We start from the raw sequence: 57,483 nt of genomic DNA, 5'->3' as shown, positions 1-57,483 counted from the left end.
TAGGTTCAAGACATCCATTGTCTTTGGTTCGAAAGGAAATTGTTGGGATTTTTAATAAAATGGGTTTCATCGTTGCTGAGGGTCCTGAGATTGAAGATGATTGGCATAATTTCAGTGCATTGAATTTTCCTGAAGAGCATCCTGCGAGAGATATGCAGGATACCTTTTTCATTGAAAAGAAAGAGGGTAATGATATTGCCTTACGTACGCATACTTCTTCTGTTCAAGTAAGAATGATGGAAAATGGGAAACCTCCTTTCCGGGCTATTATGCCTGGTAGAGTTTATCGGAATGAAGCCATTTCAGCTAGGGCACATTGCTTTTTTCATCAAGTTGAAGGATTGTACGTTGATGAAGGTGTTTCTTTCGCCGATTTAAAACAGACTTTGTTCCATTTTGTTCAGGAGTTATATGGTGAAGATACCAAGGTTCGGTTTCGACCTTCTTATTTTCCCTTTACGGAGCCTTCTGCGGAGATGGATATTTCTTGTACAATTTGTAAAGGTGCGGGTTGTACCCTTTGTAAATGGAGCGGTTGGGTAGAGATTTTAGGTTGTGGGATGGTAGATCCGAATGTATTGGAAAACTGTGGTATAGATAGTAAAAAATATAGTGGATTTGCTTTCGGAATGGGTATTGAACGTATCACTAATCTTAAATATGTGATAAAGGATTTACGCTTGTTTTCTGAGAATGATATTCGGTTCTTAAGGCAATTTGAGACTGAGACAATTTAACTATGGTAGCGGATAAAGTTAAAGCATGTATTAAGGATTCTGCAAGAGAGTTGTTTCGTCGTTACGGTTATAATAAAACAAACGTAAATGAGATTGCTCGTGATGCTAAAGTTGCTAAAGCAACAATTTATAAGTATTTCGAAAGCAAAGAAATGATCTTGCATGCTATTTTAATGGAATACATCCGCAAGAGTGTAAAAGATTTAATTAATAACTCACCACAAGATTTAGATCTAGAATCTTATCTTAGTAATTTAATTCTAAAGGTGAGTAAGTTGTCCTATACTATCTGTAATGAGTTTGTAGGATGGGATTTTATTCGTGAATCTGCCAATGCGCAGGAATATCTGAAAACTCTTTCAGATGACTTGGAAAATTTATTAATTCTGTCCTTTCAAGAGAGCGACCGTGTCTCTATACCTCTTAATAATTTAAGGTTTTTGGTTAATTCAAGTAAAAGTATAGTATTTTCTTTTGCATTTACTTCTGTAAGTGTTGCCGATGTGAGGAAGAATTTTATTTCATTCCAAAATGACATGCTTCCCTTTTTAGTTAAAGCAGCTATTGCTTAAGTGATATTATGTGTAATTTCGCGGAACATGAGAAAGACAGTTAGGGAAAAGATTCGCATTAATAATGTGGAGATCATAGATATTGCCGAAGGTGGTAAGGGGGTAGGAAAAGCAGAAGATTTAGTTTTATTTATTCCGCATGCAATTCCGGGCGATGTAGTAGATGTAGAGATACAAAGAAAAAAAAAGAGTTTTGCTGAAGCAAACGTACTGGAGTTAAAAACACCATCATTACACAGAACTGAAGCTCTTTGTAAACATTTTGGAGTTTGCGGAGGGTGTAAATGGCAGCATATGAACTATGATGCCCAACTGTTTTACAAACAAAAAAGTGTGGAAGATGCTTTATCCCGTATTGGAAAAGTAGATACTTCCTCTATAGAGGCGATTTTGCCTTCTGAAAATACAACCTATTATCGGAATAAATTAGAATATACATTCTCGAATCAACGGTGGTTAACTCCTGATGAAATTAGCAGAAACGAAGAGTTTGAACGAAATGCACTAGGGTTTCATGTTCCCTTACGTTTTGATAAAATTCTGGCGATTAATCATTGTTATCTTCAGGCAGATCCATCTAATGCTATTCGTAATTCATTAAATGACTTTGCAATTCAAAAGGGAATTAGTTTTTATGATTTACGTAAACATGAGGGAGCATTAAGAAACCTGATCATCCGAAATACATCAATAGGCGAATTGATGGTTATTGTTGTCTTTGGCTATCCGGAAGGTGATAATATTAATGATGTGATGAGTTTTCTTCAAGCATCTTTTCCAGAGATTACGTCGTTACTTTATATTGTTAATCAGAAAAAGAACGATACGATTTTTGATCAGGATATTCATGTTTTTACCGGTCGTGATCATATTTTTGAGGCAATGGCTGACCTTAAGTTTAAAATTGGTGCTAAGTCATTCTATCAGACGAATTCTTTACAAGCACATGAATTATACAAAATAACCAAGGACTTTTCAGGATTGAATGGTACAGAATTGGTGTATGATTTATATACTGGTGCAGGTACCATTGCTAATTTTGTTGCCAAAGATGCCAGAAAGGTAATTGGAGTTGAATACGTCCCTACTGCTATTGAAGATGCAAAAATCAATTCTGACATTAATGGGATTGAAAATACAGATTTTTTTGCAGGTGATATGAAGGATATCTTGAACGATGAATTTATTGCCCTTCATGGTAAGCCGGATGTTATTATTACGGATCCTCCCAGAGCTGGTATGCACCCGGATGTTGTGGAAAAAATATTGGAAATTGGAGCAGAAAAGATTGTGTATGTAAGTTGTAATGCGGCTACACAAGCACGCGACTTAACTGTTTTAACTCATAAGTATGATGTTAGTCGGATTAAGCCTGTTGATATGTTTCCTCATACTCAACATGTAGAGAATGTAGTGTTATTAACTCTTAAAAAATAGCTATGGATTTACAAGATTTGTTACTTCCTCCTTCTGAAGGTGATGGAGATGGTAAAAAGAAGGATAGTCCGTTAAAAAGCTTAAAGGTTGATCTTGATTTCTACAAAGAGTCTATCCGTGAGGTTGCAGCAGAATTATTAGCAGAGAGCTATACGCAATATCCAATATTTGTTGCCCATCAACATGAAGTTAATGTAGGTGAGATTATTTTGGATAAGGCTGAACTAGGAACAGATTGGACTATTCAAGCGTCAAGCTTAGAAGAATTCCTTGAAATAGGGATTATTAAAGAGGACAAAAAGGAAGCCTTTATAAATAAGTTTAAGAAGGCGGACGATTTCATGTGTCTTTTTGTTGTTGTTCCTGAAGGAGCTAATTTTGTTTTTTATCCTTATGATTAACTACCTTCATGACTTATATTAATTTTGCGGAAGAGAATAGCTCAGTTGCTGACGAGCATTTCATGAAAGAAGCTATAAAGGAAGCCTTAATAGCAAGAGATCTTGATGAGATTCCAATTGGTGCGGTTATCGTTTTTAAGAACAGAATTATAGCCAGAGGACATAATTTAAGTGAGAAGTTAAATGATGTAACAGCACATGCAGAAATGCAAGCATTTACTTCTGCATCTAATTATATTGGAGGAAAATATTTACAACAATGCACACTCTACGTTACTTTAGAGCCTTGTGTAATGTGTGCTGGAGCTTCTTTCTGGACTCAGATAGGTCGTATTGTTTTTGGCGCAAAAGATAATAGAAGAGGATACTCTGTTTATAATTCATCAATAACCCACCCTCGCACAGAAATCACTTCAGGTATTCTTGAAGAGGATTGTTCAAATCTAATAAAAAGCTTTTTCCAGCAGAAAAGACGGTAATCATGATACGAATTTGACTGAATTGTCAAACATATACCATACATTCTCGTTATATTTGTATATTAATCATTTTTAAAATCAAAGTATTATGGCATTCGAATTACCGGCGTTACCTTACGCCTCAGACGCTTTAGAACCTTCTATTGATAAAGAAACCATGGAAATTCATCATGGAAAACACCATCAAGCTTATGTAGATAACTTGAATAAAGCTATTGAAGGGACAGATGCTGCAAATCTTTCTCTAGAGGAAATCATTAAAAATATTTCAAAGTACAGTGCTGCTGTTCGTAACAATGGTGGTGGGCACTTTAATCACTCTTTATTTTGGACTGTATTGTCTCAAAATGGCGGTGGCGAGCCAACTGGTGAGTTGGCAACTGCAATAAATGAAGCTTTCGGATCTTTTGATGAACTTAAAAAACAATTACAAGCAGCTGGAGCAACGCGTTTTGGTTCGGGTTGGTCTTGGTTAATCGTGGATGGTTCAGGTAAATTAAAAGTTAGTTCAACTCCAAATCAAGATAATCCATTAATGGATGTTGCAGAAGTTAAGGGAACACCGATATTTGGGATTGATGTTTGGGAGCACGCTTATTATTTAAAATATCAAAATAAACGTCCGGCTTACCTTGAAGCTATCTTCAATGTTGTTGACTGGAATGCTGTAGCGGATCGCTTCGCTAAAGCAAAATAATGCGTTTGTAAATTTTTTAACGGCGATGTTGTATTTAACAGCATCGCCGTTCTTGTTATATATATTTTACTTAACTTTAATAAGTTAGAAAAAGATTATGTTAGGAAATAGTAGAATATCTCAGATTATTGTGTTTTTCTTTACTTTGACGTTTGCTGTATCGGCTTGTGCGTCAAATACAAGTTCGCAATCAGAAGTAGTAAACGCAAATCAGGAAAACAAGATTTTAGTTGCTGATAATCTTCCTTTAAATGGTGATGGAGGGTTAGATACAGCAACTTTTGCTGCAGGATGTTTTTGGTGTGTAGAAGCACAGTTTCTTGAATTGGCAGGTGTAAAAGCTGTAATTTCAGGTTATTCAGGAGGTACAACGAAAAACCCTACTTATGAGCAGGTGTCAACAGGTAGGACCGGACATGCTGAAGCGGTAAATATTATATTTGATTCTGATAGTATTTCTTTCGATCAGCTATTAGAAGCCTTTTTTGTAGCGCATGATCCAACTCAATTTAACAGACAAGGGAATGATATTGGTACACAATATAGATCTGCCATATTCTACCATAATCAAGCTCAAAAGGATTTGGTAAATTATTATATAAATAAATTAAATGAAGAAAAGGCTTATCCTAAGCTAATCGTTACAAAGGTGGAGCCCTATACCGATTTTTATGAAGCGGAGGACTATCATAAAAATTTCTATGCTTTGAACCCAACTAATCCTTATTGTCTCCAAGTAATTCAACCCGAACTAGAAAAATTTAGGAAGGTATTCGCAGGGAGGCTTAAAGATGAATCAGTCGATGTGAATTAAATCTTTCTTTTTATTGGTTTTGAATTTTTCTGGAATAGCACTCATAATTTCTTTCGTTAATAAAGAAATAGCCCGCTGCTTGAGTGAATTCTTTGTAACAACTATTGATATTTCGCGAACGGGTTCTTGGGACTTAAAGTAACGTACTCTTTCGAGCTGGTCTTCTCCAAATTCAAGAATACTTAATTCGGGTAATATGGTAACTCCAGAATTAGTATCTACCATTCGTTTGAGCGTTTCCACACTTCCTGTGTTATATTGTAATGTTTCTTCAGGATGCATCAGGCGCTTTTTCTGGCATATATTTAATACCTGGTTTCGCATGCAATGGCCTTCATTAAGTAACCAAAGTTTCTCATTTAGAAGATCACTGGCACTGACCATGTTTTTTTCTTTCAGAGGACTTTGCTTAGAAATATAAGCCACAAAGTTCTCATAGAATAAAGGATGTTCAATCAATTCTTGATCTTCAAGAGGAGTTGAAAGGATGCCGCAGTCGAGCAAACCAAGTTTTAATTCCTGTACTACTTCTGTTGTCGTTGATTCCCAAACTTGCAGTTTCATTTTAGGATACTTCTCCATAAAAGAACCAAGAACGCGAGGTAATAGATAAGGTGCAAGTGTAGGAATGATGCCAATTTTGATCTCTCCACCTAGTTCATCCTTGGTTTCTATAATAAGTTCTTTTATTTTGTTCCCTTCTTTCAGAATTATACGTGCTTGATTGATAATCAACTTTCCAATGTCGGTAGGCAGGATGGGCTGTTTACTTCTATCAAATATCCGGACACCTAAAGAAGCCTCAAGTTTTTGGATCTGCATACTTAAGGTCGGCTGTGTTACAAAGCATTTTTCTGCAGCCATTACGAAACTCTTATAGGTATCGACTGCTATAATATATTCAAGTTGAACGAGTGTCATTTCAGTTTTATAGCTATAAATATAAGGAAATGGCTTGGTTTCCAGTTCATCTTTTTTTGCTACTTTTGTTTTAGTTGGATATCCATAAAAAAGAATGAAGAAATCAGGAATATTTTTTTTATTAATAGTCTTTTCAATTTGCTTCTTTACAGCTTGTGAACGTAATGATGATGAGCCAACGTTGCCTAAAGCAGAGATTTCTAGGTTATATGTTTCATTTTTTGATGTTCAAACAGATGATTTAGAAGATCCATATAATAATATTGCTGTATTTGACCCAGCAGATGCTGAACAATTCCTTAAACCATTTGAGTATAATTCAGGGGTGTTAGAGGGAGCTGGTATTTATTTTAATCCTTTTGCTGGAAAAGTTTTTCAGGGAAGTTTGAGAGATCGGTCTATAAAATCTTTTTCCGTGAACACTCAAGGTGCTGTTGGTACCGGAAGTGCATTTCGTGATTCAACTCTGCTCTATCAACGGGACTTAGTCTATGATCATTCTTCAAAGAATTTATATGTATCAGATAATTTGTCACAGAGTATTTATGTATACTCTCAGGCATTGAATCGTAACGGAAATATTTTACCGAATAAGAAATTTAAATTGACTGGGCAGCCGTGGGGGTTGTATTTGCAGGGAGATACTACGAGTGGTGATAGTTTATTTATTGCAATAGCTGGAGCGAGTGCTGAAGTTCAATTGCTTGAGAACCTAACAAAAATAGATTCTGGCGACGTTACTGCCTCAAAACAAATAAAAATTGCAGGGGCTACCGATTTACGGGGAATAACATATTCTAATAGATTAAATACTCTCTTCTTAACTGACTTTGGGTCGGGAAAAATCTATATAATAGAAAACGCTCGTGAAGCTTTCAATACGCAAGGTACCATTGTGCCTACTCGGACCATTGGGGGAGGGCAAACACAATTACAAACGCCGATTGATATCAGTGTTGATGATCGAGAGGATAGATTATGGGTTTATGTAATAGACCGTGAAAGCAAGAAGCTTTTAAGATTTAGCGTTAGTGATAATGGTAACGTTGCGCCTAATTCTGTTTATGACCAATTTGCACTAACGCCTGTGGCTATATATATTGATGCCCGTTAATTATCGTTAACATCTTCTCTAATTCTTCTGCCTTCTGAGTTATACTGTTGTTTGTATAATAATTGTAAAGATTCCTAAGAACTCGTTCAATTATCGAAATGTTATCGCAAGGCTGAAAGAATTGAGGGTAATTTGGCAATTTAAGCTGATTTAAAAAGGAAAGTACGTCGTGTCTGCCAAATATCTGACCTCTGTTAAATGCATTAATGTAGAATAGAACCTCGTCTTCATTATTATTGGTTTGATAATTATCGGTACAAGCTAAAATAAAATGCTGAGGTAGATTCACTCCATAGATAGGCATATCTAATTTTTGAGCAACAATGCTATAGATGCATGCTAATAAAATAGGGTTACCTTTTCTGCTCTCAAGCACTTGTCCAATATACGAATTTTGAGGGTCATTATAATTTCGAGTATTTCCTGAAAATCCTTCTGTATTGTAAAAGATTGTGTTGAATAAGCGTACTTTTTCTACTGCATTCATGCTGTAGGTCATCTGTAGCCATATCTCTCGTTTAATAGATTCTATTTGATTGATTATTTTTTGTTCGTCACAATCAGGGTATTGATATTTGTTAACGATTATTAATCCTTGTAACAGATCAAAAGAACCACTTAAAGCCCAAAGTTCTAAATCAATTAATACTTGACTGAATTGTATTTTATGGACAAGTTCTTCAATTCTGGATTGTTGTAAGGCATCAAAAGACTGTTCCCAAGCAAGTTCTAGAGGCGCAATAACCTCTTCGCCCATTGTTAATAATCTTTCTTCGACGTGCTGATATATTTCCATGTCTGGATCATCTAATAAACCAATCAAAGAATTTATTTCTTTTATATCTACCATTCTATAACCTAATTAAGCATTTTTGTTTTCTGCTATAAAATTGAAGTGTAAATTTACGAATAATACTTTGGTCTTTATAAGGAACACTTATCTTTGAAGGATGTCCAATATCCGTTTTTTTTTAGATTATTTTAAGCACTACCTGACATCTAATAGCAGGCATGGAGTCCATTCACCATTTGTATACAATCTGATTGATAGTGTGATTTATGACTTTTCAACTAAAGAATATATTCAACCTATCGAAGAGCTTCGCAATCAACTTAAAAGGGACACACGGACCCTCCGGATTACTGATTTAGGAGCTGGTTCTATGCTGAATAATGGTAAGATAAAGCGAATTAGTAGTTTAGCAAAGAATGCATTAAAACCTCCAAGGGTTGCTAAATTGATAGCACGTTTAGCGAATGAGTTTAAACCAGAATCAATTGTTGAATTAGGCACTTGTTTAGGAATAACAACTTTGTACTTATCAAAAGCGTCAACTTCTTCTCGCATTATAACAGTAGAGGGTTGTCCTGAGACATCGAAAATTGCAAGGGAGAACTTTCAGCGTTTGAACGCAAATAATATTGAGACCCGTACAGGTAATTTTGATAATATGTTTCCTGAGATTGTTGAAGAACTTCCCAGAATCGATTTTCTTTTTATTGATGGGAATCATCGGAAAGACGCAACATTAAAATATTTTTATGACAGTTTACCAAAAGTACACAACGGTTCCATTTTAATTTTTGATGATATTTATTGGAGCGAAGGAATGAAAGAAGCTTGGCATGAAATTAAAAATCATCCTCAGGTAACTGTAACTATAGATTTATTTTATATTGGTTTAGTGTTTTTTAAATCCGATCAAGTGAAAGAAGACTTTAGAGTACGATTTCGTTAATTAATCTAGAATGCTTGTCCAAGTGATAGATAAAAACCTCCTTGTCGTTCTTCTCCAGTATTCTTTTCTCCAATAGCATAATCGATTCGCACACTTGAGTTATGTTCTAAATCAAAGAAATAGCGAATCCCTCCTCCACCAGAAAATTTTAAATGTGATAGGTCGAGTTTCTCTTTATAAACAGTTCCAGCTCCTAAAAAAGCAGCTAATCCTACTCTTGGATGTATCCGATAACGGAGTTCTGCTTGGTTAGCTAGGTAGTTCTTGTCTCGATATCTCCCTTGGTAGTATCCCCTCATTATTTCATCATTTCCGAGTTGAGGGGTTAAATAGAATGGGATATTATCTGAAAATAGAGTTTTAAAAACGCTTTGAACACCTAGAGTTAGATTTTTATGCAAAGGAAAGAAAGCTCTCAGGTCTAAAGAAAGAATTCCTCCGGAAAAATTATCGTCTCCCCAGATATTGGGTGCATAAGCATATTTTAATCGGCCGTACAGACCCTTCGTTGTTTCGGTATTGGAATTTCTACTATCATAAGACTGTGATATCCCAAGTGCTAGGTATTTACCTCCATAACCTCCATAAACTTGAGAGAGATCAAAGTCCTTATTTTGAGAGTCGTCTTTGTAAGTGAAATTCTCGAATTGAATGTTTAATCCGGTGTAATATTTTTCTACTATTTTTTTTTCTACTTCAAAGTTGAATTGAAAAAAACGTTGTGTAAGGAGATTTTTTTCACTGGCAAGGGTTTCATCTCCTATGCCATAATAATTGAAAGGATATTTTTTATAACGGATCGCAGTAACGTAATGGTAATTGTTGCTCTTAGTCCAGATGTCACTCTCTAATTTTAGATTTATTTGTTTTTCAGTTGTAAAACTAACAACTGTATTAATATTAGAAGTGTAGATCGTGGTATCAGCCTTATCCATATAGAAGTTGTAGATACCAGTTGCTCCTAATTCTAACTTTGTTTCTTGTGAATAACCAAATACAGGAAGGATTAGGAGACTTGGTGAACGTGTACTATCCTTAGTTGTAGTTGTGAATTTCTTAATTAGAGGAATATCCCACAGTTTCTTTTGTGCAAAAAGTTCATTGTGGAAGACAGATAGCAAAGCTATCAGTATAAAAGCTTTGATGGATATTTTCATATTGCGGACAAAGGTAGAAAATGTGAGCTATAAGATTATCTTATTTTAGCTAACTTTGGACATTCACTCATTATTCTTATTTAATACTTATGGAAAGAGGTCCGATTTCTCAATTTATTGAAAAAAACTATTTACACTTTAATTCTGCTGCTTTAATGGATGCAGCAAAGGGGTATGAATCTCATCTTGATGAAGGAGGGAAGATGATGATTACATTGGCGGGTGCAATGAGTACTGCTGAGCTTGGTATATCTTTAGCTGAAATGATTCGACAAGATAAGGTTTCTATAATTTCTTGTACAGGGGCAAATCTGGAAGAGGATATTATGAACTTAGTAGCTCATTCACATTATAAACGGGTACCAAATTACCGAGACCTAAGTCCGCAAGAGGAGTGGGACCTTTTAGAGAATCATTATAACCGCGTAACGGATACTTGTATTCCGGAAGAAGAGGCTTTCAGAAGATTACAGAAGCATATTTACAAAATATGGAAAGATGCGGATAATGCAGGTGAAAGGTATTTCCCACATGAATACATGTATAAGATGTTGAATAGTGGTGTATTAGAGCAATATTATGAGATTGATCCTAAAAACTCTTGGATGTTAGCTGCTGCAGAAAAGAATTTGCCAATTATTGTTCCTGGTTGGGAAGATTCAACGATGGGTAATATTTTTGCTTCTTATGTTATTAAGAAAGACCTGAAGGCTTCAACAACCAAGAGCGGAATTGAATATATGGGTTATTTAGCAGATTGGTATACTAAAAATTCAGAAGGTAAGGGAGTTGGGTTTTTTCAAGTAGGTGGTGGAATCGCTGGTGATTTTCCAATTTGTGTGGTTCCAATGCTATATCAGGACTTAGAAATGGAGAATATACCTTTTTGGAGTTATTTCTGTCAGGTATCAGATTCAACTACTTCTTATGGGTCTTATTCAGGTGCTGTTCCTAATGAAAAAATCACTTGGGGGAAATTAGATATTCATACACCAAAGTTCATTGTAGAGTCTGATGCTACGATTGTTGTTCCTTTGATTTTTGCATGGGTATTAAAACAGTAATAAAAAAATTATCTGGTTATATTTTTTCGATATGTTAATTTCATTTTTATCTAAAATTGCGCTGAGTGGTAGTTAGAGCACTTTTTAGATAATTTAGAATAATTATAAATTAGTAAATTAGGTCATCAAATTGTCAGGGATATACTAATTAGTTATACTTTTGTCCTTCGAGTCCAAAACGAGAGCCACTGCTCAGTCCGGACTCATTCAATTTGTCACACATTTTATCGTATAAAACTCTCAAAATGAGAAATATCTCTTTAATTTTTAGACGTGTTGCAAAGTCAGTAGCTTTAGTAGCTATTCTAAGTATGGCAACCCTTTTTGTGCAAGCACAAGATATCAAGGAAGGGGAATCACTTTTTAAAGCAGATTGTAGCGCATGTCACGGTGTTGATCGTGCTGTGATTGGCCCTGCTCTAAAAGGCGTTTCAGAACGTCATGATGAAGCCTGGTTAATTTCATGGATTCAAAACTCGCAAGCTTTGATCGCTTCAGGCGATGAAGCTGCAATAAAGCTATTTGAGGAACATAACAAGCTTATGATGCCTGCTTTCCCTACTTTAAGTGAAGATAATATTCGCAATATTCTTGCTTATGTAGAGGATGCATCAAAACCTGCACCGGCTGCAGCAGCGGGTGCTGAAGGTGCTGCTGGTCAATCGGCAGGTGCCAGTGGAGATGTAAGCAACTTCATGTTTGGAGGGCTAGTTGTCGTTTTGATTATAGCATTCTTAGTTATCCTTGTTTTAAATCGTGTGATTCGCACGCTGGATCGAATTATTTTAAAAAGTAGAATTGATATCGCTGAAGGCGAAGAAGGAGAAGACGAAGGGGGGGAGTCTTCAGGGAAAGTTTTCGTAGATAAATTAAAGAAGCTTTCCCGGAATAAAAAGCTCGTTTTCTTTGTAGTATTAGGTATTGTTGCACTCTTAAGTACAGCCGGATGGAATGTAATGTGGAATGTTGGTGTTCATGAGGGTTATCAACCTGTTCAACCTATCAAGTTTTCACATCAATTGCACGCCGGAGTAAATCAGATTGACTGTCAGTATTGCCACAGTGGTGCTGCAACTTCGAAAAACGCCTCTATTCCTTCTTTAAATGTTTGTATGAACTGTCACAACCACGTAACAGCTTCAGAAAAATATAATGGAGAAGTCTCTCCGGAAATACAAAAAATCTATAATGCTATAGATTGGGATCCAGATACCCGTACATATGGAACAGATACGAAGCCTATTGAGTGGATTCGTATTCATAATCTTCCCGACTTGGCTTACTTCAATCACTCTCAGCACGTTACCGTTGCTGGTATTGAATGTCAAAGATGTCATGGTCCGGTAGAGACAATGGCTGAAGTTTATCAATATTCTCCATTAACAATGAAATGGTGTATTGAATGTCACAAGGAAACAGAGGTTAACTCTAAAGATAACGCTTATTACGACCAGTTAATTGCTGCTCACGACCAATTAAAAAGTGGCGAGAAAATTACAGCTGCTGTTCTTGGTGGTATCGAGTGTGGTAAGTGTCATTATTAATTAATAAAAACGTAGATAATACGATTATATAAAGCTTAAATGGATAGCAACAAAAAATACTGGAAAGGTTTGGAGGAATTACATCAGACTCCTGCTTTTGTTGAAAAGAAGGGTTCCGAATTTATAGAAGAAATTCCTATTGAGAATGTGTTAAATGAAGCTGGTTTAAGTACTAAAACACCACGCCGTGATTTCTTAAAGGCTTTGGGTTTTGGTGTTGGAGCAGTAACCCTTGCTGCTTGCCAGCGTACTCCAATTCATAAATCTGTACCTTATATAATTAAACCCGAAGAGGTAACACCTGGTGTTGCGAATTATTATGCTTCAAGTTATAAGGGACAAAGCCTTGTTATTAAAACTCGTGAGGGAAGACCTATTTTCGTTGAAGCCAACACGAAAGCAATTTTCGCAGGTAATGGTGTAAGCCCATCTACTCAAGCATCTGTGCTTGATTTATATGATATGTCTAAATTGAAAGGGCCTCGCTCTGGAGATGAAGGTATTTCATGGGACGAAGTTGATAAGCAAGTGATTTCAGCTTTAAATTCAGCATCTGCTGCCGGAAAGCAAATCCGTATTGTTTCTTCAACTATCAATAGTCCTTCTGCACTAGCTGCTATTAATGAGTTTACAGTTAAGTATCCAACAGCAAAGCTCATTGTTGTTGATGCAGTGTCTCATTCAGGAATGATTAAAGCCAATGAGCTTAGTTTTGGAAAAGCTGTGATTCCACAATATCGCTTTGATAATGCAGATATTATTGTAAGTGTTGGAGCAGATTTTCTGAGTACTTGGTTGGATGGTATTGAAAATACAAAGCAGTATATGGCTAATAGAAGTCATACTTCTTTGAAGAATGGTAAAATGTCTCGTCATATTCAATTCGAAAGTGGTTTGAGTCTGACAGGAACCAATGCAGACGTTCGTGTTACCGTTAAACCTTCTGAGGAAGGACCCTTATTAATTGCATTGTATAATGAACTTACGGGTTCTAGTTTGCCTAATGCACTTAATGACAATCAAAAGGCTGTTACAGCAATTAAATTAGTAGCGAAGGAGTTAAATCAGTTAAAAGGTAAAGCTATACTTGTAGCTGGATCTAACGATGCAAATGTACAATCTCTTGTAAATGCGATTAACGTTCATTTAGGAAGTTATGGATCAACGATTGATTTGGATAATGCATCTAATCAATATAAGGGAGATGATCAAGCTTTTGCTGAATTCTTAAGAGAAGCAAATAGTGGTTTAATTGATGTTGCCTTCTTCACTGAAAGCAATCCTATTTATGAGTACTACGACAGTAAGGGCGTTGAAAATGCTTTGTCTAAGATTAAATTTAAAGTTTCCTTTGCAGATCGTGAAAATGAAACTGCATCGTTTGTAAATATTATTGCACCTAATTCTAATTATTTAGAATCTTGGGGGGATAGTGAGCCCTATGTTGGATATTACACACTTGTACAACCAACTATAAATCCTGTTTTCGACTCACGTCAATTTGAGCAAAGTTTCTTAATCTGGGCTGGAAATACGACTTCTTATCATGATTATGTAAAAGCTTACTGGGAGCAGAATGTTTTACCTCAAGGTAAAAGCTGGAATAATGCTCTTCAAGAGGGTTTTCAATTCAACGGATCTAGAGGTGGCAGCGCACAATCGTTCACTTCTTCTGTTTCAGACCTGGCAAACTTGATCGGAACACAAAGTAAAGCGATCGCTAAAGATATTGAACTACAACTTTATTTGAGTGGTGGAATTGGAGACGGTAAACAAGGTAATAATGCTTATTTATTAGAGTTGCCTGATCCGGTTTCTAAAGTTACATGGGATAATTACGCAGCTATTGAGCCGAAATATGCAGAATCATTAGGTATAGGAGTAAACGACCTGATTGAGGTAAAAGCTGAAAATGGATATTCAATTGTATTGCCTGTTTTAATTCAACCTGGCCAGGCTGCTGGTACGATTTCAATTGCACTTGGATTTGGAAGAACGAAAGCTGGAAAGGCTGGTAATGATGTAGGTAAGAATGCTTATCCTTTTGTAAGACTTGTTAATGGAAGCTTACAATTTAATAATTCAGTTACTATTAGTAAGGCAGCTGGAACATATGAGCTGGCACAGACGCAAACACATCAAACTATTGAAGGCCGTAATATAATTCGTGAAACAACTTTTGCAAATTATAAAAACGATCCTACTCACGGAAGTGGTAATACAGGAGAAAAGCATAAAACTTACGATTTATGGAATAAATATGAGCAACCAGGTCACAGCTGGGTTATGGCTATTGATTTAAATGCCTGTACAGGTTGTGGAGCATGTATTGTTGCTTGTAGTGTTGAAAATAATGTACCTGTTGTGGGCCGCGATGAAGTTCGTCGTCGTAGAGAGATGCACTGGATTCGTATTGACCGTTATTATAGTTTCGAAAAGGATAATGAGGCAGTAACTCGCGAAGGTGAAGTGAATAATTTGAGTGATTTAAGTCAGGTGACTGTCGTTCATCAGCCAATGCTATGTCAGCATTGCGATCATGCACCTTGTGAAACTGTTTGTCCTGTTTTAGCGACTGTCCATTCATCTGAGGGGCTAAATCACATGGCTTATAATAGATGTTTTGGTACAAGATATTGTGCTAATAACTGTCCATATAAAGTTCGTCGTTTTAATTGGTTTAATTACTGGAATGATTCAAGATTTGATAACTACCTAAATAATGAATTTACACAATTGGTATTAAATCCAGATGTTACTTCTCGTTCAAGAGGTGTAATGGAGAAATGCTCTATGTGTATTCAACGTATACAGGGTGGTAAGTTAAAAGCTAAGGCTGAAAAGCGACCAATTAAAGATGGCGATATTCAAGTAGCCTGTGCAGCAGCTTGTCCATCGAATGCTATCATTTTTGGAGATCGTAATGATCCGGAATCTGCGGTTTCTCAAGCATTGAAAAATGAGCGCGTATATTACGTGTTAGAAGAATTAAACGTTCAACCAGGTGTTGGTTATATGACGAAAGTGAGAAACACTTTCGAAGCGTAAACAATAATAATATATCTGAAATATAAAGAATATGTCATCGCACAACGAATCTATTATTAGAGAACCTCTCGTTACAGGAGAAAATATTACTTACGCTAAAGTCACAGACGATATTCTCGTTTCCGTAGAAAATAAGCCTAATAAAGCTTGGTGGATAGGATTTATCGTAGCTGCTTTGGGTGCACTTCTGTGGGTAGTAAGTGTTAGTTATACATTCTGGACAGGGATTGGAGCTTGGGGATTAAATAAAACTGTAGGTTGGGCCTGGGATATCACAACCTTTGTTTGGTGGGTTGGTATTGGTCACGCAGGAACGTTAATCTCTGCTGTATTATTGTTGTTTCGTCAGAATTGGCGAAATTCCATTAACCGGTCTGCAGAAGCAATGACAATATTTGCCGTTATTTGTGCAGCAACTTATGTAGTTGCCCACATGGGTCGGCCTTGGTTAGCTTATTGGATTTTCCCAATTCCTAATCAGTTTGGATCATTATGGGTAAACTTTAACTCACCTTTAGTTTGGGATGCTTTTGCAATTTCTACATACTTTACTGTTTCTCTAGTATTCTGGTATGTTGGTTTATTACCAGATATTGCAACTATCCGTGATCGTGCGATTGGTTTGAGACGTAGAATCTATTCTATCCTTTCGTTTGGATGGAACGGATCAGTAAAGACTTGGCAACGATTTGAAATTGTATGTTTAATATTAGCTGGTATAGCAACTCCATTGGTACTTTCGGTACATACTATTGTATCTATGGACTTTGCAACTTCGGTTATTCCTGGATGGCACACTACTATTTTCCCTCCATACTTTGTAGCGGGAGCAATTTTCTCTGGCTTTGCAATGGTTCAAACCTTATTACTGGTTGCTCGTAAAGTATTGGGATTGGAAAATTATATCACGATGTTCCATATTGAATCCATGAATAAAATTATTCTGGTAACAGGATCAATTGTAGGTATCGCTTATCTTACTGAGTTTTTTATCGCTTACTATTCTGGAAGTGAGTATGAGCAGTATACATTTCTAAACAGATTTGTCGGACCTTATTGGTGGGCTGGTTTGTTGATGTATGGATGTAATGTTATGATGACTCAATTAATGTGGTTCAAAAAAATCAGAACAAATATTGCACTTTCATGGATACTTTCTATTGTAGTGAATATCGGTATGTGGTTTGAACGCTTTGTAATTATCGTTACTTCTCTACACCGCGATTATTTACCATCAAGTTGGGCAATGTTTTATCCTACCATAGTAGATGTAGGTATATTTATAGGATCAATAGGATTGTTCTTTACAATGTTCTTATTATTCCTTAGAGTTCTTCCACCGGTAGCAATTGCAGAGGTAAAACTATTACTGAAAACTCAAAGCTTTGAGGCTAAGAAAAAATTAATTCAGGAAGGACATCAGCATGTCGAAGAAGTTGAATACTATACAGCTTCATTGAAAAAATACGATGTAATTACAGAAAGTGATATTAAGGAATTAGTAAAATAATAAGGATGAGCACGATTAAATATATATTAGGAAGTTTCGGAGATCCTGACGAAATGATGCATGGTATTGATAAATTGCAGGAAAATAACATTGCTATTTATGATGTCTTTACACCTATGCCCATACATGGTATTGAAGCAAAGTTAGGAGTACCTCCTTCTAAGTTGCCTATTGTGGCCTTCTTATGTGGTTTATTAGGATTTACTCTAGGTTTTTCATTGCTGTATTATACAATGGTTTATGATTGGCCAATGAATATCGGAGGAAAGCCTGCTTTTGCTATGCCCAATTTTGTGCCGGTTACATTTGAGGTGACCATATTAATTACCGCACTAGGTATGGTATCTGTATTCTTTTTTAGAAATCATTTATTTCCTGGCAGAGCTCCAAGGGTAATGGATTTTCGTGCTACCAATGACCGATTCGTAATCGCCATTGATGCAAAGGAGAATACAGATCATGTTAAAATTGAAAGTTTATTAAAAGAAGCAGGTGCAATTGATGTTTTGCATAACGAGAGGAAATATGTTAGCTATGAATAAGATTGGAATAATAGGATCTGCATGCATTGCTGTAGCTTTAGCCGCTGTCGTTTCTTCTTGTGGAGATGGTAAGACGACCAGTACAGGAATGGAGTTTTCACGGAATATGTATGATCCGATAGGGTATAATCCTGATCAATTAAATAATAATTTTGCAAATAAGATAACTGCTCAAACACCTCCGGCAGGAACAGTTCCTATTGGTTTTGAAAAGTATGAGTATCCTAATACAATGGAAGGATACGAAGCGGCGAGTGCTAATTTTCATAACCCACTTGAAAGAACAGAAAAGAATTTGAAAGATGGTGAAGTATTATATCTTCGTTTCTGTCAACCTTGTCATGGAGAATCAGGCCATGGTGACGGAAGCATTGTTAAGCTAGAAAAATTCCCTCCTCCTCCATCATATGCTACTGGCAATTCCTCTCGTGGAGGTTTAATGAAAGACTTAACCGACGGTAAGATCTATCATACCATCTATTATGGGTTAAACTTAATGGGGTCACATGCCTCCCAGCTTTCTCCTGAAGAGCGCTGGAAAGTAGTAATGCATGTTCACGAATTACAACAACGATAGAATAAATAGATATTACAAATGGAAACTAATCAACATTCTTATAACTTTAGTGAACAATTTGACTTCTCAGGGAAGCCCAAAACCTGGAGTCTGATTGCCATTTTGATAGGAGTAATTGCTATCGTTTATGGCTTTGTATTTAACGGAAGTGAAAGAACTTTCGCTAACTTATTATTAATGAGTTATTATTTAGCATGTGTTTGTGCTGCAGGTACATGTTTCTTAGCAATTCAGTATGTTACACAATCCGGATGGTCGGCTGGGATGATCCGAGTTCCACAGGCTTTTTCTAGCTTACTGCCTATTGCTTCTTTAGTATTATTAGGTGTGTGTGTTGCTGGGTTATTTTCACATAATTTATATCATCATTGGTATGGAGAAGGATTGGTGGATCCTGAGAGCCCTAATTTTGATCCTTTAATAAGTGGAAAATCAGGATACTTAAATGCTCCGGGCTTCTTGCTTCGTGAAGTAATTCTAATGGGTGCTTATAGTTTTTTTGCTGTAATGCTTGCAAAATTCTCGTATAATGAAGATTTGGAAGGTGGAATGAGTTCATACAAGAGAAGTTTTAAATATTCGACCATATTTTTAGTTATTTTCGGATTTACTTCTCCTCTTTGGATTTTTGATACAATTATGTCTTTAGAGGCGCACTGGTTCTCAACCATGTTTGGTTGGTATAATTTTGCCGCTTTATGGGTTAGTGGCCTATGTGCTATTACATTGACTATAATTCTTTTAAAAAGTGCTGGTTACATGAGCTGGGTAAATGAGAATCACCTGCATGATATGGGTAAATTAATTTATGGCTTCTCAATATTTTGGTGTTATGTATGGTTTGCACAATTTATGTTAATATGGTATGCAAACATGCCAGAAGAAACAGTTTATTTTTATAAACGTTGGGAGCCAGAATATAAACCTTGGTTTTGGTTGAATATTATTATTAATTTTGTTGCACCTATTCTTATTTTGGTCAATAGATCATGGGTAAGAAATCCGAAAGTATTAGCAGGCGTTTGTATTATGTTGCTTCTTGGTCATTGGCTTGATTATTATTTAATGATTATGCCAGGAACGGTTGAGGAAAACAGAGGATTTGGATTGACAGAAATTGGAATGGCTGTGGGTTTTGTAGGATTATTTGCATTCATGATGTTGAATAGATTGAGTAAGCATTCTTTAGCTCCACAAAATCATCCATTCATTGAAGAAAGTTTGCATCACCAAATTTAATTTTTGCTTGTATATAAATTTAGAGTTTAACTGTTATAATTAAAATGAGATTAAAAGGATTCATTCATATTAAAGGAGTTTTTGGGCTCGTGTTTGGACTGTTGTTTTTGTTCCATAGCCCCACTTTTGCCCAAACTGATACGGCGTCAGCTACTGCTGATACTGAACAGGTGGCAACTACCGATAGTTCAGCAGTTGACTCCGCTACTGCAACAGAGGCTTCGTCTGATAATGCTACCGCAGAAGTTTCGGCAACATCAGCTCCAGAATCTGCGAACGCAACCGCTGTAGCTGCTGAAGAAGATCCAGGTATTCCTGCGCAAGTTTATGTTAACTTCTTTTATTATGTACTGTTATTTGTTCTGGTATGTTTTATTGTAACTATACTAGGTCAGGTATTAAGTGTATATGAATTGACACAAGGTTTAAAAAGAAGACAAGCAGCTAATAATTGGCATTCACATCAAGCTTGGTTTTTCTTAGTAGGATTAATCGTATTTCTTTATGGAGTCTATTGGTCATATGCAAATCATGGTGCACAGAGTTTCCGCGAAGCTGCAACTGAGCACGGTGCAAAGATTGACACCATGTTCATTATTACTACAATCATTACAACTATTGTATTAATTCTTACACATATAGCTTTATTTGGTTTTGCCTTTAAATACAGAGGCTCCGATAAAAGAAAGGCATACTATTATCCACATAATAATGCATTAGAAAAGATTTGGACAATTACTCCTGCAGTTGTTCTGACAATTCTTGTTTTATTTGGATTCTTTACGTGGAGGGGTATTACAAATATTCCAGAAGAACAACAAAAGGAAGCTCTACAAATAGAGATTACTGCAGAGCAGTTTGCTTGGAATATCCGTTATGGCGGTAGAGATAATACCGTAGGTAAACGTAATTTTAAACTTACTACTCCTGTAAATGGATTAGGAATTGATTTTACTGATAAAAGTGCACTGGACGATATCCGGGCAGGAGATATTGTTCTTCCTGTTGGGAAGCCGGTTCATTTTACCATACATTCTAAAGACGTTTTGCATTCATTCTATATTCCAGAGTTCCGCGTTCAAATTAATGCTGTTCCGGGAATGCCAACTTTCTTTTACATCGTTCCTAAATATACGACTGAAGAGATGAGGGAAAAGGTAAACGATCCCGATTATAACTTTATTCTTTTATGTGCAAAGATCTGTGGAAGCGGGCATTATAACATGCAGAAAAAAGTAATCGTTGTAACGGATGCAGAATATAAAGAATGGTTAAGTCAGCAAACTTATTACTTTGATGACACGATGCAGAAGGAATTTAAGGAACAATCTCAATCCAAGCAGGCGAATCTAGTAATAGATGGTAATAAAATGGTATCAAATAACTAAAAATAAGGAGTTAAAAGACTTATGGCAACTACAACTACTCTGCCAGCAGCAGATTATAACCACAACGATCATCATGATCATGGGCATAAGGAAACATTTATAACAAAATATGTTTTTACCCAAGATCATAAAATGATAGCTAAACAATTCCTAATTACAGGGATTATCATGGCGTTTATTGCGCTTTTTTTATCCATTCTTTTTCGTTTACAATTAGCCTGGCCTGAAAAGGATTTCCCTATTCTAGAGGTTTTCTTAGGTAAATGGGCTGAAGGTGGACGTATTAAACCTGAGTTCTTTCTGGCATTGGTTACTATCCATGGAACAATCATGGTGTTCTTTGTATTAACGGCTGGTTTGAGTGGAACTTTCAGTAATCTCTTAATTCCTTTGCAACTGGGTGCTCGTGATATGGCTGCTCCATTTATGAACATGCTATCTTACTGGTTCTTTTTTGTTGCCTGTGTGATAATGTTGGCGTCTTTCTTTGTCGAAAGTGGTCCTGCATCGGCCGGTTGGACCATATATCCTCCGCTATCAGCTCTTCCAACAGCTATTAGTGGTTCCGGAACAGGTATGACATTATGGTTAATCAGTATTGCAATATTTATAGCTTCTCAAGTAATGGGTGGTATTAACTATATTAGTACTATTCTTAATATGCGTGCTAAAGGAATGAGCCTATGGAGAATGCCATTAACAATATGGTCTTTATTGTTTACTGCTATTTTAGGGTTATTATCATTTCCGGTTCTAGTTTCAGCAGTTGTATTGCTTTTCTTTGACCGTAGTATGGGTACAAGCTTCTATTTATCAGATATAATAGTTCAAGGTCAGATTCTTGCCCATGAGGGAGGTAGTCCAATCTTGTTTGAGCATTTGTTCTGGTTCTTAGGTCACCCGGAAGTATATATTGTAATATTACCTTCTTTTGGGATAGTATCTGAAGTTATTTCGATAAACTCAAGAAAGCCGATCTTTGGATATCATGCAATGGTTTATTCTTTGCTTGGTATTTCAGTACTTTCTTTCTTGGTTTGGGGTCACCATATGTTCGTTACCGGAATGAGTCCTTTCCTAGGAGGAGTGTTTATGATCACTACCTTGATTATTGCAGTACCTTCTGCGGTAAAAGTATTTAACTATCTCGCAACAATCTGGCGAGGAAATATTCGATTCACACCAGCAATGGTTTTTGCAATTGGTATGGTTTCCTTCTTTATATCAGGTGGTATAACCGGTTTATTTGTTGGTAATGCCGCAATTGATATTCAAGTCCATGATACCTATTTTATTGTAGCTCACTTCCATTTAGTTATGGGTTCAGCGGCTATTTTTGGTATGCTTGCCGGAGTTTATCATTGGTATCCTAAGATGTTCGGTAGAATGATGGATAACCGCTTAGGCTATTTACATTTCTGGATAACTTTTATTGGAGCTTACTTTGTGTTTATTCCTATGCACTTTATGGGTATAGATGGTGTTCCTCGTAGATACTATGCATTTACTTCTTTTGAATTTATGGAGAAATGGCTTTCCGTAAACGTGTTTATTACTTGGTCAGCTATTATTGCAGGATTGGCACAAGTTGCATTTGCTTGGAATTTCTTCCATTCAATGAAACACGGAAAGTTAGCTACGCAAAATCCATGGGGAGCGAATACATTAGAATGGACTACTCCTATAGAGCATATACATGGTAACTGGCCTGGAGAGCTTCCAACAGTTCATCGTTGGCCATATGACTATAGTAAACCAGGACATTCAGAGGATTTCATACCGCAAACGGTACCTTATTCAGAAACAATGAGTTCCAATTTGCCACATGATTTTGAAGGAAATCCTGAAGCTGAGAGAATACAGCGGGAATGGGAAGCTCAACAACTTGTAGTAGACGAAGAAGGTAAGTAAATAGGGGGGAGAGAGGCATGTACTTACCAGCTGAAAAAAGATTTATAATGGTAATTAAAATTACCATTATAGTCCTTTACGTTGTAATACTTGCCGGAGGTGTCGTTCGAAGCACTGGTTCAGGGATGGGATGCCCAGACTGGCCAAGATGCTTTAATCAGATTATTCCTCCTACAGATGTCTCCCAACTACCTGCAGACTATGAACAGCACTATATTGACGGACGAGCAAAAAAAAATGAACGCTTCGCCAATACCTTGGATAAATTAGGTTTCTCAGAGTTAGCTTTTAAAATCAGAAATGATAAAAGCATACTGGTACACGAAGAATTTAATGCTGTAAAGACCTGGACAGAATATGTTAATCGTCTGTCGGGTGCAACATTAGGTATATTCATGATCTTATGCTTGGTTTTTTCAACTGCATTTTGGCGGTTTAAAAAGCAAATCTTTTTCTTGAGTCTGCTTAATCTTTTTCTTGTTGGCTTTCAAGGTTGGCTGGGATCTATAGTTGTTTCAACAAATTTGACACCGTGGGTCATTACAGTTCATATGCTATTGGCTCTCGTTATACTCTCTATTGCAATTTATACCTACTTTCAAGCGAGGATATCAAGGGATAAAAGTATTCTGTCAAACCAGGAATTTACATGGGTAAAAGTACTAGCCATTTTTGTACTTGTTTTAACCCTTATCCAAGTTGTTATTGGTACAGATATTCGTGAAAGTATTGATGAAATATCTGTGAGTTTAAATGGCAGTCAGCGAGAGCTATGGATATCGAAACTGGGTAATAGTTTTATCTGGCATAGAGAATTGGCTTTGGTTGCTTTTATCCTTAACAGTGTTTCGTTCTTTATTATTCGTTCTCGTTTTGCAAAAAATGGCAAACAAAGTCAAATGGTTAACCTAATGATGATCTTAATGTTAGTGCAGATCATAAGTGGATTAATCTTGGCGTATTTTAATATGCCTGCGTATATGCAAACTATTCATTTGGTAGTAGGAACCCTGGTTTTTGGTGTTCAGTATTATCTTATATTATTATTAAGTAAAACCAGCCAATATATCGGGCTTTAGAATAAAGGGTGAAAAATTTTATAGATGATTTTAAGAAGCTGGTAAAGCTCAGATTAACACTTACAGTGGTGTTTTCTGCCTCCATTGCTTTTTTAATTGGGAGTCGTGTACAGGGTGATATTAACTGGATTAATTGGGCGATCCTTACCGTGAGTGGGTTTCTCGTTACAGGTTCAGCAAATGGCTTTAATGAAATATTGGAACGGGATCTGGATAAGTTAATGACCAGAACAGCCGATCGTCCTCTGCCTTCGGGAAGAATGAAGACGGGACAAGCACTGATCTTAAGTTTATTTATGGGTCTTTTTGGAACTATTTTATTATTTAACCTTAATATCTTAACCGGTGCTCTTTCTGCATTTTCTATAGTTTTATATGCTTTTATCTATACACCTGTTAAGAGAATGTCTCCTATAGCTGTTTTTGTTGGTGCTATTCCAGGTGCTTTACCTCCCTTAATAGGTTATTTTGCAGCTTTTGATCAACCGATTATTTCTTGGATACCTATTATATTATTTACCATTCAATTTGTATGGCAATTCCCCCATTTCTGGGCAATTGCGTGGGTATTGGATGAGGATTATAAGAAAGCAGGCTTCCGATTATTACCAACTACGAAACGGGATAAGATAAGCGCTTTTGTAGTCTTGTTTTCGACAGTACTTTTAATTCCAGTAGGTTTGTTGCCTACTTTTATGGGATTTGGAGGCTTGATTGTTGCAGCTGTTTCAGTAGCAGCAACTTTATTATTTATTTGGTATTCGTGGCAATTATTTATTAAATTGGATATTGCCTCGGCAAAAAAGGTTATGTTTACGTCATTTTTCTATTTGCCACTTATTCAATTAACATTATTATTTGACTTTATTTCATAATGAGTATCCATACTGAAAATAACATAGAGGATCCAGCAAGAGCAAGTGCTTTTAAAGCAAAGCGCTTTGCTTTGTGGTTATTTATTATTGCTTCTTTTATGATCTTCGCTTCCCTAAGCAGTGGTTTTATTGTTTATACCGCAGGGGGAATTGATAAAGGAATTAAGATAATCCTACCTCAGGCTTTTATTACAAGCACGGTAGTTATTATCATAAGTAGTATAACGGTGCATATGGCGCTTATGGCAACCCGTAAGGGGGAGTCTGTAAAACGAAAAATACTATTAGCCATTTCAATTTTATTAGGCTTTGGTTTCTTTGCTTCACAGTTTCATGCTTGGGAAGTGTTAGTAGAACAGGGTGCTTTTTTTATTAATAATAATGCATCTCAATCTTTTATATACGTTTTTACCGGCTTTCACTTAGTGCATATTTTTGCAGGTATTATTGTGTTGCTATTTGCATTATTTAGACCTTTAAACAAGTACTCTCTAGATCAGAATGTGTACAATATGGAACTTAGTGCTATGTTTTGGCATTTTCTAGATATTTTGTGGATATATATATATGTTTTCTTACTTTTGAATCAATAAACTTTTATAATGAACGCAACTATTTCAAAATTAGATGAAGTAAAGACTGGCAATTGGTCAGGAGGAACATCCCCATTCAAAATAGAATACGGGAAAATAATGATGTGGCTTTTCCTGTTATCAGATGCCTTTACTTTTACTGGCTTTTTAGTAGCTTATGGAGCGCAACGGATGTTTATCCAGGATACATGGCCAAACCCTGATCATGTGTTCCAATCAATCCCTTTTATTACTGATACAGGTGCACCACTTGTATTTGTTGGGATTATGACTTTTATTCTGATCATGAGCTCCGTTACTATGGTATTGGCAGTAGAGGCTGGTCATCGTCGTGCTAAGAAGGAGGTTGTAACCTGGATGATTCTTACAATCATTGGAGGTTTAACATTCTTAGGTTGTCAAGCTTTGGAGTGGACACACTTAAACCATGCAGGTTTTTGGTTTGGAGCTATTCCTGATGAATATTTAGGAGCTCAGGCAATGGGTGCCACCCAATTCTCGAGTTACTTTTTTGCAATAACAGGTTTTCATGGTTTACACGTAACAATAGGTATCACTGTAAATATTATCATTTTGCTAATGACTCTATCAAATGTTTTTGAAAGACGGGGCACTTACTTAATGATAGAGAAGGTTGGCCTTTATTGGCACTTTGTGGATTTGGTATGGGTGTTTGTATTTACATTTTTCTATTTGGTTTAATTTTATAAAAAGATAATAGTTATGACAACAGATGATAAAATTGAAGCACTTCGTTACGAACATGCTGAAGCTGATATGACTAAAAGTAAAATATGGAAAGTTTTCTTTTATTTATTAGGATTAACAGCGCTTGAATTTATTATAGCATTGGGTTTTGTAGAAACCGGGTTAATTGAAAAGTCAATTGCTGTAGTGGTAGTATACATCCTTTTAACGCTATTAAAGGCATTCTATATAGTAGCATATTTTATGCACCTTAATTTTGAAGCTAAAGGATTTAAAGTCATGCTTGGAATACCGTTATTTTTGCTTATTTATTTAATAATATTGGTATTAATAGAAGGCGATTATATTGGCATGATTCTTTCCAGATAAAAGCTTTGATGATTTCAAATAAAAGGAAATTGAATGGCTGAAAAGAATAAGAAATATTCTTTAGGAAAAATAATAACCCTGGTAGTAATTTTATTAATACCAGGGTTATTGCATTTATATTTAAGGCAGACGGGGGAAAATATATATAAATCTCTCCCTTACTTAGGTAAGGAAGAAGTAGGCAGCATTACCCAAATACAACCCTTTCAGTTGATCAATCAAGAAGGTAAAGTTATTGACTTTCCTGAAAGACATTCCCTTACTGTAGTTAGTTTTATGCATACAGATTGCGAAGCATTCGGTACTATGATGGAATTAGCCATGGATAAGGTTGCACAAAAGTTTGGTAAACATCCAATGGTTAATTTATATAGTATTTCGTTGGATTCAAATGATACACCCGATGTATTGAAAAGTCTTTCTGAAAAGTATCATATTGAAAATACCAACTGGCAGTTTTTAACGGGTAGTGAAAAAGAAACCTCCAGAATTTCAAGGGAGGAGTTTTTGCTTGATGGTTTCCGGGACACTCTCAATCATGATATAATCCACAGTCCGTATATTGTTTTATTAGATACCAAACGGCAAATCAGAGGTTATTATGAAGTCTATACAAAAGATGAAGTAGATAGACTGGTTGGAGAAATGATTTTGTTAATTACAGAAGAATCTAAAGGTAAGAGAAATGAATGATAAGTTGATATTTAGGATTGTATGGACGATCTCTGCAATCGTTTTGTTGGTTATTGTTTTATTACAGGCCAATATCGTGAACCTCTTTCCCAACCACGATGTTCTTCCTAAGTGGGTACAGTTCCTGCCAACATTGAATGCATCAATAAATGGTACTTGTACAATTCTGCTATTGGTATCGTATTATTTTATTCGCCAGAAAAAAGTTAAAATACATAAGCTTTTAAATATTACTGCGTTTATATTATCGTCAGTATTCTTAATTTCCTATCTAATCTTTCATTCTGCAGGTTTAGAAACGAAGTTTGGCGGAGTGGGTACAATCAGATATGTATACTTCTTCATATTGATAACCCATATTATCTTGGCAGCAGTGGTTTTACCATTGATTTTGTTAAGTTTTTACCATGGGATGAAGATGCATGTTGAAAAACATCGTAAATTAGTACGTTGGAGTTTTCCTATTTGGCTATATGTCACTATTACCGGAGTTGTTGTGTATTTAATGATATCGCCTTATTACGCATTTAATTGATAAAAACATTTAAGAGATTTGATATGAAGTCGTTGTTGTTTAAAATATTCTTTATTAGTGCATTGACGATCGTATTTTTAGGAGTACCCATCAAAGAAACAAAAGCACAATGTGCGATGTGTTCGTTAACAGCTGAGAGTTCTGTGAAAAATGGCAATACACAAGGTAAGACGTTAAATAAAGGCATCCTTTTCCTTCTTGGTTGTCCCTTTCTTGCAGTTGGAATAGTAGGTCTTGTCTGGTTTAAAAAATATCGCGATCCTGAAGAACCAGATGATCATGGCCCAGAGCTCTAAGCTGAATGCTATGCTTTCTTGCAAATGCCCACGTTGTCGTGTCGGTAAGATTTTTTACGGAAGCCCTTATTCTATAAAGCAACAAAGAACCAATCAGGTGTGCTCTCATTGTGGTTTGTACTTTGAGATCGAACCGGGATATTTTTATATTTCCATGTATATAAGCTATGCATTGGCGGTTATCGAACTGTTGATTGCAGCATTTGTTTTGTATTTCCTGATCAGGAGCGAATCTCCTTGGTTTTATTGTGGTGTACTTATTCCTTTAATTATATTATTATCACCTATTAACTATAGGTATTCAAGAGTCATCTTATTACATCTCTTTTCACCAACTATTCGATACGATCCTAAATATAGAATTGATAACTAGTATACAGCTAGGTACTCCATTTGACTTTCGAAAAGAAATATTTTATTTAGCCAAACATCTTTACTCTTTTCATGTAGGAGGAAAAGCTGATCCTGTTGGAATAGATTTATCTCCTTATCACCATTAGCAATTATTTGTATGCAGAAAGTTTCTCCATCATTGGGAGAATCTTTAACTTTTAAAAGAGATTGAGATTTGAATAGTTCACTCTTACTTATGGTTGGTAAAAAGACATGAATAGTCCATTCTCTAAATTCATCTTTAATATCGTTATCAGCAATAACTGTTATATTGTAAAGTATCATATCTGCGAAGGTAGGGCTTTTCCTCAATTAATATTTCAAGCTGTATTTTAAATGTTACTAATAACCGTTTTTTTTAGCACTGAATTTTTCCTAATTTCACTTACTGTTGATATCTAGTTATTTATTGTAAAAAGACCATTAGATATAAAGCGTTTATTAAGGAGAAATGCATGAGAAGAAGCATACTATTCTTTTATCTTATTGGGGTGTCAGTTTTTCTATTTTCTTGTCAAGGAAAAGGGAACCGGCTACCTGCTGAATTATTTTTCCATACCACAGAGAAAGATAACTTTGAGATATCACCTGATGGAAAATATATTTCATTTCTTGAGAACCATGAAGGCCACAAGAACATTTATGTCATAGATCTGGCTGATACCAGTACACATCGCATTACTTCCTTTAATCAACAAGGTGTTCAGTCTGCTTTCTGGGTCAATAACGATGAATTGATTTTTCTGATGGATCAAGGGTCGGAAGATAGCTTACGCTTAATGGCTGTAAATAGTAAAGATCATACACTTCGATCTATATTCACTTCCTCATCAAAAATGCATTGGATAGAACCTAGACAGATTATCAATGATGAGATTCTAATATCTTTAAACGACCGAGACTCCCTACTGTTCGATGCTTATAGATTAAATATCCAGACAGGTCAGAAACAGTTAGTTGTTCATAACCCAGGGAATGTAGGTATGTGGATGCCTGATTGTTCCGGTAAGATTAGATTAGCAGTGGTTTCAGACGGGAGAACTGAAACTATCATGACCCGTGATAATGAAGAATCAGTTTTTCAACCGATAATCAAAAGTAGTTATCGAGCCAATATACAACCATTGGGTTTTACTCATTCAAATAGAGATCGAATATATGCATTGTCTGATTTAATGCGAGATAAATTGGCCCTTGTGGAGATTGATTTAAATACAGGCACTGAAACGCAAGTTCTTTATGAGCATCCGGCAGTTGATTTAAATACAGTTGGATATTCTTTAGAAGAAGGGAATATGGGCTTCATAGGATATGATAATTTACGTCCTGAACGGCATTTCTTTGATCAAAAGCTAAAGGATGTATTCTCTAAGATTAGCAATCATATTCCTGATTATTCATTGAAGTTGATTGCAAGGGACAGTGTCTTTACAGGCTTCATAGTGCATGCCTCTCTGGATATAGATGCTGGTGCTACTTATTATTATAATTATAAGGAAGATGAATTATTGAAATTATCAGAAGATAATCCACATCTAAAACCTGATGACCTAGCTCCTATGAGACCCATTACATTTTATAATCGGGATGGCCTTCAGCTATCAGGTTATTTAACGGTGCCTCGGGATGCTAATAACAGTATGCCTGCTATTGTTATTCCTCCGGTTGGAATTAATTCCAGAGCTGTATGGGGGTATAATCCGGAAATTCAGTTTTTGGCATCTAGGGGATATGTAATCTTACAAGTAAACACACGAGGAATTAAAGGCTTTGGAAAACAACAATGGTTTAAGGGGTTCAGGAATTGGGGAACCGTTTTGCAGGATGATATAACAGATGCTACTACATGGCTTATACAAGAAGGAATCGTTGATTCTACAAAAATTGGGATCTATGGCTTTAGTCTCGGAGGGTACTCTGCCCTCCATAGCTCCTGCTACAAACCTAATCTATACGCTTGTGCTGCTTCTTATTCAGGTATTACAAACCTATTTACTTATTCACAGGAAGACCCTTTGAATTATAAACCATATAGACAAATGGCTCATGAGATGATAGGAGATCCCATGAAAGATAGCGAGTATTTCAGAAAGAATTCTCCTATATTTCACACAGATAAGATAAAACATCCTGTCTTTATAATCCAGGGAAGCAGGGATGCCAGAAGTAATGTGAATGAAACCAATCAATTTGTGAAGGACCTTAGGAATAAAGGAATACCTGTTACCTACATGTTAAATGAAGAGGAGGGGCATCAGTTCGAGGATGAGAAGAACAAAATTTCTTTGTACAAAGAACTTGCAGAGTTCTTTGATACCTATCTCCAATAGGTAGCTTTATATATACTGTTTACCAATAATAATGAAACGCCTCAAATTTGTTATACATAAGAATTTATTGTTAATTATTGCCTTTTTGGTATTGATTACGGCTTTCTATATTATTGCCTTAATTCTTGGATATAGTTTTACGCGTAACTACGTCGATAATAATTTTAATACAAAAAAGATCGAAGTGTTCGATCAAAGCTTATCGGCCTATAATGACTTTTTTCAAAATAGAATAAGTGAGGTTTCCTACTATCAGGGATATCTGGATTCTTTGAGCGGAAAAAAATATGCCGATTCTATAATTGAAAACTACCCAATTGTTAAAAGAATTCTTTTTTCAGATACTCAGATAAGTAATCATCCAATCAGTTATGGATTTGCAGTTCATGGCTTGTTTATTTCCCCAAAGGCTATTTATCAATTTACCGATAAGCCAGATCAGGATTCTATACTGCTTTATAAGGCTAACACAGGCTCTGCCCTGTCATTAAATAACATTGGTGAGTTTAATAACATGGCGGTACGTTTTGCTTCTTTTATCGAGACTGCTGATTCATCAAAGATTCTGAACATAAGCGATATCTTTAATACATTTTATTGGGTCAATTCTGGTAAGATTTCCTATATGACAATTCCCAGAAGAGATGAGATTAAGGTCTTTAAGAATTTTATGGAGAAGGAAGGTGCAGACAGCTCTGTTTATGAATTTGACATTTTAACTTTCTTCTTAGACCCTACTTTCTTAGAAGTACGAAATGTACATCCCGAATTATATGAGAGCGTTTCAATCAAACCATTGTTTTTTGAGTCTTTCGAATCGGATCCTTCAGTTATCACTACGCAAATGCCATTGTCAGGAGCCTTGTCTGATTATAAGTTATACTTTCAATCGTCACGTTTATATTTGAATAGAGAAGTCAACAATATCTTTTTACCCATTGCATCCATCATCTCCATCGTATATCTTTTCTTGTTGCTTATTGCTTATTTGATTTATCGGAACTTGAAAATTAATTTCCGTATGTTTAAGCTGCAGTACGATTTCGTCAATAACCTATCACATGAATTTAAAACACCTGTAAGCGTAATTAAAATAGCAGGGAGTAATATACGGAGTGCTACAAAACTTTCAGACGTTGAGAGAAACTATTATGGAAAAATATTAGATGAAGAAGCTGATAAGTTGAATAACCTTTTAAATACTTTATTGTCTTTTACGCAAATCGAAAATAAAGTATTTAAATTGAAGAAACAGCCTATTGATGTAGAAGATTTTTGTCAAAACATGGTTAATACCTATCGGGTTAAAAATCCCGATTTTGATATCCAATACAATATTTCTGGTGTAAGTACATTGAATACTGATATTACTTTATTAACGAGTGTTTTCCATAATATCATAGATAATGCATATAAATACTCCTTTCCGGAAAATAAGTACTTAAGGATCAGTGTCTATAAGCAAAGAAGACAAATAATTTTTAAATTTGAAGATAAAGGTATCGGAATTAGCAAAGAGGATCAGATAAATATTTTTAAAAAATTTTATCGAATTCAATCCCAGTTTAATCAGCAGGGTAGTATAGGGCTTGGCCTGGCTTTTTGTAAGGAAGTTATTAACTTAATGAATGGAGATATATCTGTGGAAAGTAAGAAAGGGAAAGGATCATCCTTTAAAATTACATTACCTTTAGATATCAATGAATAGAATAACCAAATAAATACATTATGCCTAACAATATTAAAATAGCAGTTATTGAGGACGATGAGAATCTTCGGTTTTTGGTTGTTCATCGTTTAGAGTCAGAGCAATTCCAAGTCATTCAGGCTTCCAATGGAATTGATGGAGAAGAATTGATCTTACGAGAAAAACCAGATATTGTTTTGCTGGATTGGATGCTCCCCGGGAAATCAGGTGCTGAAGTGTGTGAGCATATCCGTCAAAATGGTTTTAATAATATAGTGATCATGATGACTGCCAAATCACAGGATGTCGATAAGATTGATGCCTATACCTTTGGAGTTTCCGATTATATTACAAAGCCATTTAATATGGATGTATTGGTGGCTATGGTAGAAAACAAAGTGAAATACTTTGTTTCGCAACCTATAGAAAATTTATCTTTTGGTAATACAGAGCACCAACCTGCAATCCATACATTGGTTCGTGAGGGTAAAAGAATTGAATTAACAATTCTGGAAAATAGAATCCTTTTATATTTCTTACAGAACTTAGGACGTGTTATTGGTCGCGATGAATTGATGGAAGTAGTTTGGGGGTATAGTTCAAATTTGAATACCAGAACACTGGATATGCATATCGTCAGGTTAAGAAAAAAGATAGAACAAAACCCGGATAAACCTTGTTATTTGATAACCGTTCGAGGAATGGGTTATAAGTTCGTGGATCATGAGTAATTTTTTTACTTTCTTTAAATAGTTTTTTATCTTTGTATAACACGGCAAGATCATACGCTAATAGAGCGTATATGGTCTTGCCGCTTTTTGTATGAATTCTAATTAAAATATATATATGGCAGAAATAACTTATTATACTGCAGAAGGACTTGAGAAGTTGAAGCAGGAATTGCATCAGTTGAAGACGGTAGGAAGAACTGCAATTGCAAAAGCCATCGCTGAAGCACGCGATAAAGGAGATTTGTCAGAAAATGCTGAATACGACGCTGCCAAAGATGCCCAAGGTCATCATGAGAGTAGGATAGCGAAGCTTAGCGAGGTATTAGCGAATGCTAGGTTAATTGATGAATCTAAGTTAGACGCATCAAAAGTCTTGGCACTATCTATTGTTAAATTGAAAAATCTGAAGAATGGGATGCTTATGACCTACCAATTGGTTTCGGAAACTGAAGCAGACCTGAAAGCAGGCAAAATATCGGTGAAGTCACCAATTGCTCAAGGGCTATTAGGTAAATCTGTTGGAGATAAAGCCCAGATAGAAGTACCTGCAGGTCTGATCGAATTAGAGATAATAGAAATATCTAGATAAGGCAATAATCTTAAATTAAATAGGATTAATATTAAAAGCGGCTTCCTTAACGAGCCGCTTTTTTGTATTTTCGAAGAAAAATAAGCTATGGAAACTATTTTCTCTAAAATCATTTCAGGAGATATTCCTGTTAATAAAGTAGCAGAAACAAATGAGTTTTTGGCATTTATGGATATTAATCCACTGGCTCATGGACACGTGTTAGTAATACCTAAAAATCCTACCGACTATATATTTGATATGGAAGACAATGAATATATCGGTTTATGGATGTTTGCCAAAATCGTATCGAAAGGAATTAAAGAGGCATTTCCTTGTGAGAAAATTGGTGTTGCAGTTGTAGGTCTTGAAGTTGCTCATACCCATATCCATTTGATTCCTATCAATAACGTTTCTGATATGGATTTTAGCAGGGAAAAATTAAAATTAAGCGAAAATGAACTTTCAGAAGATTCATTGAAGATTAAACAAGCTCTTAGTAAGAAACTGGAAGATTAGAAGAATAAAGTTAAGCGAAGAGCTAGCCTATCCGGTCCTTATTGTTTTTAACAAAAGCCGACCAGCCCGAATAACTTTGTAAATTACTATCTCCTTTTGCATTTTGAAAAGAATGGCAAACTGCTACTGCTAAACCATCTGTTGCGTCTAAAAATTGAGGACTCTCATCAAATTTTAACAGGGTTTTTAACATAGCGGAAACTTGCTCCTTGCCTGCATTCCCATTCCCTGTTACCGATTGCTTTATTTTGCGTGGCGCATATTCAAAGATGGGGATGTTCAAGGCTAAACCAGCAGCCATAGCTACTCCTTGCGCCCTGCCAAGCTTTAGCATAGATTGTACATTCTTTCCAAAAAAGGGGGCTTCAAGTGCAATACAATCGGGTTGATAAGCATTGATGATTTCAGTCGTCTTAATGAAAATAGACTGAAGCTTTAAAGCATGATTAGACAGATGGTTGAGTTTAATAATTCCGAGAGTAATAAGACTTATTTTATTACCACTCTCTTTAATTAATCCGTAACCCATAATTGAAGTTCCCGGATCTATGCCCAAAATTATACGCTCAGTCTTGCTTTTTAACTTCATTTTACAATATTACGGTAAATCCAGAGATTTTTGCATTTCTTTGATAGTTCTAAGAGGTGGTCTGCAAAGGCCCATGGTATAATTCGAATTAAAAACAGATTTTTGAATACACAATTGAAAAGAGCGATCGGCTATATCTTAAAGATAAGCATTTTTATTCTTGTCATCTGGTATTGTTATAAGCTCCTCACAAATAATAATGCGATCCGTGATTTTTATAAGTTAATGTTTGAAATTAATCCCACCCGGATTTACATTACTCTTTTAGTGATTTTCGTGCTTATGTTAATGAACTGGTTCACCGAAGCACTCAAATGGAAGTTTATATGCAGCCATTTTGAACCTATCGGATTAAGAAAAGCGATAGAATCTGTATTTTCCGGATTGTCCTGGGCTGTTTTTACCCCCAATCGAATCGGAGAATATGGAGGTCGGGTGTTTTTTCTTAAGTCAAGAAAGAGAGTCTTTGGAGTAATAGGTATGTTGATAGGAGCCATCTCGCAAATGGTGATTACCAATGTAGTTGGAATGATTGCCGTTTGCTGGTTTATAGGGAAATACTTGGATGTAAACTCAATGTTCTTTATTGTGATATGTCTGGCCGGACTTGTTTACATAAGTTTTTTCCTGTTACTATATTTTAATATCAAGTTAATCAATACCTGGTTATCTAAAATAAGGTTCCTGAAAAAGTATAAGCGTTTTCTTGATTTATTGCTGCGTTATAAGAAAGAGGATATTCAACGTGTATTTATTTATTCAATAACGCGTTATGCCATATTCACCTCACAATATTGTATATTAATGCAGGTTATTATTCCCGATATGCCTGTATTGGAAATGATTCCGATGATATTTATCTTATTCTTTGTGCAGTCTGCTTTACCTTCATTAGATTTGCTGGATGTTGGAGTAAGAAGCGTTACAGCAAGTTACTTTTTTGGTTTTATTACACCACATATTGTTGCAGTCATGGCAATTACTGCTTGTGTGTGGTTTGTCAACTTAATAATTCCGGCAATTATAGGATCCGTTTTCGTATTTAAAATCAACTTCTTTGGTACAAGAGATAATTAACTACATTACATTAGTGCTGACAGCTTTTTACGGCATCGTCATTTTGTATTTAATGAGAGGATGGTATTTATTGAAACCCTCTCAATCCAAAGCTACTCCTCGCACTGTCGTCAGTGTTTTAATTGCAGCAAGAAATGAAGAAAAGAATATCGGATCTACTATACAGGATATATTAGATCAGGATTATCCATCCCATTTATTAGAAGTTATTGTGGTGGATGATCATTCTACTGACAATACAGCTGAAATTATTCGTTCTTTCTCAAATCAAGGAGTTCGGTTGATACGGTTAAACGAAAAAGAGCCCTTAAATTCATATAAGAAAAAAGCGATCTCTGAAGCGATTAACTATGCATCAGGAGAATTGATTGTCGCAACAGATGCAGACTGCCGTATGAAACCTATGTGGCTAAATGCCATGGTTTCACTCTATGAAAAGGAAGATTTGCTTTTTATTTCCGGACCGGTTATGTATCACAATGAAAAGAATCTGTTTGAAAGACTTCAAACCTTGGAGTTCTTATATCTGATAGGTCTGGGGGCTGCCAGCATAGGCAATAAGAAGGCTTCAACCTGTAATGGAGCAAACCTGGCATACAAAAGAGATGTATTTCTTGAATTGGGTGGATTTAAAGGGATAGATGAATTAGCCTCAGGCGATGATGAGTTATTTTTACATAAGGTAGTCGAAAAATATCCTGATCGGGTAGGATTCTGTAAGAATCAAGGAGCCATTGTTTATACAGAAGCCAAAGAGGATTTATCGTCTTTTTTAAGTCAGCGAAAGCGTTGGGCCTCAAAAAGCACAAAGTATAAAAACAAATCGATTGTTGTCTTAGGTATATGCATTTGGCTCTTTAATGTATTTCTGGTTATTAATACAGTCGGCGCTCTGTTTAATCCAAGCCTTTGGAAGGTTGTTTTGTACTGTATTTCTTTTAAGATGCTGATGGAGCTAATATTCTTGTTGCCCGTTTCTGATTTTGCTAAACGGTCGGCCTATTTATTTTATCTTCCTTTTCTGTCTTTGCTGCATATATTTTACCTCATATTTATTGGTATTGCAGGTAATAGCGGTAAGTATTTATGGAAGGGGAGAATGGTTCGTTAAGCTTGTGTGGGTTTCAACGATTGTATATGATCATGGATAGCTTTCTCGGTTTCTTTAATAAGCTCATCTATAGCCAAACCTTGAGGTTCAATAGGCTTTAAAACAGTCCAGCTCATATTGATAAACGTATTTAAAGGATAGGTTCCATATCGGACCATCTTCCAGGAGTTATTAATAGCGATCGGGACTATCAATACATTCGGAACTTTCTTAATAATGCTCGCAATTCCGCCGGCTGAAAACGGTTTTAATTCTCCTGTTTTCGCACGCGTTCCCTCTGGAAATATAACTGCCGACCAATTGTTTGCCTTCATTCTCTGTGCTAATTTAAGAATCTCAGCAATTGCCTGCTTACTATCCTTTCGATCTATATTGGCTCCGCCACCATATTTTAAATTAAAAGAGATGCTCGGTATACCCTTCGTTAGTTCAATCTTAGAGATGAATTTGGCGTGATACCTCCTTAAAAAGAAAATCAAAGGAGGTATATCATACATACTTTGATGGTTGGATATAAAAAGAATAGGGCGGCCTGTAGGTAAATCAAACCGCTGGGTAAAGCTTACACTATTTCCTAAAAGATAATAGGTAGTTAAAAGGCAAAGGTTAAATATATCAACCGTCTTTTTATGTGCTTTATAGCCTCCTAGCTTTAAACTCAACCATTGAAGAGGGTGAAACACTAATAAAAGTAAGCCAAAGGCTATATAATGCAGCGGTGAAAGAATATATCCAAGAGCTTTTCTCATCGACATAATTATAGAAAACCAATAGAGCTATAGGCCAAAAGCTTCCTTTACCTTATCAATACTGTCTAATTTCTCCCAGGTAAATAACTCTACCTCCATTGTTTTCTCCTCGTTATGGATATTCTTAAACGTTTTTGTAACCTTTTGTGGCTCTCGGCCCATATGGCCATATGCAGCTGTTTCAGAATAAATCGGATTTCTAAGACCTAGGCGAGTTTCGATGCCATAAGGAGTCATATCAAACATTGATTCAATCTTAGTAGCTATTTCGCTATCAGAAAAGTTTACTTTAGACGTTCCATATGTATTTACATAAATCCCCATAGGATTTTTTACACCAATGGCATAAGATATCTGAACAAGAATTTCATCAGCAACTCCTGCGGCAACTAGATTTTTGGCGATATGACGAGTTGCGTAAGCACCTGATCTGTCTACTTTTGAAGGATCTTTCCCAGAGAAAGCACCTCCACCATGTCCGCCTTTACCGCCGTAGGTATCTACAATAATCTTTCTTCCTGTTAGACCGGTATCCCCATGAGGTCCACCAATCACAAACTTTCCGGTTGGATTGATATGAAATTTGATATCGTCAGTAAATAAAGCCTGTAACTCTGGCTTTAATGATTCTTTCACGCGTGGAATTAATATATTAACAATATCAGAGTTGATTTTCGCTAACATTTTAGTTTCCTCATCAAAATCATCATGCTGAGTAGATATAACAATGGTATCGATCCTTAGTGGTTTATGATCATCGCTGTATTCTATCGTAACTTGCGATTTAGCATCCGGACGAAGGTAAGTTATCTCCTTATTTTCTCTTCTTAAAACAGCAAGCTCAATTAATAGTTTATGAGAAAGATCCAATGCTAAAGGCATGTAGTTTTCGGTTTCATTATTAGCATAGCCAAACATGATGCCTTGATCGCCCGCACCTTGATCTTCCTTTTTAACGCGATCAACTCCTTGATTAATATCAGCTGATTGTTCATGGATGGCTGATAATATGCCGCATGAATTAGCTTCAAACATATATTCGGATTTTGTATATCCGATTTTCTTGATCACATCACGTGTGATATGTGGAATATCTAAATAAATGTTAGATTTTACTTCACCAGCAAGAACAACTTGTCCGGTTGTTACCAACGTCTCTACTGCAACCCTTGAATCTGGATCCCATGCTAAAAAATTATCAATTAATGCGTCTGAAATCTGATCGGCTACTTTATCTGGATGACCTTCTGATACTGATTCTGATGTGAAAAAATAAGGCATATTAATAACGTTTAAGAGTTTTTTAATAAACTATTGAAAATGTCGATTGCCTTGTAGATTAAGTGGAGAAACAAACAAAGATTGTCGCTTGCTTTAGCACTTTTTTACTGTGGTTGCAATCTTAGCACCTTTCTACAGTACAGCAAATCAATCCACATTCTTAATTCAAGGCAAAAGTACGATAAATTTTATGAGTTAAAAGAATCTCTATTTTCTTAATAGAGTAAAGTTTTCTAAAAGTGATTGCTTTTTTTAGAATCACTTTTAGAGCTGCTTATTTAAACCTTCATTTTATATAATTGCTCCTTAAATCAATAAGAATTCCTTCTATAATTCAAAGGATATTGTAGGGACGTTCTAGGGACTTCCTAGGGACTTCATAGGGGCAAATACCTATAATGTCCCTAGGAAGTCCTTTGGACTTATGTAGAATCTGCTTTTCATTATAGATACAGTTACCTTTGATCTACGTCGGTGTTAAATAATTTTATCGGATTTAATTATCCTTCAATTAAATGATTTAGATTTGTGATTTAAGTGGTTAGAGAGGATGCGTAAAATGAGAAAGAAGCTATTGTTTATTATTAATCCGATTTCGGGAGGAAAGAATAAGCGCAATTTTGAGCAGCAGGCAAAGCTTTATCTTAACCATGAATTGTTTGATGCTCAATATCGATTTACGGAGAGGCCAAATCATGGTGCTGAACTGGCTGAAGAAGCGGTTAACGGCAATTACGATGCAATTGTAGCTGTAGGGGGAGATGGCACAATTAATGAAATTGCAAAAGCACTGGTTAATACTTCAGTGGTTTTGGGGATTGTGCCCGAAGGATCGGGAAATGGATTGGCAACGTTTCTTGAAATTCCAAGCGGAGTTAAGGAGGCGATTGCAATTCTGAATAGATTTCAGATTAGATCGATTGACAGCGGTGTTTTGAATGGCCACTCTTTTTTTAATATGGCAGGTATTGGTTTTGATGCCGTTATCAGCAATCGTTTCGATAAGGAGAGCGTTAGAGGTCCCTATGGTTATATGAAGACTGTGTTTTCTGAAATTACAAGTTATAAATCGCAGATTTATGATTTTATCATTGACGGCAAAAAGTTCAAGCGAGAAGCCTTTATGATTAGTCTGGCTAATTCTTCTCAATATGGCAATAATGCTCATGTGTCTCCTAAGGCATCTGTTAGCGATGGTTTGTTAGACGTTTGCATCGTAAAACCTTTTCCATTATACCTTTTCCCGAAGATGTTGTTCCACCTTTTTAATAAGACTGCAGATAAATCTGAGTATATAGAAATTATCAGAGGAAAGGAGATTTATATTAAACGAGCAGTTGGGGGGGATGTTCATGTTGATGGACAACCTATTTTATTAGGTAAGGATTTGGAGATAAAAGTTCATCCAAAATCATTGCAGGTTATTTATTGAGAAGGAATATTATTACATTTAGGTATGTCAAAGTCTAAGAAGAAAGTGTTTTCTGGTATTATGTATTCGACTGATTCGAATTATAACTTTATTGAAGAGAACCAATCTGGAGAAGAGGAGACGCTCCAGCCTAAACAGCAAAATTTACGTGTTTCACTTGATAAGAAGCAACGAGCCGGGAAGTCAGTAACTTTAATTACCGGCTTTATTGGTAGCGATCAGGATTTAGATAGCTTGGGCAAGATGCTAAAGCAAAAGTGTGGGGTGGGAGGTTCTGTTAAAGAGGGAGTGATCTTAATTCAAGGTGATTTTAGAAAGCGGGTAATGGAGTTGTTACTCGCCAGCGGATATAAAGCCAAGCAATCAGGAGGCTAGCCATAATTTTTCGGATTCGGAGATTTTACCTGATGCAAGTATTTCCAGTTCTATAACAAATAATTTACGAAACTGTAAATAAGATATTTAAATATAACCAGAGGGTTGAATGGATAAGAGTTAGGGGAAATTGTTATTTCTTAATCGAAACAAGCTTTCGCTTTTTTATTGAAATTATTTGCAATATTGAAAAAAAATGGTTTCTATTGTAGAATATTGTTGGCAGAAATGGCAATATTTGAATAGACAAAAACAATCATTTCGGCGTTGATGCCGCTGTTGCACGCCGAGGTTGAGGACTTAAAAATTTAAAAAAAACTTTATTTGTTTTTATTTTGTAAAATCTTAAGTTTGCTTTAGGCTTTTACAGAGATGGAAGAGTAAACTATTAACTAATTAACATAAATCATTAAAAACTAAAAACTAAAATTTAAAAAAAATGGCAAATGCACCAACACCAAACAAGGCAAAGAAACAAGGTAGCTCGTCAGGTTCTAACCTTTTTGCAAGTTTAGCTATCATTATTTGTTTTATTCTTGGATATATTGTTTGGAAGTATATCATGGGTGATCCTTCACACTTTGAAGGTGGAGATCCAGAATTAGGACAACCATTACCAGGTGATTATTTCGGAATGGTATACAAAGCTGGTCTTGTTGTACCGGTATTATTGGGACTATTAACGATGACTATTGTATTTTCTTTTGAGCGTTTCTTTGTAATCAGCAAAGCTTCTGGAAAAGGAAATGTAGATGAATTTGTAACTCGTATTCAAGGATTCCTTGCTACAGGAAATATTGATGCAGCTATCGCTGAGTGTGATAAACAAAAAGGATCTGTTGCGAATGTAATCAGAACCGGATTGGTAAAATACAAAGAAGCTTCAGCTGATACACGTGTTAATCCTGAGCAAGCAAGTATTGCAATTGAGAAGGAAATTGAAGAAGCAACTGCTTTAGAGATGCCTATGCTTGAGAAAAACATGACGGTTATCGCTACATTAGTATCTATTGGTACATTGACAGGTCTATTAGGAACAGTAACAGGTATGATTAAGGCGTTCGCAGCCTTGGCAACTGGTGGAGCTCCTGACCAGGCACAATTGGCGAATGGTATTTCTGAAGCATTGGTTAACACTGCAACTGGTATCTTTACTTCTACGATTGCGGTTGTTATGTACAACGTATTTACTTCTAAGATTGATAAACTTACTTACTCTATTGATGAGGCTGGTTATTCAATCGTTCAAACCTACGCTTCAACACATAATAATTAATTTTTGAAAAAATAGCAGCAGTTTATGGAATTGCTGATGTTTGATCATCATTAGTTAAAACAATTAATTTTAGAAATTATAAATTGAAGCAATGGGTAAGATAAAAATAAAAAGAGCGAGTACGAAGGTGGACATGACCGCTATGTGCGATGTGTCATTCCTTCTCCTTACGTTCTTTATATTAACGGCTACAGCTCGTCAGCCTGAACCTCTGCCGGTTGATATGCCTGCTTCAACCGTTCAGATAAAAGTTCCTGATACAAACTTAGGAACCGTAACTGTCGGTGGAGGTGGAAAAGTGTTCTTTGGTGTTACAGGTCCAAATATTAGGATAAACATGTTGAACCGTGTTAGTGAAAAGTACGGTATAACATTCACTGATGAGGAGAAACAGCGTTTTTCTTTGATTGATGGCTTCGGAGTACCTATTAGTCGGTTAAAGGATTTGATTGCTATGGATAATACTCAACGTATTGCTAAGGGAGTTCAACCTGGAATACCTGCAGACTCTACAGACAATCAACTAAAGGAATGGATTTATGCCGCTCGTATGGCAACAGCAGAGGTGAATGATGAACAAATGCGTATTGCTATAAAAGGCGATGCGGATGAGGATTATCCTGCAATTAAGAAGGTTATTGATATTTTGCAAGAGCAGAGTCTTAATAAATTTAGCTTGATTACGAACTTACGTGTAGCTGATTAATATAAATTAAATAGATATAAGCAAATGGCAGAATTAAATACGGGCAAAAAGAGCACGCCCAGCGTGGATTTAACACCGATGGTTGACTTAGCCTTCTTGTTAATTACATTCTTTATGTTGACCACCTCTATCTCGAAGCCTTTCGCAATGGACGTAGCTATGCCTGATAAGACTGAGGAGAACTCTGACGATCAGCTTGATGTGGCGGATAATCGTACAATTACTTTGTTGTTAGGAAGTGATAATAAGATAGAGTATTACATGGGTTTGTTGGATCGACCGATTGAAGGTCCTACAGTAGTTGATTACGGTAAGAATGGGATTCGTCCAATCTTATTGGAGAAGATTAAACAAGTTCCTCAGATAACAGGTGATCCAGAAAAGGGTTTGATTGTAATTATTAGACCTAGTGATAAAGCAAACTATAAGAACCTAGTTGATATTCTTGATGAAATGAAGATTGTTGACGCCAAACAGTATATGATTGGTGATATTGGTTCTGCTGAAGTAGAGCTGCTCACTCGAGAGAATATATACAATTAATAATATTAGGTTTTACCTTAAATTGAGAAAGCATGTTTGGGTCTAAATTAGACATATTTAAAAAAGAGTGGCTCGACGTAGTGTTTGCGGGTCGTAACAAAGCCTATGGGGCTTACCAGTTGCGACAAACGGCAGACACCGATACCACTAAGGCATTATTTATCGGAGGGATATTATTTCTGATTGCTGTAGGCAGTCCGATGATAATAAACCTGATCGACAGTGGCAGTAATGATGATGCTGTTAGAACCATTGAAACTGAAGTGGTTCTATCAGAACCGCCTCCTGTTGATGAGGAAGCTGTGATTCCTCCGCCGATTGTTGAACCACCTCCACCAAGAGTGGATCAAGTTCGGATGCCACCTCCGGTTGTTGTTGAAGCAGCTCAGGTTCGTGATGAAGAACCGCCAACCGTGGAAGAATTGAAGAAAGCAGATCCAGGACCGAAAACCATAGCTGGGGATCCTACTGCAGATATTCGTATTGACTTACCAGTAGCAGAAGGTCCGAAAGATCAAGAGGTTACTGAGGATGTTGATCATATATTCCAATCGGTAGAAGTTGCTCCTTCTCCACAAGGAGGATTAGAGGAGTTCTACAAGTATGTGGGTAGAAATTACAACTATCCTGCTCAGGCTCAAGAACAAGGTGTAAGTGGTCGTGTACTTTTACAGTTTGTTGTTGAAAGAGATGGATCTCTAACGGATATTAAAGTTTTACGAGATCTGAAATACGGTACTGGCGAAGAGGCAGTTAGAATGTTGAAAAAAGCACCGAAATGGAAACCAGGAATTCAAAATGGTCGTCCGGTTCGGGTACAATTTACATTGCCTATTCAGTTGAACTTAGCAGCACAATAGATGTTGAATAAAAATAATATGAATAACAACAGACAGAAATCGCCCACAAAGCGATTTCTGTCTGTTATAGGGCTTTTCATGTTTGCTCTGTACTTTGTATTGGGTCTTATTATCATCTTTTGGTCTGATTTTCCAATTAGTATGGATAAAACCTACCGAATCCTTTTCGGTGTGGTATTAATCGTTTATTCTTTCTTGAGGTTTGCCCGCTTGTGGACAAATCGAGTTAATGAACGTTGATATCCAAGCACATATTTATGAAATGTTTATAGATACTGCATCTATATTATTAATTACTATTAATTATTAAATTTTAGATTGTGCAATGGATTTTATTAAAAAAAATGCATATTTGTTTTTGACTGTAATAGTTAGTTCTTTAATTATATCGTGTAATAGTAAACCTATAACGAAGGAAACGCATACAATTACAAGTGGTATCGTTTCGATTGTGGTTGATGAAACATTTCAACCTATTGTTGAGGATCAGTTAGCTGTATTTGCAAGTACTTACTTGGAGGCAGATATAACATTAATTAATAGGCCGGAAAGACTTGCCGTTAATTATTTATTGGACGATTCGGCTAAGATTGCTATTCTATCGAGAACATTAACGAAAGAAGAAACGCAGTTTTTTCAGTCGAAAAAAATTGTTCCTAAAGTAACTCGATTTGCAATCGATGGGATAGCGTTGATTACCAGCAATGATAATCAGGATTCTGTGGTGACTGTTGATGATATTCTAGATGTTTTACATGGAAGGCCATCTTCAATTGCTACATTAGTTTTTGATAATCCGAATTCGAGCACGGTAAGATTTTTGAAGGAGTTGGCAGCTATTACTGACTTCCCTGAAGAGCATGTTTATGCTTTAAAATCGAATGCAGATATTATAAAGTATGTATATAATAATCCCCAGGCTGTTGGGGTGGTTGGTATAAATTGGATGGCTCAGCCTGATGAGGATTTATTAGAGTATACAAAAGGTTTGAAAGTGTTAGGTGTTAAAAATCAGGCAGGTAAGGAAGGAGATGATGCTTACTATAAACCTTCACAGAATAATCTGGCTCTTGGTAAATATGCATTGGCGCGTGATTTGTACATTATCAATTGTCAAGGTGTGATGGGCCTTGGTGTTGGGTTTTCTGCTTTTTTAGCAGGCGACCGCGGACAGAGGATTATCCTTAAGTCTGGATTGTTACCAGATAGTATTCCTCCGAGAGAAATTAATATTAGAAATCAATTAAATTTAAATTAATACAATGAAAATGATGAAGAAAGCAATAAACATAGGTTTAGCCTTGTCTTTTGTAGTTTCTGGTGCTTTTGCTCAAAGTTTAAAAGATGCTAAGGTTGCCATTAACCAAGAGCAGTACGAAAAAGCTAAAGTGATTTTGAAGAACTTGGTTCAAAATGATTCAAAGAAAGGTGAAAATTACTTTTATTTAGGAGAAGTATATCTTATTACTGATTATCCGGATTCAGCAAAAACTGTGTTTGCACAAGGGGATGCTGCAGATACTAAAAACACTATCAATAAAGTAGGTTTAGGTGCGGTTGAATTATTGAATGGCAATACAAGCGCTGCTGAAACTTTATTCACTGAGGCAACTTCAAAGCTAAAGAAGAAAGATTATGAGCCGTTGTTAGCTGCTGGTAAAGCGTATTTAAAGGGCGCAAATCCAGATTATAACAAAGCTCTGGAGTATTTACTAAAAGCGAAAGCCACTGGTCAAGAGGATGCAGAGATTGATTTAGCGATTGGTAATGCATATTTTGGTATGGGTAGCAATAGCGAGGCTTATACAGCTTATCGTGATGCTATGACTTTAGATAATACTTTACTGAATGCAAAGGTTCAATTAGCGGTGATTAGTAAAGAAGCCTATGCTTTCCCTGAGGCTTCGGCAGATTTGCAAGCGATTGCTGCTGAAAACCCTAATTTTGCTCCTACATATCGTGAACTTGCCGAAACCTACTATTTATGGTCTAGAAGAGTAACTACTGTAGAAGAGTATAATGCAAAACTACAAGAAGCGTTATCGTACTATAAAAAGTACATGGATTTAACGGATTATTCTCTTGATTCAAGAATGAGATATGCTGACTTCTTAATTCTTGCAAAGGATTATGAAACATTAGAAGTTCAGGCTAATGAGATGGCTAAATTGGATCAAGCAAATCCAAGGATTTTACGTTACCTAGGATATTCAGCTTATGAGAATGGTAATTATCAGGAAAGTAAACAAGCTATTACGGACTTTATTGCCAAGGTAGAGCCTGAGCGTATTATCGCCCGTGATTATCTGTTCTTAGGACTTGCAGAGATTCGTTTGGCATCAGATTCAGTTAATAAAACTGTTGATCCTGCTTTGTTAAATGAAGCAGTTGCCAATATGGAAAAAGCAGTAAAAGCAGATTCTACAATTGCTGAAGATTTAAATGAAGTAGGTATGGTATTCTTTAAAGATGCACAATATGGACCTGCTGCACGTATATTTGAGGTAGCTACTCTGAATCCTGATTCAAAGAACTACCTGTATGATTATTTCTATATGGGTTATGCGCTTTATTTTGATTACGCATTAAACATGAATAATGAAGTAAAACCATCTAAATCTATATTAGAAAAGGCAGATAAAGCATTTGGAAAAGTGATTGAATTGGCACCAACAACAGATGCTGCTTATTTGTATCGCGCAAAAACGAACAGATTATTAGATGATCAGGAAAACCCTGAAGGTTTATTTGTTCCTTATTATCAGGAATTTATTGATATAGTTACCGGTAAAGGTGATGCAGCTATTGCTCAAAACAAAGCCAATTTAGTAGAAGCATACAGTGTAAATGGCGCATACTATACATTGAGTGATGACTATGCAAAAGCACGTGAAAGCTTTGCAAGTGCATTGGAATTAGACCCTGCAAACGAATATGCAAAGCAAGCTTTAGCTAATTTGCAACCTGAATAGTAACAAGAATATTTTAATTAAAAGAGCGTCAGCAATATAGATTGTTGGCGCTCTTTTGATTAAAATATGTATATTTGACGTGGAAAAGATTAATAATACTGAATACATATATGGAAACTGAGGTTATAAATAGTTCTGCGAATTATTTACCTATATTATTTCAAATAATTGTTGCTGCCGGCTTTGGTATAACGACGATTGTTGTTACACATTTGATAGGTCCAAAGGTTCGGACTGAGAATAAATTATCTTCTTTTGAGTCTGGTATTGAGGTTGTGGGAAATGCACGCCAGCCATTCTCGATAAAGTATTTTATGGTTGCAATATTATTTGTGATTTTTGATATTGAAGTCATATTCATGTATCCCTGGGCTGTAAACTTTCGGGAGTTCGGTATAAATGGTCTTATAGAAATGTTTGTTTTTATGGGATTGCTGTTATTGGGCTTTATATATATCATAAAGAAAAAAGCTCTTAATTGGGATGAATAAATAGTATATATAGAATATTTCTAAATTATATTATTGACCTGTTTGACTGTAAATATCTCATAGATTTGTCGAAGATTTCTTGCCGACATTAAGCTTATTCATAAAGGAAATTGGAATGACTGATATTAAATTAGGAGCTGCTCCTCCAGGGGTAGAAGGTGCTGGATTTTTTGCTACCTCCTTAGATAAAGTAATTGGTTTGGCTCGTGCAAATTCATTATGGCCTTTACCCTTTGCTACCTCTTGCTGTGGGATTGAGTTTATGGCTACCATGGGGGCAGATTATGATCTGGCTCGTTTTGGTGCTGAGAGACCAAGTTTTTCGCCTCGTCAATCGGATATGTTGCTTGTTATGGGTACCATTGCAAAGAAGATGGCACCGGTTTTAAAGCAAGTTTATATTCAAATGGCAGAACCTCGTTGGGTTATTGCAGTAGGAGCTTGTGCAAGTAGTGGTGGTATTTTTGATACCTATTCTGTATTGCAGGGTATCGATGAAATTATACCGGTTGACGTTTATGTTCCCGGTTGTCCGCCAAGACCAGAAGCGATTCTGGATGGAGTTATGCGCTTACAGGAGATTGTAAAGAATGAATCTTTAAATAGAAGAAATACGCCTGAGTATAAAGCGCTTTTAGAGAAGTATGGAATTCAGACGAATAATGGAAGATAGGTTGAATAACGAAGCTCTTTTATTGCGATTACAGGATCGTTTCTTGGATACGATTGTAAATACCGATGCGCCTTATGGTCTTCTAACCATAGAAGTTAATAAGGATCAGATTATTGAAGTATTGGAGTTCTTAAAGAAGGATGTCGAATTGCAATTTATTTACCTGACAGATATTACTGCGGTTCATTATCCTGAACGCGATCTTTCCATTGGAGTAGTATATCATTTGCATAGTTTTGTAAATAATCTCAGAATTCGCTTGAAAGTATTTATTAACGGAGAGAACCCAGAGATTCCTAGTGCAACTGTGCTATGGAAAGGTGCCAATTGGATGGAACGTGAAACGTACGATTTTTTTGGTGTTCGCTTTTTGGGCCATCCTGATTTGAATCGTATCTTGAATGTGGATGATATGGACGTGTTCCCCATGCGTAAAGAGTATCCATTGGAAGATCCGAACCGAGTTGATAAGAAGGATTATTTTTTTGGACGATAGAATTATATTATGGCCGACCCGATCACTAGAATAACGAATAACGCACCTGTTTATAATGATAATGATTCTCAGGAGGATCTGATTACGTTAAACTTAGGGCCAACCCACCCTGCAACACATGGTGTGTTTCAAAATGTTCTTCAAATGGATGGAGAGCGAATTGTGAGTGGTGTTTCTACGATTGGGTACATTCACCGTGCTTTCGAAAAAATTGCCGAGCATAGACCGTTTTACCAGATTACACCTTTAACAGACCGATTAAATTATTGTTCGTCGCCTATAAATAATATGGGTTGGCATATGACAGTAGAAAAATTGCTGAATATAGAAATGCCTAAAAGGGTGGACTATATGCGTGTAATTATTATGGAACTTGCTCGAATTACAGATCATATTATTTGTAATGGTATTTTGGGTGTGGATACCGGAGCTTTCTCTGGTTTCTTGTATTTAATGCATGAGCGTGAGAAGATCTATGAGATTTATGAAGAGATTTGCGGATCTCGTTTAACAACCAATATTGGTCGTATCGGAGGGTTTGAGCGCGATATTAATGAACGAGCTTTTGCTAAAATACGTTCGTTTATTAAACAGTTCCCTGCCGTATTAGACGAGTTTACAAAGTTATTTGATAGAAACAGAATCTTTATTGAAAGAACTTCCGGTGTAGCAGCTGTAACTCCCGAAACTGCTTTAGAATATAGTTGGAGCGGCCCGATTCTTCGTGCTACGGGCGTTGATTATGATGTGCGTGTTCAAGAACCTTATTCTTCTTATGAAGAATTTGATTTTGATATACCTGTTGGAACTAATGGGGATGTTTATGATCGCTATATGGTTAGGAATGAGGAGATGCGTCAAAGTATGCGAATCATTGAGCAAGCTTTAGAAAAGTTAGAAAAGGAGCCAAAGGGAATATTTCATGCAGATGTTCCTGAATTTTACCTTCCTCCGAAAGAGAAAGTTTATAATAATATGGAAGCTTTGATTTACCATTTCAAGATTGTAATGGGAGAATTGGAGACACCAAAATCAGAAGTTTACCACGCCGTTGAAGGAGCGAATGGAGAACTCGGATTTTATTTAATAAATGATGGTGGCCGCTCACCTTATCGTTTGCATTTCCGTAGACCATCTTTTATTAATTATGCAATGTACGCACCAATGAGTAGTGGTATGCTGCTATCAGATGCGATCATTAATATGAGTAGTTTAAATGTTATAGCAGGAGAATTAGATGCTTAATATAAATAATACTGATAACATTGAGAACGTTGAATTCACTCCTGAATTGATAGGTAAATTCAACGAGATTGTTAGTCGTTATCCAGAAGGCAGACAGAAATCAGCTTTGTTACCGATTTTACATGAGGTACAGGCAATAGCTGGTTGGCTTAGTGTTCCTTCCATGAACAAGGTAGCTGAGTTTTTGAATTTAGAATATATTGAGGTATATGAAGTTGCAACGTTTTATACCATGTACTTCCTTAGACCTCAAGGTAAATATGTTTTAGAAGTATGCCGTACTGGTCCCTGTTGTTTGGTAGGGGCTGAGAAAATAATGACGCATATTGAGAATACCTTAGGAGTAAAAGAAGGTGAAGTTACAAGTGATGGCTTATTTAGTTGGCGAGGTGTAGAATGTATCGCAGCATGCGGTAAGGGTCCTGTTTTACAGATCGGACCTGAATATACTTTCTATGAGAACCTGACAGAGGAAAGTGTGAGCCAATTAATAAAGGAGCTAAAAAATAAATAAGGGTAAGATGACTCGTCAATTATTACTTGAACATATTAATATACCTAGGATAAATACATTCGAGGTATATCGTCGTATGGGAGGATACCGTGCTGTTGAAAAGGCGTTTAAGACGATGGGACCTGAAAGTGTGCTTGAAGAAGTAAAGGCTTCTGGTCTTCGTGGTCGGGGAGGTGCTGGTTTCCCAACTGGTATGAAGTGGAGTTTTTTAGCAAAGCCGGAGGGAGTTCCACGTTATTTAGTTTGTAATGCAGATGAGTCTGAACCAGGTACATTTAAGGATCGTTATTTAATGACCTATATTCCTCATTTATTAATTGAGGGAATGATCGTTTCAAGTTTTGCATTGGGCGCGCATACATCTTATATTTATGTTCGTGGGGAGATGATGCAACAGATTCGTATCCTTGAACAGGCAATTGCAGAAGCTAAAGCTAATGGCTTTTTAGGTAAAAATATTTTAGGATCGGGCTATGACTTAGAAATCTATGTTCATCCGGGTGCAGGCGCTTATATTTGTGGAGAGGAAACCGCTTTATTAGAGTCTTTGGAGGGCAAACGTGGTAATCCCCGTATAAAGCCACCATTTCCAGCTGTTTCAGGATTATATAACTGTCCGACAGTAGTAAATAACGTTGAGACCATCGCAACAACGGTTGCCATCATTAATGATGGCGGAGCAGAATATGCAAAGATTGGTGTTGGAAGAAGTACCGGAACTAAATTGATTTCTGCAGGAGGAAACTTGAATAAGCCTGGTGTTTATGAAATAGAATTGGGTTTACCTGTCGAGGAGTTTATCTATTCAGATGAATACTGCGGTGGAATAGCTAAGGGTAAACAATTGAAAGCAGTGGTGGCAGGTGGTTCATCGGTGCCTATTTTACCGGCTAATTTAATTTTAAAAACGATTGAAGGAGCACCTCGCTTGATGAGCTATGAATCTTTGGCAGAAGGTGGCTTTGTGAGTGGTACTATGTTAGGATCCGGCGGTTTTATTGCTTTTGATGAAGATCAATGCATCGTTCGGAATACATGGAATTTTGCTAGGTTTTATCACCATGAAAGCTGTGGACAATGTTCTCCATGTAGAGAAGGTACCGGCTGGATGGAAAAGGTTCTGTTTAGTATAGAACACGGTCAGGGAAGACCGAGTGATATGGATTTATTGGTAAATGTGGCAAAGAATATTGAGGGTAATACCATTTGTCCGTTGGGAGATGCTGCCGCATGGCCGGTTGCAAGTGCTATCAGACATTTTCGCGATGAATTTGAGTGGCATGTTAATAATCCCGTGGAATCACAGAGCAGGAATTATGGTTTAGCGAACTATGCTATGGTGAATAGCTAAAAAAAGAAGCTATGTCTGAAGGAAAAATAAAAGTAAGTATAGATGGAATCCTGGTTGAGGTTGAGCCGGGAACAACTATCATGAATGCAGCTAGGCAGATAGGCGGAGATGTAGTACCTCCTGCTATGTGTTATTATTCTTCGTTAGAAGGAAGTGGTGGTAAATGCAGAACGTGTTTAGTTAAAGTAAGTAAGGGTTCTGAAAAGGATCCAAGGCCTATACCTAAGTTGGTTGCTTCCTGCAGAACGGGTGTTATGGATGGCATGGAAGTGCAGAATATAACTTCTCCGGAAGTACTTGAAGCGCGGAAGGGTATTGTAGAATTCCTATTGATTAATCACCCATTGGATTGCCCTATTTGTGATCAGGCAGGAGAATGTGATTTGCAGAATTTGAGCTATAAGCATGGTATCGAGGAAACTCGCTATAATTTTGATAGACGTACTTTTGATAAGATAGATATTGGTGATAAGATTAAGCTGCACATGACACGCTGTATTTTATGTTACCGCTGTGTAATGGTTGCAGATCAAATTACTGATAAAAGAGTTCATGGAGTTTTAGGAAGAGGAGATGTTTCTGAAATATCAACTTATATTTCAAATGCAGTTGATAATGATTTTTCTGGAAATATGATTGATGTTTGTCCGGTTGGAGCTTTAACAGATCAAACATTTCGTTTTAAGAATCGTGTTTGGTTTACAAAGCCAGTCGAAGCACATCGCGATTGTCCAACCTGTTCTGGAAAAGTTACTTTATGGTATAAAGGGGAAGAGGTTTTGCGGGTTACTGGCCGGAAGGATGAATTTGGGGAGTTAGAAGAGTTTATTTGTAATGATTGTCGTTTTGATAAGAAAGCAACTTCGGATTGGGTAATTGATGGGCCAAGAAAGGTTAAAAATACATCTGTTATTTCTTCGAATCATTATGAATTACCAGCTCCGCCTCCTGTTATTAAGGAGAATTTAAAATTACAAGCTGAAAATAAAAAGCAGCTTGAAAGGGCAGAAAAGTTAAAATAGATAGCGTTCGCACAATAAAACTATGGAATTTGCATTCATAATAGAAAAATTTATTCTCATCATTGTAGTATTCGTTATTACTTTAGTAATTGCGATGTACTCAACCTTAGCTGAACGAAAGGTTGCTGGTTTTATGCAAGATCGACTTGGTCCTGATCGGGCTGGTATCTTTGGAATTTTGCAGCCTTTATGTGATGGAGGAAAATTCTTCTTTAAAGAAGAAATTATTCCTGCAGGCGCACATAAACCTTTATTTATACTGGGTCCCACCTTGGCAATTATAACTGCCTGTATCGGCAGTGCTGTTATTCCATGGGGTCAAGCTCTTACGATTGGTGATCGGGTTGTTGAATTACAAGTTGCAGACGTCAATGTAGGAATCTTATACATATTCGGTGTAGTAGCTTTGGGAGTTTATGGCATTATGCTGGGAGGATGGGCATCTAATAATAAATTCTCTCTGATGGGCGCAGTTCGCGCTGCTTCTCAAAGTATTAGCTACGAGCTAGCAATGGGCTTGTCTATTATTGCGCTATTGATGGTAACACAATCACTTTCGCTAAAAGAGATTGTGGCACAGCAAGAAGGTTTTGTGAATTGGAATATCTGGGCTCAGCCACTGGGTTTCTTGATTTTCTTGGTATGTGCGTTTGCAGAAACTAACCGCGTACCTTTTGATTTACCAGAATGTGAAACGGAGTTGGTTGGTGGCTATCACACAGAATACTCTTCTATGAAATTGGGCTTATATATGTTCTCTGAATATATTAATATGTTCGTTTCTTCGGCATTAATGGCTGCGATATATTTTGGAGGGTATAATTTCCCTTTCATGTATGATTTGGGTCTTTCTGCAAATTGGATTACAATTATAGGCGTGTTTGTGTTCTTCGCAAAGATACTTGCTTTCATATTCTTCTTTATGTGGATTCGTTGGACCTTACCGAGGTTCAGATATGATCAATTGATGAATTTAGGATGGAAGATGTTGATACCATTGGCTCTTGCTAATATAGCTTTGACAGGAGTATTTATTATATTAAAAGATAAGTTTTTCTAAAACATATAGAAATGCAATCACTTAGTAATAGAAAAAAGATTTTAGAACAGGAGCCCATGAATTTTTGGGAACGGATATATTTGCCTGCTATTTTTAAAGGGCTAGCCATTACTCTTCGACATTTTTTTATGAAGAAGAATACAATAAGATATCCCGAAGAAACTCGTGAGTATTCTAAAAATTTTAGAGGTATGCACTCTCTGAAACGAGATGAGTTTGGAAGAGAACGCTGTACTGCCTGTGGTTTATGTGCTCTTTCTTGCCCGGCTGAAGCTATTACCATGATTGCTGCTGAGCGTCAAAAAGGCGAAGAAAATCTTTACCGGGAAGAGAAATACGCTGCGGTTTATGAAATAAATATGTTACGCTGTATTTTTTGTGGTCTTTGTGAAGAAGCTTGTCCGAAGGAAGCCATTTACCTGGACGGTCCTCATGTGCCACCTGAATATTTACGGAAGGATTTTATTTATGGTAAAGATAAATTGGTAGAACAGCCGTTCATTAATTTAGAAGAATTATCTCTCAATAAATAGTATATATGACATTGTTTTATTTTGTAGCCTTTCTATCGTTATTCTTTGCAGTAATGACGATCATTAGTAAAAACCCGGTTCATAGTGTACTCTATTTAGTTGTTACTTTTTTTACATTCTCTATTCATTATATTTTATTGAATGCTCAGTTTCTGGCTGTTGTAAATTTCATAATCTATATGGGTGCGATTATGGTTCTCTTTCTCTTTGTGCTTATGCTCTTAAACATGAATGAAGACAGCGAACCTTTAAAATCTGTTTTTGTGAAAGCTATGGGTGTGATCGCGGGAATGTGTTTTGTTATTATATTAGCAGCTTCTTTTAAAGTTTTACAAACATCGCCTCCTTTAGAGATTATAAATCCGGAGATAGGCTTGGTTGGCAATTTAGGTAAAGTGCTGTTTAAAGAGTTTTTATTGCCATTCGAAATTTCTTCTATTCTATTGCTTACCGCTATGGTAGGAGCAGTATTATTAGGTAAAAAGGATAAGAAAAAAGCCTAAGTTATGTTTGAAACAATACAGAGTGTCCCATTAAACCATTACATTTTATTTTGTAGCTTAATTTTCGCAATTGGTGTAATCGGTGTATTAATTCGTAGAAATGTGATTGTAATCATGATGTCTATTGAGTTGATGTTGAATTCCGTAAATCTATTGTTAGTTGTATTTTCTGTGTTTTACGGAGATGCATCCGGTCAGGTATTTGTGTTTTTTGTTATGGCATTGGCAGCTGCGGAAGTGGCTGTAGGTTTGGCAATTATCATGATGGTATACCGAAATACGAGATCAATAGATATTGATATATTAAATAGACTTAGGTGGTAATTTTATGTTAGATTTAATTTGGTTAGTTCCTCTTTTGCCGTTAGTCGGATTCTTGGTTAATGGACTGGGAAGAGATATTTTACCCACGAAGGTTGTTGCTTTTATTGGAAGTGGGGTGGTTCTCCTTTCTTTCTTTATTAGTTGCAGTTTATTTTATGATGTTTATCAATTGCGGCAGAGTGGAGAAGACGGTACAAGCATTGTAACTATATTTCAATGGTTCGGTGCGGGTGCTCTGGACGTTTCTATGTCTTTTTTGCTTGATCCATTAAGTTCAATTATGTTACTGATTGTAACAGGAGTTGGATTTCTGATCCATGTGTACTCTATTGGCTATATGAAACTGGATCCAGGTTTTAATAAATTTTTCTCTTACCTGAATCTATTTATCTTCTTTATGTTATTACTCGTTCTGGGTTCTAACTATTTAGTAATGTTTATTGGATGGGAAGGGGTTGGATTGTGTTCATATTTGTTAATCGGGTTTTGGTATAAGAATTCTTCTTTTGCAAGTGCTGGTAAAAAGGCTTTCGTAATGAACCGGATAGGGGATTTGAGTTTTCTAATAGCCGTATTATTAATATTTATAACCTTCGGTACAATAGAGTTTGCTGGAGTATTTCCTCAGGTAGCTGGATTAGCGTCAGGTGATGGTATGATTGTATTGATCAGCTTCCTTTTGTTTATTGCTGCTACAGGAAAGTCTGCTCAAATACCTTTGTTTACCTGGCTTCCTGATGCGATGGCTGGACCTACACCGGTTTCTGCGTTAATTCACGCTGCTACAATGGTAACTGCTGGAGTTTATATGATTGCACGTTCAAATATTCTTTTTGCTCTTTCTCCTGTTGTTATGCAGCTTATTGCTGTAATAGGTTTGCTTACTGCTTTATTGGCGGCTGCTACTGCAATAACTCAAAATGATATTAAGAAAGTATTAGCATATTCTACCGTTTCACAGTTGGGATATATGTTTCTTGGTTTGGGTGTAGGGGCTTTTACCGGAGCACTTTTTCATGTTATTACACATGCTTTCTTTAAAGCTCTTTTGTTCTTAGGAGCAGGATCTGTAATACATGCGATGAGTGATGAGCAAGATATGAGATCAATGGGTGGTTTAAGAAAGAAATTGCCTGTTACCTATATTACTATGTTGATTGGAACGATTGCTATTGCCGGAATACCGCCATTATCAGGGTTCTTTTCAAAGGATGAGATTTTGGCATATGCTTTCTCAGAGAATAAAGCGCTTTGGATCGGTGGTTTAATCGGTGCTTTATTTACATCTTTTTATATGTTCCGATTACTGTTTTTAACATTCTTCGGAAAGTTTAGAGGAACTTTTGATCAGGAGAAACATATTCATGAATCTCCGGCATCGATGAAATTCCCTTTGATTGTATTGGCGGTTCTTTCAGTGGTTGGCGGACTTTTGAATATTCCAGCTAGCCTTGGTGGAGGAGCATCTCTTGCGCAGTTTTTATCACCTGTGTTTGCAGATTCAGTGGCCTTAACTCAACCTTTCCATTTAGACCATTCAACCGAATATATATTGATGAGCGTATCTGCAGTGGCTGCAATACTGATGGCAGTTTATGCTTATATGAGGTATGTACAGAAGAATGTTGTTCCTGCAGCAGATCATGTTGAGCGCAGTTTCTTGGAGAACTTATCATATCATAAGTTTTATGTTGATGAGATCTATGATTTCTTAATAGTAAACCCACTTAATTCTTTCTCCAGATTTCTATACCGTGTTGTAGATCGGAGTGGAATTGACGGAGTTGTTAATGGATTGGGAAGAGGAGTCTCTGAATCTGGGAAGATGCTTAGACTTCTGCAATCGGGTAACGTTGGATTTTATTTATTTTTAATGGTTATAGGAGCTATTTTGCTCTTGTTTTATGGCATTTATACAATTTAAAGGATTACTGCAATAAATGGAAAATTTATACCTTCTTTTATTAATGCCTGTTTTTGGCGCTATTCTACTTGCATTTGTTAAGCAATCTCAGTTAGCAAAACGATTGGCT

Annotated in this window: 62 protein-coding genes (1 of these 62 only partly in view); 55 read left to right on the top strand and 7 right to left on the bottom strand. The window is 36.3% G+C overall.

From position 1 onward, the window contains the following. The 7 genes from pheS to msrA all read left to right on the top strand — a co-directional run. Positions 1-737 carry the 3' portion of a phenylalanine--tRNA ligase subunit alpha gene (gene pheS / locus VL047_RS11400; protein WP_325360668.1) on the top strand. The gene continues 304 nt to the left of window position 1, outside the view, so the window shows 737 of its 1,041 coding nt (coding positions 305-1,041); its start codon lies off the left edge, out of view; it ends in the stop codon at positions 735-737. Between the two features lie 2 nt (positions 738-739). Then, entirely contained in the window at positions 740-1,309 is a 570-nt protein-coding gene (locus tag VL047_RS11395; protein WP_325360666.1) for a TetR/AcrR family transcriptional regulator, read from the top strand. Between the two features lie 27 nt (positions 1,310-1,336). Further along, positions 1,337-2,746 (top strand): 23S rRNA (uracil(1939)-C(5))-methyltransferase RlmD, encoded by a 1,410-nt coding sequence (gene rlmD / locus VL047_RS11390; RefSeq protein WP_325360665.1) that lies wholly within the window; start codon positions 1,337-1,339, stop codon positions 2,744-2,746. 2 nt (positions 2,747-2,748) lie between these two features. Beyond that, the gene (locus tag VL047_RS11385) at positions 2,749-3,147 is read left to right on the top strand and encodes a hypothetical protein (RefSeq protein ID WP_325360664.1); all 399 of its coding nucleotides are present in this window, start codon (positions 2,749-2,751) and stop codon (positions 3,145-3,147) included. Positions 3,148-3,155: 8 nt separating this feature from the next. Beyond that, positions 3,156-3,626, top strand: a complete 471-nt coding sequence (locus VL047_RS11380) for a nucleoside deaminase (RefSeq protein ID WP_325360662.1) — start codon at positions 3,156-3,158, stop codon at positions 3,624-3,626. Between the two features lie 88 nt (positions 3,627-3,714). Then, positions 3,715-4,323, top strand: a complete 609-nt coding sequence (locus tag VL047_RS11375) for a superoxide dismutase (RefSeq protein WP_325360660.1) — start codon at positions 3,715-3,717, stop codon at positions 4,321-4,323. A 97-nt stretch (positions 4,324-4,420) separates the two neighbouring features. Next, a complete protein-coding gene (gene msrA, locus VL047_RS11370) occupies positions 4,421-5,137 on the top strand; it encodes a peptide-methionine (S)-S-oxide reductase MsrA (RefSeq protein ID WP_325360658.1) in 717 nt (238 codons plus the stop codon). Here the strand turns inward: msrA and VL047_RS11365 are convergent. Continuing rightward, positions 5,120-6,058: a hydrogen peroxide-inducible genes activator gene (locus VL047_RS11365; protein ID WP_325360656.1), complete on the bottom strand. Its 939-nt coding sequence runs from the start codon at positions 6,056-6,058 to the stop codon at positions 5,120-5,122. The two genes, msrA and VL047_RS11365, sit on opposite strands and share 18 nt — an antisense overlap. A gap of 94 nt (positions 6,059-6,152) precedes the next feature. Between VL047_RS11365 and VL047_RS11360 the strand changes: the two genes are divergently transcribed. Beyond that, entirely contained in the window at positions 6,153-7,172 is a 1,020-nt protein-coding gene (locus VL047_RS11360; protein WP_325360655.1) for a hypothetical protein, read from the top strand. Here VL047_RS11360 and VL047_RS11355 read toward each other — a convergent pair. After that, positions 7,150-8,022, bottom strand: coding sequence for a transglutaminase-like domain-containing protein (locus VL047_RS11355; protein ID WP_325360653.1), 873 nt, complete (start codon positions 8,020-8,022; stop codon positions 7,150-7,152). The genes VL047_RS11360 and VL047_RS11355 overlap by 23 nt on opposite strands. A 100-nt stretch (positions 8,023-8,122) precedes the next feature. Between VL047_RS11355 and VL047_RS11350 the strand changes: the two genes are divergently transcribed. Beyond that, positions 8,123-8,911 (top strand): O-methyltransferase, encoded by a 789-nt coding sequence (locus tag VL047_RS11350; protein WP_325360651.1) that lies wholly within the window; start codon positions 8,123-8,125, stop codon positions 8,909-8,911. A 5-nt stretch (positions 8,912-8,916) separates the two neighbouring features. On the opposite strand, the gene VL047_RS11345 is transcribed toward VL047_RS11350, so the two are convergent. Continuing rightward, the gene (locus VL047_RS11345; RefSeq protein ID WP_325360650.1) at positions 8,917-10,068 is read right to left on the bottom strand and encodes a BamA/TamA family outer membrane protein; all 1,152 of its coding nucleotides are present in this window, start codon (positions 10,066-10,068) and stop codon (positions 8,917-8,919) included. Between the two features lie 89 nt (positions 10,069-10,157). Here VL047_RS11345 and VL047_RS11340 point away from each other — a divergent pair, with 89 nt between their 5' ends. The 18 genes from VL047_RS11340 (at position 10,158) to VL047_RS11255 (ending at position 28,412) form a co-directional block, all read left to right on the top strand. Further along, complete coding sequence (locus VL047_RS11340; protein WP_414635310.1) at positions 10,158-11,132, top strand: deoxyhypusine synthase family protein; 975 nt, start codon at positions 10,158-10,160, stop codon at positions 11,130-11,132. A gap of 245 nt (positions 11,133-11,377) precedes the next feature. After that, the gene (locus tag VL047_RS11335; protein WP_325360648.1) at positions 11,378-12,676 is read left to right on the top strand and encodes a cytochrome c3 family protein; all 1,299 of its coding nucleotides are present in this window, start codon (positions 11,378-11,380) and stop codon (positions 12,674-12,676) included. A 39-nt stretch (positions 12,677-12,715) separates the two neighbouring features. Further along, on the top strand, positions 12,716-15,724 hold the full coding sequence (locus VL047_RS11330; RefSeq protein ID WP_325360646.1) for a TAT-variant-translocated molybdopterin oxidoreductase: 3,009 nt from the start codon (positions 12,716-12,718) through the stop codon (positions 15,722-15,724). 31 nt (positions 15,725-15,755) lie between these two features. Beyond that, positions 15,756-17,234 carry an NrfD/PsrC family molybdoenzyme membrane anchor subunit gene (gene nrfD, locus VL047_RS11325; protein ID WP_325360645.1) on the top strand — a complete coding sequence of 493 codons (1,479 nt, stop codon included), beginning with the start codon at positions 15,756-15,758 and terminating at the stop codon, positions 17,232-17,234. A gap of 5 nt (positions 17,235-17,239) precedes the next feature. Next, entirely contained in the window at positions 17,240-17,776 is a 537-nt protein-coding gene (locus tag VL047_RS11320) for a DUF3341 domain-containing protein (RefSeq protein WP_325360643.1), read from the top strand. Then, positions 17,760-18,353 carry a c-type cytochrome gene (locus tag VL047_RS11315; protein ID WP_414635309.1) on the top strand — a complete coding sequence of 198 codons (594 nt, stop codon included), beginning with the start codon at positions 17,760-17,762 and terminating at the stop codon, positions 18,351-18,353. Before VL047_RS11320 ends, VL047_RS11315 begins: the two co-directional genes overlap by 17 nt. 18 nt (positions 18,354-18,371) lie before the next feature. Then, entirely contained in the window at positions 18,372-19,592 is a 1,221-nt protein-coding gene (locus tag VL047_RS11310; RefSeq protein ID WP_325360639.1) for a quinol:cytochrome C oxidoreductase, read from the top strand. Between the two features lie 44 nt (positions 19,593-19,636). Next, entirely contained in the window at positions 19,637-20,980 is a 1,344-nt protein-coding gene (locus tag VL047_RS11305; protein WP_325360637.1) for a cytochrome c oxidase subunit II transmembrane domain-containing protein, read from the top strand. Between the two features lie 21 nt (positions 20,981-21,001). Continuing rightward, positions 21,002-22,891 (top strand): cytochrome c oxidase subunit I, encoded by a 1,890-nt coding sequence (locus VL047_RS11300; protein WP_325360635.1) that lies wholly within the window; start codon positions 21,002-21,004, stop codon positions 22,889-22,891. 47 nt (positions 22,892-22,938) lie between these two features. Beyond that, entirely contained in the window at positions 22,939-23,970 is a 1,032-nt protein-coding gene (locus VL047_RS11295; protein ID WP_325360634.1) for a COX15/CtaA family protein, read from the top strand. 8 nt (positions 23,971-23,978) lie between these two features. Beyond that, positions 23,979-24,845, top strand: a complete 867-nt coding sequence (gene cyoE, locus VL047_RS11290; RefSeq protein ID WP_325360633.1) for a heme o synthase — start codon at positions 23,979-23,981, stop codon at positions 24,843-24,845. After that, entirely contained in the window at positions 24,845-25,438 is a 594-nt protein-coding gene (locus tag VL047_RS11285; protein WP_325360632.1) for a heme-copper oxidase subunit III, read from the top strand. The genes cyoE and VL047_RS11285 overlap by 1 nt, the downstream gene beginning before the upstream one ends. A gap of 9 nt (positions 25,439-25,447) precedes the next feature. Next, positions 25,448-26,140 carry a cytochrome c oxidase subunit 3 gene (locus tag VL047_RS11280; RefSeq protein WP_325360631.1) on the top strand — a complete coding sequence of 231 codons (693 nt, stop codon included), beginning with the start codon at positions 25,448-25,450 and terminating at the stop codon, positions 26,138-26,140. A gap of 21 nt (positions 26,141-26,161) precedes the next feature. Further along, a complete protein-coding gene (locus tag VL047_RS11275; protein ID WP_325360630.1) occupies positions 26,162-26,515 on the top strand; it encodes a cytochrome C oxidase subunit IV family protein in 354 nt (117 codons plus the stop codon). Positions 26,516-26,548: 33 nt separating this feature from the next. Then, positions 26,549-27,208: an SCO family protein gene (locus tag VL047_RS11270; RefSeq protein WP_325360629.1), complete on the top strand. Its 660-nt coding sequence runs from the start codon at positions 26,549-26,551 to the stop codon at positions 27,206-27,208. Continuing rightward, positions 27,201-27,743, top strand: coding sequence for a DUF420 domain-containing protein (locus tag VL047_RS11265; protein WP_325360628.1), 543 nt, complete (start codon positions 27,201-27,203; stop codon positions 27,741-27,743). The genes VL047_RS11270 and VL047_RS11265 overlap by 8 nt, the downstream gene beginning before the upstream one ends. A gap of 23 nt (positions 27,744-27,766) precedes the next feature. Next, positions 27,767-28,039, top strand: coding sequence for a hypothetical protein (locus VL047_RS11260; RefSeq protein WP_325360627.1), 273 nt, complete (start codon positions 27,767-27,769; stop codon positions 28,037-28,039). Beyond that, positions 28,023-28,412 carry a DUF983 domain-containing protein gene (locus VL047_RS11255; RefSeq protein ID WP_325360625.1) on the top strand — a complete coding sequence of 130 codons (390 nt, stop codon included), beginning with the start codon at positions 28,023-28,025 and terminating at the stop codon, positions 28,410-28,412. Before VL047_RS11260 ends, VL047_RS11255 begins: the two co-directional genes overlap by 17 nt. Here VL047_RS11255 and VL047_RS11250 read toward each other — a convergent pair. After that, positions 28,409-28,717 carry a DUF4286 family protein gene (locus VL047_RS11250; RefSeq protein WP_325360624.1) on the bottom strand — a complete coding sequence of 103 codons (309 nt, stop codon included), beginning with the start codon at positions 28,715-28,717 and terminating at the stop codon, positions 28,409-28,411. The two genes, VL047_RS11255 and VL047_RS11250, sit on opposite strands and share 4 nt — an antisense overlap. A gap of 170 nt (positions 28,718-28,887) precedes the next feature. On the opposite strand from VL047_RS11250, the gene VL047_RS11245 reads away from it, so the two are divergent. The 5 genes from VL047_RS11245 to VL047_RS11225 all read left to right on the top strand — a co-directional run bounded on the left by VL047_RS11245 (position 28,888) and on the right by VL047_RS11225 (position 34,267). Then, entirely contained in the window at positions 28,888-30,762 is a 1,875-nt protein-coding gene (locus VL047_RS11245; RefSeq protein WP_325360623.1) for a prolyl oligopeptidase family serine peptidase, read from the top strand. Positions 30,763-30,793: 31 nt separating this feature from the next. Continuing rightward, positions 30,794-32,470 carry a HAMP domain-containing sensor histidine kinase gene (locus tag VL047_RS11240; protein WP_325360622.1) on the top strand — a complete coding sequence of 559 codons (1,677 nt, stop codon included), beginning with the start codon at positions 30,794-30,796 and terminating at the stop codon, positions 32,468-32,470. Between the two features lie 20 nt (positions 32,471-32,490). Further along, positions 32,491-33,180 carry a response regulator transcription factor gene (locus VL047_RS11235; RefSeq protein ID WP_325360620.1) on the top strand — a complete coding sequence of 230 codons (690 nt, stop codon included), beginning with the start codon at positions 32,491-32,493 and terminating at the stop codon, positions 33,178-33,180. 115 nt (positions 33,181-33,295) lie between these two features. Continuing rightward, on the top strand, positions 33,296-33,769 hold the full coding sequence (gene greA / locus VL047_RS11230) for a transcription elongation factor GreA (protein WP_325360619.1): 474 nt from the start codon (positions 33,296-33,298) through the stop codon (positions 33,767-33,769). Between the two features lie 87 nt (positions 33,770-33,856). Then, a complete protein-coding gene (locus VL047_RS11225; protein WP_325360618.1) occupies positions 33,857-34,267 on the top strand; it encodes an HIT family protein in 411 nt (136 codons plus the stop codon). A gap of 22 nt (positions 34,268-34,289) precedes the next feature. Here the strand turns inward: VL047_RS11225 and ruvC are convergent, their stop codons facing one another. Next, entirely contained in the window at positions 34,290-34,856 is a 567-nt protein-coding gene (ruvC, locus tag VL047_RS11220) for a crossover junction endodeoxyribonuclease RuvC (protein WP_325360617.1), read from the bottom strand. A gap of 288 nt (positions 34,857-35,144) precedes the next feature. Here ruvC and VL047_RS11215 point away from each other — a divergent pair, with 288 nt between their 5' ends. Both VL047_RS11215 and VL047_RS11210 read left to right on the top strand, forming a co-directional pair. Next, positions 35,145-35,933: a hypothetical protein gene (locus tag VL047_RS11215; RefSeq protein WP_325360616.1), complete on the top strand. Its 789-nt coding sequence runs from the start codon at positions 35,145-35,147 to the stop codon at positions 35,931-35,933. Continuing rightward, positions 35,914-37,044, top strand: coding sequence for a glycosyltransferase family 2 protein (locus tag VL047_RS11210; RefSeq protein WP_325360614.1), 1,131 nt, complete (start codon positions 35,914-35,916; stop codon positions 37,042-37,044). The genes VL047_RS11215 and VL047_RS11210 overlap by 20 nt, the downstream gene beginning before the upstream one ends. Here VL047_RS11210 and VL047_RS11205 read toward each other — a convergent pair. Both VL047_RS11205 and metK read right to left on the bottom strand, forming a co-directional pair. Further along, positions 37,041-37,793 carry a lysophospholipid acyltransferase family protein gene (locus VL047_RS11205; RefSeq protein WP_325361274.1) on the bottom strand — a complete coding sequence of 251 codons (753 nt, stop codon included), beginning with the start codon at positions 37,791-37,793 and terminating at the stop codon, positions 37,041-37,043. The genes VL047_RS11210 and VL047_RS11205 overlap by 4 nt on opposite strands. Positions 37,794-37,820: 27 nt before the next feature. Continuing rightward, positions 37,821-39,074: a methionine adenosyltransferase gene (gene metK, locus VL047_RS11200; RefSeq protein WP_325360612.1), complete on the bottom strand. Its 1,254-nt coding sequence runs from the start codon at positions 39,072-39,074 to the stop codon at positions 37,821-37,823. Between the two features lie 559 nt (positions 39,075-39,633). Between metK and VL047_RS11195 the strand changes: the two genes are divergently transcribed. From VL047_RS11195 to nuoL, 21 genes are all read left to right on the top strand, one after another. After that, complete coding sequence (locus tag VL047_RS11195; protein WP_325360610.1) at positions 39,634-40,506, top strand: diacylglycerol kinase family protein; 873 nt, start codon at positions 39,634-39,636, stop codon at positions 40,504-40,506. Positions 40,507-40,530: 24 nt separating this feature from the next. Beyond that, positions 40,531-40,881 (top strand): translation initiation factor, encoded by a 351-nt coding sequence (locus VL047_RS11190; protein WP_325360608.1) that lies wholly within the window; start codon positions 40,531-40,533, stop codon positions 40,879-40,881. Positions 40,882-41,320: 439 nt separating this feature from the next. Continuing rightward, positions 41,321-42,157: a MotA/TolQ/ExbB proton channel family protein gene (locus VL047_RS11185; RefSeq protein WP_325360606.1), complete on the top strand. Its 837-nt coding sequence runs from the start codon at positions 41,321-41,323 to the stop codon at positions 42,155-42,157. A 91-nt stretch (positions 42,158-42,248) separates the two neighbouring features. Then, positions 42,249-42,863: a biopolymer transporter ExbD gene (locus VL047_RS11180; protein WP_325360604.1), complete on the top strand. Its 615-nt coding sequence runs from the start codon at positions 42,249-42,251 to the stop codon at positions 42,861-42,863. Between the two features lie 24 nt (positions 42,864-42,887). Beyond that, a complete protein-coding gene (locus VL047_RS11175) occupies positions 42,888-43,406 on the top strand; it encodes a biopolymer transporter ExbD (RefSeq protein ID WP_325360603.1) in 519 nt (172 codons plus the stop codon). A 32-nt stretch (positions 43,407-43,438) separates the two neighbouring features. Beyond that, the gene (locus tag VL047_RS11170) at positions 43,439-44,266 is read left to right on the top strand and encodes a TonB family protein (protein WP_325360602.1); all 828 of its coding nucleotides are present in this window, start codon (positions 43,439-43,441) and stop codon (positions 44,264-44,266) included. Between the two features lie 18 nt (positions 44,267-44,284). Then, positions 44,285-44,506 (top strand): hypothetical protein, encoded by a 222-nt coding sequence (locus tag VL047_RS11165; RefSeq protein ID WP_325360601.1) that lies wholly within the window; start codon positions 44,285-44,287, stop codon positions 44,504-44,506. A gap of 85 nt (positions 44,507-44,591) precedes the next feature. Further along, positions 44,592-45,524 (top strand): substrate-binding domain-containing protein, encoded by a 933-nt coding sequence (locus tag VL047_RS11160; protein ID WP_325360599.1) that lies wholly within the window; start codon positions 44,592-44,594, stop codon positions 45,522-45,524. A gap of 10 nt (positions 45,525-45,534) precedes the next feature. Continuing rightward, positions 45,535-47,238, top strand: a complete 1,704-nt coding sequence (locus VL047_RS11155; protein ID WP_325360597.1) for a hypothetical protein — start codon at positions 45,535-45,537, stop codon at positions 47,236-47,238. Between the two features lie 110 nt (positions 47,239-47,348). Continuing rightward, a complete protein-coding gene (locus VL047_RS11150; RefSeq protein WP_325360595.1) occupies positions 47,349-47,729 on the top strand; it encodes an NADH-quinone oxidoreductase subunit A in 381 nt (126 codons plus the stop codon). A 115-nt stretch (positions 47,730-47,844) separates the two neighbouring features. After that, the gene (locus VL047_RS11145; protein WP_325360593.1) at positions 47,845-48,402 is read left to right on the top strand and encodes an NADH-quinone oxidoreductase subunit B; all 558 of its coding nucleotides are present in this window, start codon (positions 47,845-47,847) and stop codon (positions 48,400-48,402) included. After that, positions 48,374-48,898: an NADH-quinone oxidoreductase subunit C gene (locus VL047_RS11140; RefSeq protein WP_325360591.1), complete on the top strand. Its 525-nt coding sequence runs from the start codon at positions 48,374-48,376 to the stop codon at positions 48,896-48,898. Before VL047_RS11145 ends, VL047_RS11140 begins: the two co-directional genes overlap by 29 nt. 9 nt (positions 48,899-48,907) lie before the next feature. After that, a complete protein-coding gene (locus VL047_RS11135) occupies positions 48,908-50,143 on the top strand; it encodes an NADH-quinone oxidoreductase subunit D (RefSeq protein ID WP_325360590.1) in 1,236 nt (411 codons plus the stop codon). Then, positions 50,136-50,657: an NAD(P)H-dependent oxidoreductase subunit E gene (locus VL047_RS11130; protein WP_325360588.1), complete on the top strand. Its 522-nt coding sequence runs from the start codon at positions 50,136-50,138 to the stop codon at positions 50,655-50,657. The genes VL047_RS11135 and VL047_RS11130 overlap by 8 nt, the downstream gene beginning before the upstream one ends. A 7-nt stretch (positions 50,658-50,664) precedes the next feature. Further along, a complete protein-coding gene (nuoF, locus tag VL047_RS11125; RefSeq protein ID WP_325360586.1) occupies positions 50,665-52,008 on the top strand; it encodes an NADH-quinone oxidoreductase subunit NuoF in 1,344 nt (447 codons plus the stop codon). A gap of 11 nt (positions 52,009-52,019) precedes the next feature. Continuing rightward, positions 52,020-53,030, top strand: a complete 1,011-nt coding sequence (locus VL047_RS11120) for a 2Fe-2S iron-sulfur cluster-binding protein (RefSeq protein WP_325360584.1) — start codon at positions 52,020-52,022, stop codon at positions 53,028-53,030. Positions 53,031-53,052: 22 nt separating this feature from the next. After that, on the top strand, positions 53,053-54,090 hold the full coding sequence (gene nuoH / locus VL047_RS11115; RefSeq protein ID WP_325360582.1) for an NADH-quinone oxidoreductase subunit NuoH: 1,038 nt from the start codon (positions 53,053-53,055) through the stop codon (positions 54,088-54,090). An 11-nt stretch (positions 54,091-54,101) separates the two neighbouring features. Further along, complete coding sequence (locus VL047_RS11110) at positions 54,102-54,623, top strand: NADH-quinone oxidoreductase subunit I (RefSeq protein ID WP_325360580.1); 522 nt, start codon at positions 54,102-54,104, stop codon at positions 54,621-54,623. Positions 54,624-54,628: 5 nt separating this feature from the next. Then, the gene (locus tag VL047_RS11105) at positions 54,629-55,126 is read left to right on the top strand and encodes an NADH-quinone oxidoreductase subunit J (protein ID WP_325360579.1); all 498 of its coding nucleotides are present in this window, start codon (positions 54,629-54,631) and stop codon (positions 55,124-55,126) included. Between the two features lie 3 nt (positions 55,127-55,129). After that, positions 55,130-55,450: an NADH-quinone oxidoreductase subunit NuoK gene (nuoK, locus tag VL047_RS11100; protein ID WP_325360577.1), complete on the top strand. Its 321-nt coding sequence runs from the start codon at positions 55,130-55,132 to the stop codon at positions 55,448-55,450. A 4-nt stretch (positions 55,451-55,454) separates the two neighbouring features. Further along, positions 55,455-57,374, top strand: a complete 1,920-nt coding sequence (gene nuoL, locus VL047_RS11095; protein ID WP_325360575.1) for an NADH-quinone oxidoreductase subunit L — start codon at positions 55,455-55,457, stop codon at positions 57,372-57,374. The last annotated feature ends 109 nt before the right edge of the window (positions 57,375-57,483 follow it).

The sequence above is a fragment of the Albibacterium sp. genome (genome assembly GCF_035514885.1).
In the GTDB taxonomy this organism is placed as follows: Bacteria; Bacteroidota; Bacteroidia; order Sphingobacteriales; family Sphingobacteriaceae; genus Albibacterium.
This window is presented reverse-complemented; position numbering and strand designations above follow the sequence as displayed.

What these genes read in the sequence shown, in the direction of transcription:
- VL047_RS11395 (WP_325360666.1), top strand. Translation starts at nt 740, where the DNA reads ATGGTAGCGGATAAAGTTAAAGCATGTATTAAGGATTCTGCAAGAGAG.
- rlmD (WP_325360665.1), top strand. Translation starts at nt 1,337, where the DNA reads ATGAGAAAGACAGTTAGGGAAAAGATTCGCATTAATAATGTGGAGATC.
- VL047_RS11385 (WP_325360664.1), top strand. Translation starts at nt 2,749, where the DNA reads ATGGATTTACAAGATTTGTTACTTCCTCCTTCTGAAGGTGATGGAGAT.
- VL047_RS11380 (WP_325360662.1), top strand. Translation starts at nt 3,156, where the DNA reads ATGACTTATATTAATTTTGCGGAAGAGAATAGCTCAGTTGCTGACGAG.
- VL047_RS11375 (WP_325360660.1), top strand. Translation starts at nt 3,715, where the DNA reads ATGGCATTCGAATTACCGGCGTTACCTTACGCCTCAGACGCTTTAGAA.
- msrA (WP_325360658.1), top strand. Translation starts at nt 4,421, where the DNA reads ATGTTAGGAAATAGTAGAATATCTCAGATTATTGTGTTTTTCTTTACT.
- VL047_RS11365 (WP_325360656.1), bottom strand. Translation starts at nt 6,058, where the DNA reads ATGACACTCGTTCAACTTGAATATATTATAGCAGTCGATACCTATAAG.
- VL047_RS11360 (WP_325360655.1), top strand. Translation starts at nt 6,153, where the DNA reads ATGAAGAAATCAGGAATATTTTTTTTATTAATAGTCTTTTCAATTTGC.
- VL047_RS11355 (WP_325360653.1), bottom strand. Translation starts at nt 8,022, where the DNA reads ATGGTAGATATAAAAGAAATAAATTCTTTGATTGGTTTATTAGATGAT.
- VL047_RS11350 (WP_325360651.1), top strand. Translation starts at nt 8,123, where the DNA reads ATGTCCAATATCCGTTTTTTTTTAGATTATTTTAAGCACTACCTGACA.
- VL047_RS11345 (WP_325360650.1), bottom strand. Translation starts at nt 10,068, where the DNA reads ATGAAAATATCCATCAAAGCTTTTATACTGATAGCTTTGCTATCTGTC.
- VL047_RS11340 (WP_414635310.1), top strand. Translation starts at nt 10,158, where the DNA reads ATGGAAAGAGGTCCGATTTCTCAATTTATTGAAAAAAACTATTTACAC.
- VL047_RS11335 (WP_325360648.1), top strand. Translation starts at nt 11,378, where the DNA reads ATGAGAAATATCTCTTTAATTTTTAGACGTGTTGCAAAGTCAGTAGCT.
- VL047_RS11330 (WP_325360646.1), top strand. Translation starts at nt 12,716, where the DNA reads ATGGATAGCAACAAAAAATACTGGAAAGGTTTGGAGGAATTACATCAG.
- nrfD (WP_325360645.1), top strand. Translation starts at nt 15,756, where the DNA reads ATGTCATCGCACAACGAATCTATTATTAGAGAACCTCTCGTTACAGGA.
- VL047_RS11320 (WP_325360643.1), top strand. Translation starts at nt 17,240, where the DNA reads ATGAGCACGATTAAATATATATTAGGAAGTTTCGGAGATCCTGACGAA.
- VL047_RS11315 (WP_414635309.1), top strand. Translation starts at nt 17,760, where the DNA reads ATGTTAGCTATGAATAAGATTGGAATAATAGGATCTGCATGCATTGCT.
- VL047_RS11310 (WP_325360639.1), top strand. Translation starts at nt 18,372, where the DNA reads ATGGAAACTAATCAACATTCTTATAACTTTAGTGAACAATTTGACTTC.
- VL047_RS11305 (WP_325360637.1), top strand. Translation starts at nt 19,637, where the DNA reads ATGAGATTAAAAGGATTCATTCATATTAAAGGAGTTTTTGGGCTCGTG.
- VL047_RS11300 (WP_325360635.1), top strand. Translation starts at nt 21,002, where the DNA reads ATGGCAACTACAACTACTCTGCCAGCAGCAGATTATAACCACAACGAT.
- VL047_RS11295 (WP_325360634.1), top strand. Translation starts at nt 22,939, where the DNA reads ATGGTAATTAAAATTACCATTATAGTCCTTTACGTTGTAATACTTGCC.
- VL047_RS11285 (WP_325360632.1), top strand. Translation starts at nt 24,845, where the DNA reads ATGAGTATCCATACTGAAAATAACATAGAGGATCCAGCAAGAGCAAGT.
- VL047_RS11280 (WP_325360631.1), top strand. Translation starts at nt 25,448, where the DNA reads ATGAACGCAACTATTTCAAAATTAGATGAAGTAAAGACTGGCAATTGG.
- VL047_RS11275 (WP_325360630.1), top strand. Translation starts at nt 26,162, where the DNA reads ATGACAACAGATGATAAAATTGAAGCACTTCGTTACGAACATGCTGAA.
- VL047_RS11270 (WP_325360629.1), top strand. Translation starts at nt 26,549, where the DNA reads ATGGCTGAAAAGAATAAGAAATATTCTTTAGGAAAAATAATAACCCTG.
- VL047_RS11265 (WP_325360628.1), top strand. Translation starts at nt 27,201, where the DNA reads ATGAATGATAAGTTGATATTTAGGATTGTATGGACGATCTCTGCAATC.
- VL047_RS11260 (WP_325360627.1), top strand. Translation starts at nt 27,767, where the DNA reads ATGAAGTCGTTGTTGTTTAAAATATTCTTTATTAGTGCATTGACGATC.
- VL047_RS11255 (WP_325360625.1), top strand. Translation starts at nt 28,023, where the DNA reads ATGGCCCAGAGCTCTAAGCTGAATGCTATGCTTTCTTGCAAATGCCCA.
- VL047_RS11250 (WP_325360624.1), bottom strand. Translation starts at nt 28,717, where the DNA reads ATGATACTTTACAATATAACAGTTATTGCTGATAACGATATTAAAGAT.
- VL047_RS11245 (WP_325360623.1), top strand. Translation starts at nt 28,888, where the DNA reads ATGAGAAGAAGCATACTATTCTTTTATCTTATTGGGGTGTCAGTTTTT.
- VL047_RS11240 (WP_325360622.1), top strand. Translation starts at nt 30,794, where the DNA reads ATGAAACGCCTCAAATTTGTTATACATAAGAATTTATTGTTAATTATT.
- VL047_RS11235 (WP_325360620.1), top strand. Translation starts at nt 32,491, where the DNA reads ATGCCTAACAATATTAAAATAGCAGTTATTGAGGACGATGAGAATCTT.
- greA (WP_325360619.1), top strand. Translation starts at nt 33,296, where the DNA reads ATGGCAGAAATAACTTATTATACTGCAGAAGGACTTGAGAAGTTGAAG.
- VL047_RS11225 (WP_325360618.1), top strand. Translation starts at nt 33,857, where the DNA reads ATGGAAACTATTTTCTCTAAAATCATTTCAGGAGATATTCCTGTTAAT.
- ruvC (WP_325360617.1), bottom strand. Translation starts at nt 34,856, where the DNA reads ATGAAGTTAAAAAGCAAGACTGAGCGTATAATTTTGGGCATAGATCCG.
- VL047_RS11215 (WP_325360616.1), top strand. Translation starts at nt 35,145, where the DNA reads ATGAACTGGTTCACCGAAGCACTCAAATGGAAGTTTATATGCAGCCAT.
- VL047_RS11205 (WP_325361274.1), bottom strand. Translation starts at nt 37,793, where the DNA reads ATGAGAAAAGCTCTTGGATATATTCTTTCACCGCTGCATTATATAGCC.
- metK (WP_325360612.1), bottom strand. Translation starts at nt 39,074, where the DNA reads ATGCCTTATTTTTTCACATCAGAATCAGTATCAGAAGGTCATCCAGAT.
- VL047_RS11195 (WP_325360610.1), top strand. Translation starts at nt 39,634, where the DNA reads ATGAGAAAGAAGCTATTGTTTATTATTAATCCGATTTCGGGAGGAAAG.
- VL047_RS11190 (WP_325360608.1), top strand. Translation starts at nt 40,531, where the DNA reads ATGTCAAAGTCTAAGAAGAAAGTGTTTTCTGGTATTATGTATTCGACT.
- VL047_RS11185 (WP_325360606.1), top strand. Translation starts at nt 41,321, where the DNA reads ATGGCAAATGCACCAACACCAAACAAGGCAAAGAAACAAGGTAGCTCG.
- VL047_RS11180 (WP_325360604.1), top strand. Translation starts at nt 42,249, where the DNA reads ATGGGTAAGATAAAAATAAAAAGAGCGAGTACGAAGGTGGACATGACC.
- VL047_RS11175 (WP_325360603.1), top strand. Translation starts at nt 42,888, where the DNA reads ATGGCAGAATTAAATACGGGCAAAAAGAGCACGCCCAGCGTGGATTTA.
- VL047_RS11170 (WP_325360602.1), top strand. Translation starts at nt 43,439, where the DNA reads ATGTTTGGGTCTAAATTAGACATATTTAAAAAAGAGTGGCTCGACGTA.
- VL047_RS11165 (WP_325360601.1), top strand. Translation starts at nt 44,285, where the DNA reads ATGAATAACAACAGACAGAAATCGCCCACAAAGCGATTTCTGTCTGTT.
- VL047_RS11160 (WP_325360599.1), top strand. Translation starts at nt 44,592, where the DNA reads ATGGATTTTATTAAAAAAAATGCATATTTGTTTTTGACTGTAATAGTT.
- VL047_RS11155 (WP_325360597.1), top strand. Translation starts at nt 45,535, where the DNA reads ATGATGAAGAAAGCAATAAACATAGGTTTAGCCTTGTCTTTTGTAGTT.
- VL047_RS11150 (WP_325360595.1), top strand. Translation starts at nt 47,349, where the DNA reads ATGGAAACTGAGGTTATAAATAGTTCTGCGAATTATTTACCTATATTA.
- VL047_RS11145 (WP_325360593.1), top strand. Translation starts at nt 47,845, where the DNA reads ATGACTGATATTAAATTAGGAGCTGCTCCTCCAGGGGTAGAAGGTGCT.
- VL047_RS11140 (WP_325360591.1), top strand. Translation starts at nt 48,374, where the DNA reads ATGGAATTCAGACGAATAATGGAAGATAGGTTGAATAACGAAGCTCTT.
- VL047_RS11135 (WP_325360590.1), top strand. Translation starts at nt 48,908, where the DNA reads ATGGCCGACCCGATCACTAGAATAACGAATAACGCACCTGTTTATAAT.
- VL047_RS11130 (WP_325360588.1), top strand. Translation starts at nt 50,136, where the DNA reads ATGCTTAATATAAATAATACTGATAACATTGAGAACGTTGAATTCACT.
- nuoF (WP_325360586.1), top strand. Translation starts at nt 50,665, where the DNA reads ATGACTCGTCAATTATTACTTGAACATATTAATATACCTAGGATAAAT.
- VL047_RS11120 (WP_325360584.1), top strand. Translation starts at nt 52,020, where the DNA reads ATGTCTGAAGGAAAAATAAAAGTAAGTATAGATGGAATCCTGGTTGAG.
- nuoH (WP_325360582.1), top strand. Translation starts at nt 53,053, where the DNA reads ATGGAATTTGCATTCATAATAGAAAAATTTATTCTCATCATTGTAGTA.
- VL047_RS11110 (WP_325360580.1), top strand. Translation starts at nt 54,102, where the DNA reads ATGCAATCACTTAGTAATAGAAAAAAGATTTTAGAACAGGAGCCCATG.
- VL047_RS11105 (WP_325360579.1), top strand. Translation starts at nt 54,629, where the DNA reads ATGACATTGTTTTATTTTGTAGCCTTTCTATCGTTATTCTTTGCAGTA.
- nuoK (WP_325360577.1), top strand. Translation starts at nt 55,130, where the DNA reads ATGTTTGAAACAATACAGAGTGTCCCATTAAACCATTACATTTTATTT.
- nuoL (WP_325360575.1), top strand. Translation starts at nt 55,455, where the DNA reads ATGTTAGATTTAATTTGGTTAGTTCCTCTTTTGCCGTTAGTCGGATTC.